The sequence below is a fragment of the Burkholderia perseverans genome (assembly GCF_022870505.1).
GTDB classification, from domain to species: Bacteria; Pseudomonadota; Gammaproteobacteria; order Burkholderiales; family Burkholderiaceae; genus Burkholderia; species Burkholderia plantarii.
This window is the reverse complement of sequence record NZ_CP045094.1, coordinates 503,394-559,859: the sequence shown is the minus strand read 5'-3', so window position 1 is coordinate 559,859 and position 56,466 is coordinate 503,394. Positions and strand designations below refer to the sequence as shown.

The 56,466-nt window shown below is 68.2% G+C and carries 52 protein-coding genes, 1 tRNA gene and 1 pseudogene (1 of these 54 cut by a window edge); 19 read left to right on the top strand and 35 right to left on the bottom strand.

Features of this window, described 5'->3' with window-relative positions; genetic code table 11:
• The 4 genes from BpN12_RS17090 to BpN12_RS17075 form a co-directional block, all read left to right on the top strand.
• Positions 1–1,272, top strand: partial view of a DUF3426 domain-containing protein gene (locus tag BpN12_RS17090; protein ID WP_246796680.1) — the 3' portion only. The gene continues 204 nt to the left of window position 1, outside the view; the window shows 1,272 of its 1,476 coding nt (coding positions 205–1,476); its start codon lies off the left edge, out of view; it ends in the stop codon at positions 1,270–1,272.
• 94 nt (positions 1,273–1,366) lie between these two features.
• On the top strand, positions 1,367–1,870 hold the full coding sequence (gene tpx / locus BpN12_RS17085) for a thiol peroxidase (RefSeq protein WP_198250360.1): 504 nt from the start codon (positions 1,367–1,369) through the stop codon (positions 1,868–1,870).
• Positions 1,871–1,968: 98 nt separating this feature from the next.
• Entirely contained in the window at positions 1,969–2,907 is a 939-nt protein-coding gene (locus BpN12_RS17080; protein ID WP_246796679.1) for a carbohydrate kinase family protein, read from the top strand.
• Positions 2,908–2,929: 22 nt separating this feature from the next.
• On the top strand, positions 2,930–3,406 hold the full coding sequence (locus BpN12_RS17075; RefSeq protein WP_246796678.1) for an outer membrane lipoprotein: 477 nt from the start codon (positions 2,930–2,932) through the stop codon (positions 3,404–3,406).
• 270 nt (positions 3,407–3,676) lie between these two features.
• On the opposite strand, the gene BpN12_RS17070 is transcribed toward BpN12_RS17075, so the two are convergent.
• From BpN12_RS17070 to BpN12_RS17040, 7 genes and pseudogenes are all read right to left on the bottom strand, one after another.
• Positions 3,677–4,315 (bottom strand): histone H1-like DNA-binding protein, encoded by a 639-nt coding sequence (locus tag BpN12_RS17070; RefSeq protein ID WP_246796677.1) that lies wholly within the window; start codon positions 4,313–4,315, stop codon positions 3,677–3,679.
• Positions 4,316–4,343: 28 nt separating this feature from the next.
• Positions 4,344–4,671 (bottom strand): annotated as a pseudogene (locus BpN12_RS17065) (hypothetical protein).
• A gap of 75 nt (positions 4,672–4,746) precedes the next feature.
• Positions 4,747–5,958, bottom strand: a complete 1,212-nt coding sequence (locus BpN12_RS17060) for a ribonucleotide-diphosphate reductase subunit beta (RefSeq protein ID WP_246796676.1) — start codon at positions 5,956–5,958, stop codon at positions 4,747–4,749.
• A gap of 365 nt (positions 5,959–6,323) precedes the next feature.
• Positions 6,324–9,335 carry a ribonucleoside-diphosphate reductase subunit alpha gene (locus BpN12_RS17055; RefSeq protein ID WP_246796675.1) on the bottom strand — a complete coding sequence of 1,004 codons (3,012 nt, stop codon included), beginning with the start codon at positions 9,333–9,335 and terminating at the stop codon, positions 6,324–6,326.
• A 458-nt stretch (positions 9,336–9,793) separates the two neighbouring features.
• The gene (gene ampD, locus BpN12_RS17050) at positions 9,794–10,375 is read right to left on the bottom strand and encodes a 1,6-anhydro-N-acetylmuramyl-L-alanine amidase AmpD (protein WP_246796674.1); all 582 of its coding nucleotides are present in this window, start codon (positions 10,373–10,375) and stop codon (positions 9,794–9,796) included.
• Positions 10,372–10,692 (bottom strand): PP0621 family protein, encoded by a 321-nt coding sequence (locus tag BpN12_RS17045; protein WP_246796673.1) that lies wholly within the window; start codon positions 10,690–10,692, stop codon positions 10,372–10,374. Before BpN12_RS17045 ends, ampD begins: the two co-directional genes overlap by 4 nt.
• Positions 10,693–10,705: 13 nt before the next feature.
• A complete protein-coding gene (locus tag BpN12_RS17040) occupies positions 10,706–11,605 on the bottom strand; it encodes a cytochrome C assembly family protein (RefSeq protein WP_246796672.1) in 900 nt (299 codons plus the stop codon).
• Positions 11,606–11,692: 87 nt separating this feature from the next.
• On the opposite strand from BpN12_RS17040, the gene ffh reads away from it, so the two are divergent.
• Together ffh and BpN12_RS17030 are read left to right on the top strand one after the other, a co-directional pair.
• Positions 11,693–13,060 (top strand): signal recognition particle protein, encoded by a 1,368-nt coding sequence (ffh, locus tag BpN12_RS17035; protein ID WP_198250369.1) that lies wholly within the window; start codon positions 11,693–11,695, stop codon positions 13,058–13,060.
• A 138-nt stretch (positions 13,061–13,198) separates the two neighbouring features.
• On the top strand, positions 13,199–13,750 hold the full coding sequence (locus BpN12_RS17030) for a hypoxanthine-guanine phosphoribosyltransferase (protein ID WP_198250370.1): 552 nt from the start codon (positions 13,199–13,201) through the stop codon (positions 13,748–13,750).
• Positions 13,751–13,864: 114 nt separating this feature from the next.
• On the opposite strand, the gene BpN12_RS17025 is transcribed toward BpN12_RS17030, so the two are convergent.
• Positions 13,865–14,467, bottom strand: a complete 603-nt coding sequence (locus BpN12_RS17025) for a MarC family protein (protein WP_042623797.1) — start codon at positions 14,465–14,467, stop codon at positions 13,865–13,867.
• 84 nt (positions 14,468–14,551) lie between these two features.
• On the bottom strand, positions 14,552–16,288 hold the full coding sequence (locus tag BpN12_RS17020; protein WP_246796671.1) for a proline--tRNA ligase: 1,737 nt from the start codon (positions 16,286–16,288) through the stop codon (positions 14,552–14,554).
• A 220-nt stretch (positions 16,289–16,508) separates the two neighbouring features.
• Here BpN12_RS17020 and BpN12_RS17015 point away from each other — a divergent pair, with 220 nt between their 5' ends.
• Together BpN12_RS17015 and BpN12_RS17010 are read left to right on the top strand one after the other, a co-directional pair.
• Positions 16,509–17,141 (top strand): RNA pyrophosphohydrolase, encoded by a 633-nt coding sequence (locus BpN12_RS17015; protein ID WP_042623795.1) that lies wholly within the window; start codon positions 16,509–16,511, stop codon positions 17,139–17,141.
• Between the two features lie 81 nt (positions 17,142–17,222).
• On the top strand, positions 17,223–17,792 hold the full coding sequence (locus BpN12_RS17010) for a CNP1-like family protein (RefSeq protein ID WP_246796670.1): 570 nt from the start codon (positions 17,223–17,225) through the stop codon (positions 17,790–17,792).
• 99 nt (positions 17,793–17,891) lie between these two features.
• Here BpN12_RS17010 and proB read toward each other — a convergent pair whose 3' ends face one another.
• From proB to rplU, 4 genes are all read right to left on the bottom strand, one after another.
• Entirely contained in the window at positions 17,892–19,010 is a 1,119-nt protein-coding gene (gene proB / locus BpN12_RS17005) for a glutamate 5-kinase (protein ID WP_246796669.1), read from the bottom strand.
• Positions 19,011–19,201: 191 nt separating this feature from the next.
• The gene (gene cgtA, locus BpN12_RS17000) at positions 19,202–20,323 is read right to left on the bottom strand and encodes an Obg family GTPase CgtA (protein WP_246796667.1); all 1,122 of its coding nucleotides are present in this window, start codon (positions 20,321–20,323) and stop codon (positions 19,202–19,204) included.
• A gap of 185 nt (positions 20,324–20,508) precedes the next feature.
• The gene (gene rpmA / locus BpN12_RS16995; RefSeq protein ID WP_042623791.1) at positions 20,509–20,772 is read right to left on the bottom strand and encodes a 50S ribosomal protein L27; all 264 of its coding nucleotides are present in this window, start codon (positions 20,770–20,772) and stop codon (positions 20,509–20,511) included.
• A gap of 24 nt (positions 20,773–20,796) precedes the next feature.
• Positions 20,797–21,108 carry a 50S ribosomal protein L21 gene (rplU, locus tag BpN12_RS16990; RefSeq protein ID WP_004194344.1) on the bottom strand — a complete coding sequence of 104 codons (312 nt, stop codon included), beginning with the start codon at positions 21,106–21,108 and terminating at the stop codon, positions 20,797–20,799.
• Between the two features lie 317 nt (positions 21,109–21,425).
• Between rplU and BpN12_RS16985 the strand changes: the two genes are divergently transcribed.
• From BpN12_RS16985 to BpN12_RS16945, 9 genes are all read left to right on the top strand, one after another.
• Positions 21,426–22,418, top strand: coding sequence for a polyprenyl synthetase family protein (locus BpN12_RS16985; RefSeq protein WP_246796666.1), 993 nt, complete (start codon positions 21,426–21,428; stop codon positions 22,416–22,418).
• A 30-nt stretch (positions 22,419–22,448) separates the two neighbouring features.
• Positions 22,449–22,525, top strand: a tRNA-Pro gene (locus BpN12_RS16980).
• 154 nt (positions 22,526–22,679) lie between these two features.
• Positions 22,680–23,975, top strand: coding sequence for an HlyC/CorC family transporter (locus tag BpN12_RS16975; RefSeq protein ID WP_246796665.1), 1,296 nt, complete (start codon positions 22,680–22,682; stop codon positions 23,973–23,975).
• Positions 23,976–24,137: 162 nt separating this feature from the next.
• Positions 24,138–25,373: a GspE/PulE family protein gene (locus BpN12_RS16970; protein ID WP_246796663.1), complete on the top strand. Its 1,236-nt coding sequence runs from the start codon at positions 24,138–24,140 to the stop codon at positions 25,371–25,373.
• Positions 25,370–26,578 carry a type II secretion system F family protein gene (locus BpN12_RS16965; protein ID WP_246796662.1) on the top strand — a complete coding sequence of 403 codons (1,209 nt, stop codon included), beginning with the start codon at positions 25,370–25,372 and terminating at the stop codon, positions 26,576–26,578. Before BpN12_RS16970 ends, BpN12_RS16965 begins: the two co-directional genes overlap by 4 nt.
• 54 nt (positions 26,579–26,632) lie before the next feature.
• Positions 26,633–27,532, top strand: coding sequence for a prepilin peptidase (locus tag BpN12_RS16960; protein ID WP_246796661.1), 900 nt, complete (start codon positions 26,633–26,635; stop codon positions 27,530–27,532).
• Between the two features lie 4 nt (positions 27,533–27,536).
• Complete coding sequence (coaE, locus tag BpN12_RS16955; RefSeq protein ID WP_246796660.1) at positions 27,537–28,145, top strand: dephospho-CoA kinase; 609 nt, start codon at positions 27,537–27,539, stop codon at positions 28,143–28,145.
• A 148-nt stretch (positions 28,146–28,293) separates the two neighbouring features.
• Positions 28,294–29,049, top strand: coding sequence for a cell division protein ZapD (zapD, locus tag BpN12_RS16950; protein WP_042623785.1), 756 nt, complete (start codon positions 28,294–28,296; stop codon positions 29,047–29,049).
• Positions 29,050–29,057: 8 nt separating this feature from the next.
• Entirely contained in the window at positions 29,058–29,267 is a 210-nt protein-coding gene (locus BpN12_RS16945; RefSeq protein ID WP_246796659.1) for a DNA gyrase inhibitor YacG, read from the top strand.
• Positions 29,268–29,295: 28 nt separating this feature from the next.
• On the opposite strand, the gene BpN12_RS16940 is transcribed toward BpN12_RS16945, so the two are convergent.
• From BpN12_RS16940 to secA, 4 genes are all read right to left on the bottom strand, one after another.
• Positions 29,296–29,733, bottom strand: coding sequence for an NUDIX domain-containing protein (locus BpN12_RS16940; RefSeq protein WP_246796658.1), 438 nt, complete (start codon positions 29,731–29,733; stop codon positions 29,296–29,298).
• The gene (locus tag BpN12_RS16935) at positions 29,730–30,599 is read right to left on the bottom strand and encodes an ATP-binding protein (RefSeq protein WP_246796657.1); all 870 of its coding nucleotides are present in this window, start codon (positions 30,597–30,599) and stop codon (positions 29,730–29,732) included. The genes BpN12_RS16940 and BpN12_RS16935 overlap by 4 nt, the downstream gene beginning before the upstream one ends.
• Positions 30,600–30,665: 66 nt before the next feature.
• The gene (argJ, locus tag BpN12_RS16930) at positions 30,666–31,907 is read right to left on the bottom strand and encodes a bifunctional glutamate N-acetyltransferase/amino-acid acetyltransferase ArgJ (protein WP_246796656.1); all 1,242 of its coding nucleotides are present in this window, start codon (positions 31,905–31,907) and stop codon (positions 30,666–30,668) included.
• A gap of 202 nt (positions 31,908–32,109) precedes the next feature.
• Complete coding sequence (gene secA / locus BpN12_RS16925; RefSeq protein ID WP_246796655.1) at positions 32,110–34,899, bottom strand: preprotein translocase subunit SecA; 2,790 nt, start codon at positions 34,897–34,899, stop codon at positions 32,110–32,112.
• Between the two features lie 367 nt (positions 34,900–35,266).
• Here secA and BpN12_RS16920 point away from each other — a divergent pair, with 367 nt between their 5' ends.
• Positions 35,267–35,776 carry a DciA family protein gene (locus BpN12_RS16920; protein ID WP_246796654.1) on the top strand — a complete coding sequence of 170 codons (510 nt, stop codon included), beginning with the start codon at positions 35,267–35,269 and terminating at the stop codon, positions 35,774–35,776.
• Positions 35,777–35,868: 92 nt separating this feature from the next.
• Here the strand turns inward: BpN12_RS16920 and lpxC are convergent, their stop codons facing one another.
• The 18 genes from lpxC to coq7 form a co-directional block, all read right to left on the bottom strand.
• Positions 35,869–36,786 (bottom strand): UDP-3-O-acyl-N-acetylglucosamine deacetylase, encoded by a 918-nt coding sequence (lpxC, locus tag BpN12_RS16915; protein WP_042623778.1) that lies wholly within the window; start codon positions 36,784–36,786, stop codon positions 35,869–35,871.
• Positions 36,787–37,062: 276 nt separating this feature from the next.
• The gene (locus BpN12_RS16910; RefSeq protein WP_012734556.1) at positions 37,063–37,569 is read right to left on the bottom strand and encodes a peroxiredoxin; all 507 of its coding nucleotides are present in this window, start codon (positions 37,567–37,569) and stop codon (positions 37,063–37,065) included.
• 175 nt (positions 37,570–37,744) lie between these two features.
• A complete protein-coding gene (gene ftsZ / locus BpN12_RS16905) occupies positions 37,745–38,938 on the bottom strand; it encodes a cell division protein FtsZ (RefSeq protein WP_246796653.1) in 1,194 nt (397 codons plus the stop codon).
• Between the two features lie 103 nt (positions 38,939–39,041).
• Entirely contained in the window at positions 39,042–40,274 is a 1,233-nt protein-coding gene (gene ftsA, locus BpN12_RS16900) for a cell division protein FtsA (RefSeq protein WP_012734554.1), read from the bottom strand.
• A gap of 25 nt (positions 40,275–40,299) precedes the next feature.
• Entirely contained in the window at positions 40,300–41,052 is a 753-nt protein-coding gene (locus BpN12_RS16895; protein ID WP_246796652.1) for a cell division protein FtsQ/DivIB, read from the bottom strand.
• A gap of 20 nt (positions 41,053–41,072) precedes the next feature.
• A complete protein-coding gene (locus BpN12_RS16890; RefSeq protein WP_246796651.1) occupies positions 41,073–42,014 on the bottom strand; it encodes a D-alanine--D-alanine ligase in 942 nt (313 codons plus the stop codon).
• 1 nt (position 42,015) lies between these two features.
• The gene (gene murC, locus BpN12_RS16885) at positions 42,016–43,416 is read right to left on the bottom strand and encodes a UDP-N-acetylmuramate--L-alanine ligase (protein ID WP_246796650.1); all 1,401 of its coding nucleotides are present in this window, start codon (positions 43,414–43,416) and stop codon (positions 42,016–42,018) included.
• Positions 43,413–44,516 (bottom strand): undecaprenyldiphospho-muramoylpentapeptide beta-N-acetylglucosaminyltransferase, encoded by a 1,104-nt coding sequence (gene murG / locus BpN12_RS16880; RefSeq protein WP_246796649.1) that lies wholly within the window; start codon positions 44,514–44,516, stop codon positions 43,413–43,415. The genes murC and murG overlap by 4 nt, the downstream gene beginning before the upstream one ends.
• Positions 44,513–45,793, bottom strand: coding sequence for a putative lipid II flippase FtsW (gene ftsW, locus BpN12_RS16875; protein WP_246796648.1), 1,281 nt, complete (start codon positions 45,791–45,793; stop codon positions 44,513–44,515). Before ftsW ends, murG begins: the two co-directional genes overlap by 4 nt.
• Positions 45,790–47,301: a UDP-N-acetylmuramoyl-L-alanine--D-glutamate ligase gene (murD, locus tag BpN12_RS16870; RefSeq protein WP_246796647.1), complete on the bottom strand. Its 1,512-nt coding sequence runs from the start codon at positions 47,299–47,301 to the stop codon at positions 45,790–45,792. Before murD ends, ftsW begins: the two co-directional genes overlap by 4 nt.
• 25 nt (positions 47,302–47,326) lie before the next feature.
• The gene (gene mraY, locus BpN12_RS16865; RefSeq protein ID WP_042623769.1) at positions 47,327–48,496 is read right to left on the bottom strand and encodes a phospho-N-acetylmuramoyl-pentapeptide-transferase; all 1,170 of its coding nucleotides are present in this window, start codon (positions 48,494–48,496) and stop codon (positions 47,327–47,329) included.
• A 14-nt stretch (positions 48,497–48,510) separates the two neighbouring features.
• Positions 48,511–49,917, bottom strand: coding sequence for a UDP-N-acetylmuramoyl-tripeptide--D-alanyl-D-alanine ligase (locus tag BpN12_RS16860; protein ID WP_246796645.1), 1,407 nt, complete (start codon positions 49,915–49,917; stop codon positions 48,511–48,513).
• Entirely contained in the window at positions 49,914–51,461 is a 1,548-nt protein-coding gene (locus BpN12_RS16855; RefSeq protein ID WP_246796644.1) for a UDP-N-acetylmuramoyl-L-alanyl-D-glutamate--2,6-diaminopimelate ligase, read from the bottom strand. The genes BpN12_RS16860 and BpN12_RS16855 overlap by 4 nt, the downstream gene beginning before the upstream one ends.
• Positions 51,458–53,302: a peptidoglycan D,D-transpeptidase FtsI family protein gene (locus tag BpN12_RS16850; RefSeq protein WP_246796643.1), complete on the bottom strand. Its 1,845-nt coding sequence runs from the start codon at positions 53,300–53,302 to the stop codon at positions 51,458–51,460. The genes BpN12_RS16855 and BpN12_RS16850 overlap by 4 nt, the downstream gene beginning before the upstream one ends.
• Positions 53,299–53,634, bottom strand: a complete 336-nt coding sequence (ftsL, locus tag BpN12_RS16845; RefSeq protein ID WP_246796642.1) for a cell division protein FtsL — start codon at positions 53,632–53,634, stop codon at positions 53,299–53,301. The genes BpN12_RS16850 and ftsL overlap by 4 nt, the downstream gene beginning before the upstream one ends.
• Positions 53,631–54,572, bottom strand: a complete 942-nt coding sequence (gene rsmH / locus BpN12_RS16840; RefSeq protein WP_246796640.1) for a 16S rRNA (cytosine(1402)-N(4))-methyltransferase RsmH — start codon at positions 54,570–54,572, stop codon at positions 53,631–53,633. Before rsmH ends, ftsL begins: the two co-directional genes overlap by 4 nt.
• Before the next feature lie 23 nt (positions 54,573–54,595).
• Positions 54,596–55,024 carry a division/cell wall cluster transcriptional repressor MraZ gene (gene mraZ / locus BpN12_RS16835; RefSeq protein ID WP_012734541.1) on the bottom strand — a complete coding sequence of 143 codons (429 nt, stop codon included), beginning with the start codon at positions 55,022–55,024 and terminating at the stop codon, positions 54,596–54,598.
• Between the two features lie 374 nt (positions 55,025–55,398).
• Positions 55,399–56,028 (bottom strand): 2-polyprenyl-3-methyl-6-methoxy-1,4-benzoquinone monooxygenase, encoded by a 630-nt coding sequence (gene coq7 / locus BpN12_RS16830; RefSeq protein WP_246796639.1) that lies wholly within the window; start codon positions 56,026–56,028, stop codon positions 55,399–55,401.
• 140 nt (positions 56,029–56,168) lie between these two features.
• On the opposite strand from coq7, the gene BpN12_RS16825 reads away from it, so the two are divergent.
• Positions 56,169–56,408 carry a hypothetical protein gene (locus BpN12_RS16825; RefSeq protein ID WP_246796638.1) on the top strand — a complete coding sequence of 80 codons (240 nt, stop codon included), beginning with the start codon at positions 56,169–56,171 and terminating at the stop codon, positions 56,406–56,408.
• The last annotated feature ends 58 nt before the right edge of the window (positions 56,409–56,466 follow it).

Here is a 56,466-nt window from a genome sequence, read left to right as displayed (position 1 = left end):
CGCGTGTTTCCGGCCACCGCGCCGCAAGCCGCGGCCACCCACGCGATGGCCGCCAGCTTCACGCCCGGCGCCTGGGACATGTGGGCGCCGTGGCTCGACGGCGGTATCGATCCGAAGCTGCGCCACCATGGCGGCAACACCGGGCTCGACCCGCTCGTGCCGGTTGCCGCGGCCGCCGCGCGCGAAGTCCCCGCGAACGAGGTTGGTCTCGCGCGTGGCGAACCGGCGGTGGCTGTGCCCGAGGTCGTGCCCGAAGCGGCGCCTGAATTTGCGTCGGTGGCCGTGCCTGCGTCCGAAGCCGCTCCGGAACCCGCGCCCGAAGCCGCACTGGAACCCACGCATCCGGCATCCGAACCCGTGGTGGAACCCGCGCACGCACCTCCATCCGAACCCGTTGCAGAACCCGCCGCCGCGCCTTCATCCGAACCCGTGGTGGAATCCGTGGCCGCCGACGAGCCTGCACCGGAACCCACACCCGCACCGGCCACCGCACCCGCCGCTCACGGCCACGGCCTTGCCGCGCCCGCGCATGCCGCGAGCGACGCCGACATCGCGGCGCTCGTCGCCGCGCTGCCGCGCGACACGGCCGAACCGTCGTTCGGCGCCGCGCCGCCCGTCGATCCGGACGCCGACGACGAAGTCCGCGTCCACCTCGGCGCCACCGCGTCCGGTTCGCCCCGCGAAGCGGAGCCGTTCGCGGCCGAACCGGAGCAGGACGACCGCATCCATTTCGCGGTGACGCGCGAGTCGCCCGCCGGCCGGCGCGGCAGCCGCGGCCGGCAGATCCTCGGCGGCTTCCTCGCGGGCCTGCTGATCGTGGTGCTGGCCGGCCAGCTCGCCTGGTGGCTGCGCGAGCCGCTGCTCGCGAACTGGCCCGCGGGTCAGCCGCTGTTCGCGCAGGCCTGCGCCGCGCTCGGCTGCACGGTCGAGCCGCCGCGCGCGATCGACGGCCTGCGGCTCGGCGCGTCCGACCTGCGCCAGCTCGACGGCCCGCGCGTGCTCGAACTGAAGGTGCCGCTGTCTAACCACGCGGCGCTCGCGCTCGCCTATCCGTCGATCGAACTGACGCTGCTCGACGCCTCGAACCGCGTCGCCGCGCGCCGCGTGCTCGCGCCGGCCGACTACGTCCATCCGGGCACGCGCGTCGAGGCGGGCCTCGCCGCCGGCGCGACCGAAACGATGTTCGTGCGGATCGACACGGCACCCGGCGCCGCCGACGGCGCGCCCGGCATCGCCGCCTCGAACTTCCGCGTACAGATTTTCTATCCGTGACGGGTCCGTCGCGGACCCGTCCTGCACGGCGTGCCCGCATGGCGCGCCGGCCTCAACCTCGGCGTCGCACGACGCCCCTCTCCGGAGTACGAACATGAGCAAAGTCACGCTGGGCGGCAACCCGATCGATCTCGCCGGCGCCTTCCCGACCGTCGGTTCGCAAGCCCCCGATTTCAAGCTGGTCGGCCAGGATCTCGGCGAGCTGACGCTCGCCAGCTTCGCCGGCAAGCGCAAGGTGCTGAACATCGTCCCGAGCCTCGACACGCCGACCTGCGCCACCTCGACGCGCAAGTTCAACGAAGCCGCCGGCAAGCTCGCCGACACGGCCGTGGTGGTGGTGTCGGCCGACCTGCCGTTCGCGGCCAAGCGCTTCTGCACGACCGAAGGCCTCGAGAACGTCTCGACCGCCTCGACGTTCCGCGGCGGCCGCGACTTCGCGCACGCCTACGGCGTGGACGTGACGAGCGGCCCGCTGAACGGGCTGACCGCGCGCGCCGTGGTGGTGATCGACGCGAACGACAAGGTCATCTACACGGAACTGGTCGACGAGATCAAGAACGAGCCGAATTACGACGCCGCGCTGGCCGCACTGAAGTAAGCTTCGCGCTCCTGACGAGCCTTGCGCGCGGCGCGGCCTTCGCGACGCGCGCGCCACTCTCCTCCTTGCACCGCCTCCAACACTGAACAGGAACGACCTTGGCTACGCTGATTTGCGGTTCGATCGCCTACGACAACATCATGACCTTCGAAGGGCGCTTTCGGGAGCACATCCTGCCCGACCAGGTCCACCTCATCAATCTGAGCTTCCTCGTGCCGACCATGCGTCGCGAGTTCGGCGGCTGCGCCGGCAACATCGGCTACGCACTGCATGCGCTCGGCGGTGATGCCCGCGTGATGGGCACGATCGGCGCGATCGACGCGCAGCTCTACCTCGACCGCTTCGATGCGCTCGGCCTCGCGCGCGACTACGTGCGGGTGGTGCCGGACACGCACTCGGCGCAGGCGATGATCACGACCGATCTCGACAACAACCAGATCGCCGCGTTCCACCCGGGCGCGATGATGCAGTCGCACCTGAACCATGCGGGCGAGGCGCGCGACATCCAGCTCGCGATCGTCGGTCCGGACGGCTTCCAGGGCATGGTCCAGCACGTCGAGGAACTCGCGAAGGCCGGCGTGCCGTTCGTGTTCGATCCGGGCCAGGGGCTGCCGCTGTTCGATCGCGAGACGCTGCGGCGCAGCATTGAACTTGCCACCTATCTGGCGGTCAACGACTACGAAGCCAAGCTGGTGAGCGACAAGACGGGCTGGTCGGAAGACGAGATCGCGAGCCGGGTCCAGGCCCTGATCATCACGCGCGGCGAGCATGGCGCCACCATCCGCCACCGCGACGGCACCGAGCAGATCCCGGTCGTCAAGGCCGAACAGATCGTCGATCCGACCGGTTGCGGCGACGCGTTCCGCGGCGGCCTGCTGTACGGCATCGAGAAGGGGCTGGACTGGGCAACCACCGGCCGCCTCGCGAGCCTGATGGGATCGATCAAGATCGCGCATCCGGGACCGCAAACCTACACGCTCGGCCGAGCCGAAATCCTGTCCCGCTTCCAGAGCGCGTTCGGCTACAGTATCGAATGAGATTCGTTGGAGAGAACTACCCATGCTGACCAGAAAAACCCTCACGCTCACCGCGATGCTTGCCGCCTCGGTGTCGCTCGCCGGCTGCTTCACGCCGCCGGGTTCGGCCGACGTCTATAGCGCCAGCCAGGCGCAGCGCGAACAGACGGTGCGCCTCGGCACGATCGAGAGCGTGCGCGCCGTGCGTATCGAAAGCGACACCGGCGCCGGCTCGACGCTCGGCACGCTCGGTGGCGGCGCGCTCGGCGCCGTGGCCGGCAGCGCGATCGGCGGCGGCAAGGGTTCGATCCTGACCGCGATCGCGGGCGGCCTCGCCGGCGCGGTGGCGGGCAATGCGATCGGTCAGGGCATGAGTACGGCGAACGGCGTCGAGATCACCGTGCGCCTCGATAACGGCGACCTGCGCTCGATCACGCAGGCCACCACACCGGAAGTATTCCGCGCAGGTGACCGCGTCCGCCTGTTGTCGAGCGGCGGCGTGACCCGCGTCACGCACTGAGCGAGGAGACCTCAGCGCGCGGCGAAAGCCGCGATATCCAGCGCATGCGCGATTCGTTTCGCGTATGCGTTTTTTTATGCGCGCGCATCCGGTCATGCGGAAAACCCGGGCGAGCTGAAACGCGGAAATCAGCAATGCACGCGGCATAAAAAAATCCCGCCGCCGGAAAACCGGTGACGGGATTCGATCGTGCCGATGCAGTCACGACACCGGCACGACTTCACGCGCCGAGGCGCGCGGAGCGTCTTCTTGTATCGAGCCGGTGGCCGATTACGGACGGCCGCTGGTCGGGAACGGCCATGCCGCTGCCGGGTTCAGCGCCGACTTCGCGCCCGATGCCGGAGCAACCGATGCCGTCGACGCCGTCGTCGTCGCGGGCGCCGCCTTCTTTGCAGCAGCCTTCTTCGCCGGTGCGGCCTTCTTCGCAGCCGGTGCCTTCTTCGCCGGTGCCGGCGTCTTCGCCGCGGCCTTCTTCGCCGGTGCGGCTGCCTTCACGGCGGCCTTCTTCGCCGGCGCTGCCTTCTTCGCAGCCGGTGCCTTCTTCGCCGCAACCTTCTTCACGGCGACTTTCTTCGCGGCAACCTTCTTCGCTGCCGGTGCCTTCTTGGCGGCAACCTTCTTCGCCGCGACCTTCTTCACGGCCGCCTTCTTGGCCGGTGCCGCCTTCTTCGCGGCAACCTTCTTCACGGCGACCTTCTTGGCCGCAACCTTCTTGGCCGCGACCTTCTTCACGGCCGCCTTCTTGGCCGGCGCTGCCTTCTTCGCGGCAACCTTCTTCACGGCGACCTTCTTGGCCGCAACCTTCTTCACGGCTGCCTTCTTCGCCGGTGCCGCTGCCTTCTTGGCAACCGGAGCCGCCTTCTTCGCTGCTGCCTTCTTGGCAGCCGGTTTCTTCTTGGCAAGTGCCATCATGTACTCCTTCAGGTTCAGATGAGAGTCAGTTCAAACCACACCCTTCGTCAAAACCCGTTTCTCGCGGACGCTGGTTCAGGACGCGCGCTACGAAGCGGGCTATTCATCGGCGTACGCTTCGCAATCGCGCTTACGCTAATGAATACGGTAAGGCGCGCCGTGCCTTGCGGCACCGCGCGCCAGATCAGGTTGGCAGCCGGCACGCTTCGCGCCGTTGCCCCGAATCGCTTGATAAAGACGGCGGCCACACGGCCGGCCGTCTTTTCCGGAGGGAAGTTTGCCCATCCCACTGAAGGGTTCGCAAAGTGCCTGTCATGTCTGTGCGCCGCGTCGGCGCAGGCCATCCTTTGCATCAGGCGTTCTTGCTCCTAAACCTTGGGCCGGGCTCTCGCCCGGCACTCTCATCTTTACCTCGGTGTCGCGCCCGGCTACTCCCAGGACAGCGCGCCGCCCGTCTGATACTCGATCACTCGCGTCTCGAAGAAGTTCCGCTCCTTCTTCAGATCGATCATCTCGCTCATCCACGGGAACGGGTTTTCCTCGTTCGGATACAGCGCATCGAGACCGATCTGCTGGCAGCGACGGTTCGCGATGAAGCGCAGGTAGCTCTTGAACATCGCGGCGTTCAGGCCAAGCACGCCGCGCGGCATCGTGTCTTCAGCATAGCGGTACTCGAGCTCGACCGCTTGCTTGAACAGTTCGCGGATCTCGGCGCGGAACTCCGGCGTCCAGAGATGCGGGTTCTCGAGCTTGATCTGGTTGATCAGGTCGATGCCGAAATTGCAGTGCATCGACTCGTCGCGCAGGATGTACTGGTATTGCTCCGCGGCGCCCGTCATCTTGTTCTGGCGGCCGAGCGCGAGGATCTGCGTGAAGCCGACATAGAAGAACAGGCCTTCCATGATGCAGGCGAACACGATCAGCGACTTCAGCAACTTCTGGTCCGCGTCCTGCGTGCCCGTCACGAACGCCGGATCGGTCAGCGTGTGGATGAACGGGATCAGGAATTCGTCCTTGTCGCGAATCGAGCTGACCTCGTGATAGGCGTTGAAGATCTCGCCTTCATCGAGGCCCAGCGATTCGACGATGTACTGGTAGGCGTGGGTGTGGATCGCTTCCTCGAACGCCTGGCGCAGCAGGAACTGGCGGCACTCGGGCGCCGTGATGTGGCGATAGGTACCCAGCACGATGTTGTTCGCGGCGAGCGAGTCGGCGGTGACGAAGAAGCCGAGGTTGCGCCGGACGATGCGGCGCTCGTCTTCGGTCAGGCCGTTCGGATCCTTCCACAGCGCGATGTCGCGGGACATGTTGATTTCCTGCGGCATCCAGTGGTTCGCGCAACCGGCCAGATACTTTTCCCACGCCCACTTGTATTTGAACGGCACCAACTGATTGACGTCGGTCTTGCCGTTGATGATGCGCTTGTCGGCGATATTGACCCGCTCCTGCGAGCCGGCGCTGGCGGCCGACGCCGAAGCATGCGGCGCGACCGCGAGATCACCTTCGAAAATGTCGCGTACCGACGGAGCCTGATGAGCGGCAGGCGTCGTGGCCTGCACTCCGACAGCCATTCCTGCGGGAGCGCGCTGCGCTCCGCTCGCGGGAGTTACGGCCGTCTTCTCGTCATCCCAATTGAGCATAAATTCTCACCATCAATTTAGAACGGTTTGTACCATCTTTTCATGAGCGATAAAAGGGTTCGCTCACGAAAATTCCTTTTTTCGATTCGCGTTGCGACCTTGATACAACACTTTGCGCGGCGCGGATTCGATCGCGACATGCAGCTCGCGTGTGATGCGATGTGATCGGCGTGTCGGGCGATGATCGTCGCGGGTGCGATCGACCTCGCTCGTGGCACGCGTTGCCGGCATTCGCGAAGCGTGTCGCGAGGCGGCCAAAGTACGGATTCCTTATCCGTTTTGTAGTCGACGGCGGCGCGCAGTTCAACCGTCGATGCCGATTGCCGGCGATTGCGCGCGCCGCGTTCGTCACATGCGGGCCGCCGTTACTGGCAGGCCTCGCATTCCTCGAAGCCCGGATCGCCCGGACGCATCATGCAGACCGGACCATCGACCTCGATCTCCACCTCGGCCGCCGCCGGTGCCGCGTTGAGCGCGCCCGAGGACGAACCGCCCGCCGCGCCGAAGCCACCGGCCGCGCCTTGCGCGCCGCCCGCGGCACCACCCGCCGAGCCGCCGCCGGTGTCACCCGAGGACGGCACCGCGTTCAGCGCACCGTGCGCGACCGTCGACTTCTCGACGTGCGTGGCCGCCATCGTGCGGAGGTAGTAGGTGGTCTTCAGGCCGCGCAGCCAGGCGAGCTTGTAGATCTCGTCGAGCTTCTTGCCCGAGGCGCCCGCCATGAAGATGTTGAGCGACTGAGCCTGGTCGATCCACTTCTGACGGCGCGAGGCCGCCTCGACCAGCCACTTCGGATCGACTTCGAACGCGGTCGCGTAGATCGCGCGCAGGTCCGACGGGATCCGGTCGATGCGCGAGAGCATGCCGTCGAAGTACTTCAGGTCGGCGACCATCACCTCGTCCCACAGGCCGCGCTCCTTCAGGTCGCGCACCAGGTACTCGTTGACGACCGTGAACTCGCCCGACAGGTTCGACTTCACGAACAGGTTCTGGAAGGTCGGCTCGATGCACGGCGAGACGCCGATGATGTTCGAGATGGTCGCGGTCGGCGCGATCGCGATGCAGTTCGAGTTGCGCATGCCGTGGACCGAGATCCGCTCGCGCAGCGACGCCCAGTCGAGCGAGCTGCTCATGTCGACCTCGACATAGCCGCCGCGCGCTTCCTCGAGCAGCTTCAGGGTGTCCTGCGGGAGGATGCCGCGATCCCACAGCGAGCCGCGGTAGCTCGAGTAGCGGCCGCGTTCCTGCGACAGCTCGGTCGACGCCCAGTAGGCGTAGTAGCAGACCGCTTCCATCGAGCGGTCGGCGAACTCGACCGCCGCGTCCGACGAGAACGGCGTGCGCAGCAGATGCAGGCAGTCCTGGAAGCCCATGATGCCGAGGCCGACCGGACGGTGCTTGAGGTTCGAGTTACGCGCCTTGGCGACCGCGTAGTAATTGATGTCGATGACGTTGTCGAGCATGCGCATCGCCACGCTGACCGTGCGCTTGAGCTTGTCGTGGTCGAGCGCGTAGCTGCCGTCGGCCTGCTTGACCAGGTGCGCGACGAGGTTGACCGAGCCGAGGTTGCAGACGGCGATCTCGGTGTCGCTCGTGTTCAGCGTGATTTCGGTGCAGAGGTTCGACGAGTGGACCACGCCGACGTGCTGCTGCGGCGAGCGCACGTTGCAGGGATCCTTGAACGTGATCCACGGATGGCCGGTCTCGAACAGCATGCCGAGCATCTTGCGCCAGAGCTGCTGCGCCGGGATCTTCTTGAACAGCTTCAGCTCGCCGCGCGCGACCTTGTCCTCGTAGCCGAGGTAGGCGGCCTCGAACTCGGCGCCGAACTTGTCGTGCAGGTCCGGGCAGGTGGACGGCGAGAACAGCGTCCAGTCGGTGCCTTCCATCACGCGCTTCATGAACAGGTCGGGAATCCAGTTCGCCGTGTTCATGTCGTGGGTGCGGCGGCGGTCGTCGCCGGTGTTCTTGCGCAGCTCGAGGAACTCCTCGATGTCGAGGTGCCAGGTTTCGAGGTACGCGCAGACGGCGCCCTTGCGCTTGCCGCCCTGGTTCACGGCCACCGCCGTGTCGTTGACGACCTTCAGGAACGGCACGACGCCCTGCGACTTGCCGTTCGTGCCCTTGATATGCGAGCCGAGTGCGCGCACGCGCGTCCAGTCGTTGCCGAGGCCGCCCGCGAACTTCGAGAGCAGCGCGTTTTCCTTCAGCGCTTCATAAATGCCGTCGAGATCGTCGGCGACCGTCGTCAGATAGCACGACGACAGCTGCGAGCGGCGCGTGCCCGAGTTGAACAGCGTCGGCGTCGAGCTCATGAAGTCGAAGCTCGACAGCACGTGGTAGAACTCGATCGCGCGCGCTTCGCGGTCGATCTCGTTCAGCGACAGGCCCATCGCGACGCGCATGAAGAATGCTTGCGGCATTTCGATCCGCGTGCCGTCGACGTGCAGGAAGTAGCGGTCGTACAGCGTCTGCAGGCCGAGGTAGCCGAACTGCAGGTCGCGGCTCGCGTCGAGCGCCTCGCCCAGGCGCACCAGGTCGAACTGCAGCAGCTTGTCGTCGAGCAGCTCGGCTTCGACGCCGCGCTTCAGGAACTGCGGGAAGTATTCGGCGTAGCGCGCCTGCATCTCGCCCTGCACGACTTCCTCGCCGAGGATCTCGCGGCGGATCGTGTGCAGCAGGATGCGTGCCGTCACCTGGCTGTAGGCCGGGTCCTTCTCGATCATGGTGCGTGCGGCCAGGATCGCCGAGTCGTAGACCTGGCTCATCGGCACGCCGTCGTAGAGGTTCTTCACCGTCTCGGCGACGATCGGATCCGGGTTCACGGCGCTGCCGAGCCCTTCGCAGGCCGAGGCGATCAGGCCGCGCAGCGCGCCCATGTCGAGCGGACGCGTGACGCCGGCGTCGGTCACGTTGATGCCGGCCGCGCCGGCCGGCGCGTCGGCCGGGGCATCGCTGTGCGCGCGCTCGAGATGGCGCTTCTCGCGGTACAGCACGTAGGCACGCGCGACGTTGTGCTCGCCGCCGCGCATCAGCGCGAGCTCGACCTGATCCTGGATGTCCTCGATATGGAACGTGCCGCCGTTCGGACGGCTGCGCACGAGCGCGCGCACCACGCTCTGCGTCAGTTGCTCGACGAGCTCGCGCACGCGGGCCGACGCGGCGCCCTGGCCGCCATTGACCGCGAGGAACGCCTTCGTCACGGCGATCGCGATCTTCGAGGGCTCGAAAGCCACCACGCTGCCGTTACGGCGGATCACCTTGTAGTCGGCGAACGTCGCTTGCGGCGCGAGCGCGGGCGCGCCCTGCGAAGCCGTGCCAAGAGGGCGGCTCTGGGCGCTCTCGAATTGGGACGTCCCGGTGTCGGTCGTTTGCATGTGCAAAGCTCCTGGTGCTGGATGGTGCGGAGAGATCCGCGGATGTGAACGATTAACGCGCGCGCTGGGGCGCATACGGCAGAACGCAAAAGCGGCATGGGCCGCGCGATACCGATGATTCGACGTCTGCTTTCGTCATGCGTATCGCGCCCCTTGCCGCTCGTGTCTGCGCGGATCGCGGTGTGCCGGGCCTGGCCGGACACCGCGCCGCGAGTTTCCCGGCATCATCTGCCGGCCGGAGCGGATCGCCTGAAACGTCCGCTCTCGGAACACTACATCTAGTGAGAAACCCGTCAACTGGCACCAAGTATAGTGGACGATCGGGCTATCTCAAAATGGAAAATTTGGCCCTGCCCGGCTCGATTTGGCTTGACATCAGGCGAGTGCAGACGGGGCAAAGGATCGGGCCGTTTCGTGCCGCTCCGGGGCCGGCGCGACGCGCGCCGACGCCGCGCCCGTTAGTGACGGTAAGGAAAGGATTCGGGCGGCAGGCCGGTATCGGTGGCCAGGCGTTGCCAATCGAAGTGCGGACCGGGATCGGTCTTGCGGCCCGGCGCGATGTCCGAGTGGCCGGCCAGCGCCCCGACCGGATAGCGGGCCGCGAGCGCGCGCACCAGCGCCGCGAGCGTCACGTATTGGGCGGGCTCGAACGGCACGTCGTCGGCGCCCTCGAGCTCGATGCCGATCGAGAAGTCGTTGCAGCGCTCGCGGCCGAGGAAGGTCGAGACGCCGGCGTGCCAGGCACGCGCCTCGCACGACACGAACTGGATCAGCTCGCCGTCGCGCGCGATCAGGAAGTGCGCCGATACGCGCAGCCCGCGCAGGTTCGCGTCGTAATAGGGATGCGCGTCGCAGTCGAGCCGGTTCTGGAACAGCGCGACGATCGCCTCGCCGCCGAACTCGCCGGGCGGCAGGCTGATGTTGTGGACCACCACCAGCGTCGGCGTCACGCCGGCCGGCCGCGCTTCGTGATTCGGCGACGGCGCGTGGCGCGCGCCCGGCACCCAGCCGTCGGCGCCGACCTCGAACGCCGCGCTCATTGCGCGTCGCGCGCCGCCGCCGCGTGACGGGCCGCATGCTCGCGGCTGCAGAAGTAGTCGCCGCCGGCCGCGATCGCGTCGCCCTTCGGCGTATGCACGCCGCACACCGCGCAGCGCACCATCGGCTCGGGCAGCGAGGGCGCGCGGGCCGCCGACGGACGCGGGCCGCCCTGGCCGGGCGCACGCGCGCCGGCCGGCCCGGAGGCTGCGCCGGGCGCGCCGCCGCCGCGGCTCGTGCGCGCCTGCGCCTGACGCAGCTTGCGCGAGACCCAGGAGCCGGCGATGAAGAGGAGGATCAACAGCAGAAGGTTACGCATCGCTTTGAGACCATCAGACCACGGAACGGTGCAGCAGCACCTCGAGCACGAAACGGCTGCCGACGTAGGCGAGCAACAGCGCGCCGAACGAGGCCAGCACCCAGCGCGCGGCGCCGCGCCCGCGCCAGCCGGACAGCCGACGCGCGACGAGGATGCCGCCGAACATGAACCACGAGAGGATCGCGAACACCGTCTTGTGGTCGAAGCGCAGCGCGCGCGCATCGACCTGCTCGCTGAACAGGATGCCCGACGCGAGCGTCAGCGTGAGCAGCACGAAGCCGGCGCCGATCAGGCGGAACAGCAGCTTCTCGAGCGTGAGCAGCGGCGGCAGCGTTTCGAGCCAGCTCGTGAACACGCCCGCCGAGTCGATCCGGCCACCCTGCCGCAGCGCGTGCAGCCGGCGCTCGGTCATCAGCATCAGCACCGCGTGCAGCGCCGCGATCGCGAACAATCCATAGGCGATGTTCGCGATCAGGAAGTGCATCTTGAACAATGGCGCGGCGGCATAGGGCAGCACGCGCACGCCGCCGAACACGAGCGGCAGCAGCGAGGCGAGGCAGGCGAGCGGTAGCACCAGCAGGCGCAGGCCGTCGAGCGGGAAGAAGAAGCTCTCGATCCAGTAGATGCCCGCGCCGAGCCAGAACATCGCCGACAGCGCGAACGCGAAGCCGAACACCATCGCGTCGTGCGGGAAGATCGTGGCATGCAGCAGCACGCCATGCGCGAGCAGCGCCGCGAACAGCAGCGCGCGGCCCGTGCCGCCCACGGCGGCGGCCGATGCGCCGGACTCGCCCGGCATCGGCGGCACGCTCGCGGCGAGCGGCTGCACGAGGCCGGAACGGTGCGCCCGCCATCCCGCGACGGCCAGGCCGCCGTACAGGAGCGCGGTGAGGGCATACAGTACAATATCCATGTTCGAAGTTTACACTAGGCCCCTTGCCCGCGACGGCTGTCAATATATAGCACGCGCGCCTTCGGGCCCCACTGCCCATCGCTCCCCATGCTCGACAATCTCACCCAACGGATGGCGCGCGTCGTCAAGACGCTGCGCGGCGAAGCCCGTCTCACCGAAGCCAATACGCAGGAGATGCTGCGCGAGGTCCGGCTCGCGCTGCTCGAAGCCGACGTCGCGCTGCCCGTGGTCCGCGAATTCATCGCGAAGGTCAAGGAAAAGGCGCTTGGCGAGGAAGTGATCAGCTCGCTCTCGCCGGGTCAGGCGCTGGTCGGCGTGGTGCAGAAGGAACTGACCGCCGTGATCGGCGGCGACTACGAAGGCAAGGCGGTCGAGCTGAACCTGGCCGTCACGCCGCCGGCGATCATCCTGATGGCGGGCCTGCAGGGCGCCGGCAAGACCACCACGGTCGGCAAGCTCGCGAAGCTGCTGCGCGAGAAGCAGAAGAAGAAGGTCCTGACGGTTTCGTGCGACGTCTACCGCCCCGCCGCGATCGCGCAGCTGAAGACGGTGAGCGAGCAGGTCGGCGCCGACTTCTTCCCGTCCACGCCGGACCAGAAGCCCGTCGAGATCGCGCGCGCCGCGCTCGACTGGGCCAGGCGCCACTACCATGACGTGCTGATCGTCGATACGGCCGGCCGGCTCGGTATCGACGAGGCGATGATGAAGGAGATCGCCGAGCTGCACGCCGCGATCAATCCGGCCGAGACGCTGTTCGTGGTCGACGCGATGCTGGGCCAGGATGCCGTCAACACCGCGAAGGCGTTCAACGACGCGCTGCCGCTCACCGGCGTGGTGCTGACCAAGCTCGACGGCGATTCGCGCGGCGGCGCGGCGCTGTCGGTGCGCAGCATCACCGGCAAGCCGATCAAGTTCGTCGGCGTGGCCGAGAAACTCGACGGGCTCGAAGTGTTCCACCCGGACCGGATGGCGAACCGGATCCTCGGCATGGGCGACATCCTCGCGCTGGTCGAGGAAGCGCAGCGCGGCGTCGACGTGCAGGCCGCGCAGAAGCTCGCCGACAAGGTCAAGAAGGGCGGCGACTTCGACCTCAACGATTTCCGCGCGCAGATCTCGCAGATGAAGAACATGGGCGGCCTGTCGTCGCTGATGGACAAGCTGCCCGCGCAGTTCCAGCAGGCCGCCGCGGGTGCCGACATGGGCCACGCCGAGAAGCAGATCCGGCGCATGGAGGGCATCATCAACTCGATGACGCCGGCCGAGCGCGCCAAGCCCGACCTGATCAAGGCCACCCGCAAGCGCCGCATCGCGGCCGGCGCGGGCGTGCCGGTGCAGGAGGTCAACCGGATGCTGAACCAGTACGACCAGATGCGCACGATGATGAAGAAGCTCAAGGGCGGCAACATGCAGAAGATGATGCGCGGCCTCAAGGGCATGATGCCGGGCCTGCGTTAATTTTTCGACGCCCCACGCGGCGCGGTGCGCGGTATATCCTAATGGCGCATCGCCCCGCTGGCCCCGCACTGTCGGGGCGCCCCGCCGCGAGTCAATCCGCCGCGGCTTTCGACTGACCCGGATCGCACGCCACCCCTCATGAATCGCGAAGAAGCCCTCCACATATTCCAGCATTCCGAACAGATCGTCTCCGCCGACGAGGTCAGCGCCTCGATCGGCCGGATGGCCTCGGCGATCCGCGACGAAATCGGCGAGGCGTTCCCGCTCGTGCTGTCGGTGATGGGCGGCGCGGCCGTGTTCACCGGCATGCTGCTGCCGCACCTCGACTTCCCGCTCGAGTTCGACTACATCCACCTGACGCGCTACCGCAACACCACCCAGGGCAGCCCCGAGATGCACTGGCGCGTGGCGCCGCGCGAGTCGGTCAAGGACCGCATCGTGATCGTGCTCGACGACATCCTCGACGAAGGCGAGACGATGGCCGCGATCCGCGACCGGATCCTCGACATGGGCGCGAAGCGCTTCCTGTCGGCCGTGCTCTGCGAGAAGACGCTCGCCAAGGCCAAGCCGCTGCACCCCGATTTCTGCGGCTTCTCGGTGCCGGATCGCTACGTGTTCGGCTGCGGGATGGACGCGAAGGGCTACTGGCGCAACCTGCCGACCATCCGCGCGCTGACGGCCGAGGTCTGAGCCTCGGGCCGGTCTCGCCCCTCGGCGCCCCCGCCGGCGCTCCAAAGCAAAACGGCTCGCGTAGCGCTACGCGAGCCGTTTTTTCATGCGCCGGCCGGGCCGGCGTCCCGCAGCTTACAGCTGATGCGAGAACGCGCGGATCCCCGCCAGGATCATCTCCACCGAGATCGCGACGAGCACGAGCCCCATCAGCCGCTCGAACGCCATCACCGTGCGCTCGCCGAGCCAGCTCTGGATCCGCCCCGCGAGCACCAGCACCGCCGCGCAGACCAGCATCGTGACCGTCAGCGCGCCGATCCACTCGACTGTCTTGCCCGGCGCCTGCGAGGTCAGCAGCATCACGGTGGCGAGCGCCGAGGGGCCGGCCAGCGCCGGGATCGCGAGCGGCACGATGAACGGCTCGCCGCCCGCGCGCGGATCGCTGCCGAACGCGCCGTCCGGATGCGGAAAGATCATCCGCAGCGCGATCAGGAACAGCACGATCCCGCCGCCGATCCGCAGCGACAGGTCGGTGAGGCTCATCATGCGCAGGAAGCGGTCGCCCACCACCATGAACACGAGCAGGATCACGAACGCAATCGCCACCTCGCGCAGGATCACGCGCACGCGCCGCTCGCCCGGCACGTCGCGCAGCGCGGCGATGAACAGCGGGATGTTGCCGAGCGGATCGGTAATCAGCAGCAGCAGCACCGTAGCCGACACGAAGTTGTATTCCATTCGCTATCGGCCCTCCCCGCCTGCCGCGCTTCTGGTTCCGATTCCGTTCAGCATCACGTCGTTCCGCCCGCGTCCGTCACGGGCTCAGCGCGCGAGCGCCGCGCGCACCGTCTCGATCACGGTGGTGGCCGCGCCATCGGCCGGCAGCAGCGTGGCTTCGGTGTCGCGACGGCCCTGGTATTCGATCTTGCCGTCCTTCAGGCCGCGCTCGCCGATCACGAGACGATGCGGTACGCCGATCAGTTCCCAGTCGGCGAACATCACGCCGGGGCGCTCGCCGCGATCGTCGAGGATCACGTCGATGCCGGCCGCCGACAGTTCCGCGTAAAGCTTGTCGGCCGCCTCGCGCACCAGTTCGCTGCGGTCGTAGCCCATCGGGCAGAGCACGACCTCGAACGGCGCGATCGCCTCGGGCCAGATGATGCCCTTGTCGTCGAAGTTCTGTTCGATCGCCGCGCCGAGGATCCGCGTCACGCCGATGCCGTAGCAGCCCATCTCCATCGGCTGCGGCTTGCCGCCCTCGTCGAGGAAGGTCGCGCCGAGCGCCTTCGAATACTTGGTGCCGAGCTGGAACACGTGGCCGACCTCGATGCCGCGGCAGATGTCGATCTCGCCCTTGCCGTCCGGCGACGGATCGCCCTTCTTCACGTTGCGCAGGTCGGCGACCACCGGCTCCGGCAGGTCGCGGCCCCAGTTCACGCCGGCGATGTGGTAGTCGACCTCGTTCGCGCCGACCACGAAATCGCTCATGTTCGCGACCGTGCGATCGGCGATCACCTTGACCGGCTTCTTCGTGCCGACCGGGCCGAGGTAGCCCGGCGGCGTGCCGAACCATTCGACGATCTCGGCCTCGGTGGCCATCCGGTAGCCGGCCAGACCCGGCTGCTTGGCGGCCTTGATCTCGTTGAGGTCGTGGTCGCCGCGCAGCATCAGCAGCCAGATGGTCGGCTCGGCGCCTTCGTTCTCGGTGGCGAGGATGATCGACTTGATGGTGCGTTCGAGCGGGATGTTCAGCAGCTCGGCCACCGCCTCGCACTTCGCCTTGCCCGGCGTGGCCACCTTCGCCATCGCCTCGGCCGGCGCCGCGCGGCTCGCGATCAGCGGCAGCGCCTCGGCGGCCTCGACGTTGGCGGCGAAGTCGGAGGTCGGGCAATAGGCGATCGCGTCCTCGCCGGTGTCGGCGATCACGTGGAACTCGTGCGAGCCGCTGCCGCCGATCGAGCCGTTGTCGGCCGCGACCGCGCGGAACTCGAGGCCGATGCGCGTGAACACGCGCACATAGGCGTCGTACATCTTGCGGTACGACTCCTTGAGGCCGGCCTGGTCCTTGTCGAACGAGTACGCGTCCTTCATGATGAATTCACGGCCGCGCATCACGCCGAAGCGCGGACGGATCTCGTCGCGGAACTTGGTCTGGATCTGGTAGAAATTCACCGGCATCTGCCGGTAGCTCTTGATCTGGTTGCGCGCGATATCGGTAACGACTTCCTCGTGCGTCGGCCCGATCACGAAGTCGTTGTCCTTGCGGTCCTTGAAGCGCAGCAGCTCCGGGCCGTACTGCTCCCAGCGCCCCGACTCCTGCCAGAGCTCGGCCGGCTGCACCGCCGGCATCAGCAGCTCGATCGCGCCGGCCCGGTTCATCTCCTCGCGCACGATCGCCTCGACCTTGCGGATCGAACGCAGGCCGACCGGCAGATAGTTGTAGATGCCGCCGGCGATGCGGCGAATCATGCCGGCGCGCACCATCAGTTTGTGGCTGACGATCTCGGCGTCGGCGGGTGCTTCCTTCAGGGTGCCGATAAAGAAACGGGAGGCTTTCATGCGGACAGTTCCAGAAACGGCGGCCCAATCCGGGCCGCCAGAAAAAAGCGAAAAGTAATGGAAAGCTGCGAGCAAGACGAGGCTGCGCCGCAGATGACGTAGCAGACGAATCGGGGACAGTGTAGCCGACGCACCTCGCCGAGATTCGGCCCATTGCGGTGCGCGGCGCCCGTTATCTGTTTATAATCAAAGCAATTTTAAAGGATTCGAAGGTGGTTGTATGCTGGATCGTGAAGGCTTTCGCCCGAACGTCGGCATCATCCTGCTGAACGCGCGCAATGAGGTGTTTTGGGGCAAACGGCTTCGTGAGCATTCCTGGCAATTCCCGCAAGGGGGCATCAAGTATGGTGAGACCCCGATGCAGGCGATGTTCCGGGAGTTGCACGAGGAAACCGGTCTGCTGCCGGAGCACGTCAAGATCATCGGTCGCACGCGCGACTGGTTGCGTTACGAGGTGCCTGACAAGTTCATCAAGCGCGAGGTCCGCGGGCATTATCGCGGACAGAAGCAGATCTGGTTTCTGCTGCGGATGGTCGGACGCGATTGCGACATTTGCTTGCGCGCGACCGACCACCCGGAGTTCGACGCCTGGCGCTGGAACGAGTACTGGGTGCCGCTCGACGCGGTGATCGAGTTCAAGCGGGATGTCTATCAGTTGGCGTTGACGGAGTTGTCGCGTTTCCTGCGCCGGCCGGCGCAGCGGCCCGACAACAAGATGCGGGTGGCGCGACCGACGCGTTATCCTCGCGTGATCGGCGTCCAGCCGGTCGATCCGTCGCAGATCTGTTCGGAGGTCGAGCCGGGCGCGAGCCCGTTCGACGAAGCACCGGGCGGCTTCCTGTTGCGCGACTGATATCGGGCCGACCGGGTAGGTAAAATCAGGCATGTCCGGGCGCGGCAGCGTTTGCCGCGCCCTTTTTTCGAGGTGTGCAATTTGAAATCGTTCGCTTTTGCCGCGGCGGCGCTTGCCGCGGTTGCCATACTGGCCGGCTGCGCCCATTCGAAGTCGCCCAGCCAGCCGTCCAACAAGGACGACAGCGCGTTCGTCTATCTGCTCGACCGCCAGCCGACCTGGCACGAGAACACCGTCGATACCCTGCCGCCGCTGCCGCAGCCCTCGAACCTGCTGTCGTTCGAGGTCTCGCAGAACTCGCCGCTCAAGTTCTTCGTCGACGAGAAGTCGATCGCCGTCGGCAGCGACGGCATCGTGCGCTACACCTCGGTGATCACGAGCCCGGCCGGCGCGCGCAACGTGATCTACGAAGGGATTCGCTGCGACACCTACGAATGGCGCCAGTACGCGGCGCTGAACGCCGACCACGACGGCTGGGACCGCACCGTCGCGACCGACTGGCAGCGCATCGAGAACGGCAACCTGAACGCGTACCGCGCGGCGCTCTATCAGGATTACTTCTGCGCGAACAAGATGCCCGCCGCGAAGACCGGCACGATCATCGACAACCTGCGCGCCCATCGCACGATCCTGAACCAGCAGGTTCGCTGACGCGACGGCGCCCCGGCGCCTCGCATCGTCAGGAAAACGAAAAGCCCGCGAACGCGGGCTTTTTGTCGTGACGGCGGGTGTTGCGCGCAGCGGGCTACGTCAGATCAGCACCAGATTGTCGCGATGGATCAACTCCGGCTCGAGCATGTAGCCGAGCACGGTCTCGATCTCGCCGCTCGGCTTGCGCTGAATCAGCCGGGTCTCGGCGCTGCTGTAGTTCGTGAGGCCGCGCGCGACCTCGCGTCCCGCGTCGTCCACGCAGGCGATCACCTCGCCGCGCGCGAACACGCCCTGCACCGCGACGATGCCGATCGGCAGCAGGCTCTTGCCGCCGGCCGTCAGCTTCTCGACCGCGCCGGCGTCGATGACGACGTGGCCGCGCACCTGCAGGTGATCGGCCATCCATTGTTTGCGCGCGGCCATCCGCGCGGTGCGGGCGATCAGCTGCGTGCCGATCGCCTCGCCGTGCGCGAGCCGCACCAGCACCTCGGCCTCGCGCCCGCTCGCGATCACGGTGTTCGCACCGCTGTGTGCGGCGCGCTTGGCGGCGAGGATCTTGGTCAGCATGCCGCCGCGGCCCAGGCTCGAACCGGCCCCGCCCGCCATCGCCTCGAGTTCGGGCGCGCCGGCATCGGCTTCGCGCACCAGCGTGGCGGCCGGATCCTTGCGCGGATCGGCGGTGAAGAGGCCGGTCTGGTCGGTCAGGATCACGAGCGCGTCGCCTTCGATCAGGTTCGCGACGAGCGCGCCGAGCGTGTCGTTGTCGCCGAACTTGATTTCGTCGGTGACGACCGTGTCGTTCTCGTTGATGATCGGCACCACGCCGAGGCGCAGCAGCGTGAGCAGCGTCGAGCGCGCGTTCAGGTAGCGTTCGCGGTCGGCCAGGTCGGCGTGCGTGAGCAGGATCTGCGCGGTACGGATGCCGTGCTCGGCGAAGCGGCTCTCGTAGACCTGCGCGAGCCCCATCTGGCCGACCGCGGCCGCGGCCTGCAACTCGTCGATCTCGCGCGGCCGCTTGCTCCAGCCGAGCCGCTGCATGCCCTCGGCGATCGCGCCGGAGCTGACCAGCACGACCTCCTTGCCGGCGGCGCGCAGCGCCGCGATCTGCGCGGCCCAACGGCCGATTGCCGCATGATCGAGCCCGCGCCCGTCATTGGTGACGAGGCTGGAACCCACCTTCACAACCAATCGCTTCGAATCGGCGATGATCGAACGCATCGTGCGCGAACTCCTGTCAGTGCGGCGCGAGGAAATCGGGGCGCGGCGAACGCGAGCGTGCCGCGCCGTATGTCGGACCAGCGCCGGTGCGGGCGCATCGGCGCTGCGACCGGCGCGAGCGCCGGGCCGGATGCCGCGCCGGCCCGCTCAACGGTGAAGCCGCCGGCTCAACCACTGGTCCCGAGGCTGGCTCAGTTGCCGGCCTCGGGCTCCGGCGGCGTCTCGCCGGCACCGGGCGCGGGCGTGTCGCGGAAACGCACGTCGGCTGCCAGGTCCTCGGCCTCGGAAGCACGGTGCGCGTCCGAATGCTCGGCGAGATAATCGTAGACGGCATAAACGAGGTTCTCGCAGCCCTGCCCCGTCAGCGCGGAAATCTCGAACACCGGGCCGTCCCAGCCGAAGCGGCTGACGAAATCGGCGACACGCGCGGCGCGCTCGTCTTCCGGCACCATGTCGAGCTTGTTCAGCACGAGCCAGCGCGGCTTCCGGTACAGCGATTCGTCGTACTTGCGCAGCTCGCCGACGATCGCCGTCGCTTCCGCCACCGGATCGACGCCTTCATCGAACGGCGCCAGATCGACCAGATGCAGCAGCACGCCAGTGCGCTGCAGGTGCCGCAGGAACTGGTGGCCGAGGCCCGCGCCTTCGGCCGCGCCCTCGATCAGGCCCGGGATGTCGGCGATCACGAAGCTCTTGCTCGGCCCGACGCGCACCACGCCGAGATTTGGCGCGAGCGTCGTGAACGGGTAGTCGGCGATCTTCGGCTTCGCGTTCGACACCGACGAGATGAAGGTGGACTTGCCCGCGTTCGGCATGCCGAGCAGGCCGACGTCGGCCAGCACCTTGAGCTCGAGCCGCACCATGCGGCGCTCGCCGGGCTTGCCTTCGGTCTTCTGGCGCGGCGCGCGGTTCGTGCTCGACTTGAAGTGCAGGTTGCCGAGGCCGCCCGCGCCGCCCTGCGCGACGAGCACTTTCTGCTCGTGCTCGGTCAGGTCGGCGATCAGCTCGCCCGTGTCCATGTCGGTGATGATGGTGCCGACCGGCATGCGCAGCGTGATGTCGTCGCCGCCCTTGCCGTAGCAGTCGGAGCCGCGGCCATTCTCGCCGTTGCGCGCCAGGTGCTTCTTCGCGTACCGATAGTCGATCAGCGTGTTGATGTTGCGATCCGCGACCGCGTAGACGCTGCCGCCCCGGCCGCCGTCGCCGCCGTCCGGCCCGCCGAACGGAACGAACTTCTCGCGGCGCATCGACGCGCTGCCATCGCCTCCGTCGCCGGCGATGACCTCGATTCGCGCTTCGTCAATGAACTTCATCCGTCAAGCTCCGCCTGAATTGAACCAATATTGTGCCGCGTGGCGCCGCGCTTGACCAATCGGCCGTTCGGCCGGGTTGCCGCGGCCGGCCCATCGGGCCGACCCGGCGCGCGGCGACGCGCAAAAGAAAAGGCCCCGCGTCGCCGCGGGGCCTTTCCGGCTATGCAGCCCGTGCCTGCGCGAACTTACGCGGCGGCCGGAACGACGATAACCGTGTGCTTCTTCGCTGCGCCCTTCGTGGCGAACTTGACGTGGCCGTCGATCAGCGCGAACAGCGTGTGATCCTTGCCGATGCCGACGTTCTCGCCCGGGTGCATGCGCGTGCCGCGTTGACGGACGATGATGCCGCCGGCATTGATCGCCTGGCCGCCGTACACCTTCACGCCGAGGCGCTTCGACTCGGAGTCGCGGCCGTTGCGGGAAGACCCGCCTGCCTTTTTGTGTGCCATTTGATAGCTCCTTGACCGGTGCGCTTACGCGTTGATCGCGTCGATGCGCAGTTCGGTGTAGTTCTGGCGGTGGCCGCCGTGCTTTTGGTAGTGCTTCCGGCGACGCATCTTGAAGATGGTGACCTTGGCATGACGACCGTGCGACACAACGGTAGCCTTGACGGAAGCCCCACTGACCAGCGGCGTACCGAACTGAATCGATTCGCCTTCGCCCACTGCGAGAACCTGGTCGAGCGTGATTTCTGCGTCAATGTCTGCCGGTATCTGTTCTACTTTCAGTTTTTCGCCGACGGCAACCTTGTACTGCTTGCCACCGGTTTTTATGACCGCGTACATTGCAAACCTCACTCTAGATCTGTTTTCTCCATGCACCGCGCACGGAAAACGCGTGATTATACAGAGAGTTAGCGGGCCGGTCAAAATCTATTGACGAAACATGTTCGCGGGCCAAGCCGCGCGCGATACGACCCCGCCATCGGGCAGGCGGCGCGGGCGATCCGGGCGATTCGCCCCGATCCGCGCCAGGGCCATCCGTGCGCGTGGCGCCGTCCGCGCGCCACGCGCGCCCGGTCAAAACCGCCCATCCGCCAAGCTTCGGCCCGGTGCGGCGTCGAATCGCCTTATAATCCCGCGCACTACCCAATTCCATGATCATGTCGTCCACTGCCTCCCCTTCCCTCAGCGCCGCGCAACTGCTGGCTCCGATCGCCGACGATATGGAGCAGATCAACCGCGTCATCCGGCAGAGCCTGTCGTCCGACGTGCTGCTGATCAACCAGATTGCCGAATACATCATCGGCGCGGGCGGCAAGCGGCTGCGGCCGGCGTTGCTGCTGCTCGTCGCGGGCGCGCTCGGCGACGCGTCGAGCCACCGGCACACGCTGGCGGCCGTCGTCGAGTTCATCCATACGGCCACGCTGCTGCACGACGACGTGGTCGACGAATCGGAGCTGCGCCGCGGCCGCAAGACCGCCAACGCGCTGTTCGGCAATGCGGCCAGCGTGCTGGTCGGCGACTATCTCTATTCGCGCTCGTTCGAGATGATGGTCGGCGTCGGCAAGATGCGCGTGATGGAGATCCTCTCGGAAGCCACCACGATCATCTCCGAGGGCGAGGTGCTGCAGCTGCTGAACATGCATGACGCCGACGTCGACGAGTCGCGCTACATGCAGGTGATCCGCTACAAGACGGCCAAGCTGTTCGAGGCGTCGGCGCGCCTGGGCGCCGTGCTGGCCGGTGCCGACGCGAACATCGAGGCCGCCGCCGCCGAGTACGGCCGCCGCATCGGTACCGCGTTCCAGATCATGGACGACTGGCTCGACTACGCCGGCACCGCCGAATCGATGGGCAAGAATGCCGGCGACGACCTGCGCGAAGGCAAGCCGACGCTGCCGCTGATCCACCTGCTCGAGCACGGCACGCCGGAACAGCGCACGCTCGCGCGCGAGGCAATCGAACAGGGCGGCACCGACCGTTTCGATACGATCTTCGACGCGATCACGCGTTCGGGCGCACTCGATCACACGCTCGAATGCGCGCGTCAGGAAGCGCAGGCCGCCGCCGATGCAATTTTTTCGTTCCCCTCTTCCATTTTCAAAAACTCGCTGCTAGAATTATGTTCTTACTCGATGACACGAAAGTCTTGAACGAGACGGAAGTGGCAGAAGAGTCCAAATCGGGGTGTAGCTTAGCCTGGTAGAGCGCTACGTTCGGGACGTAGAGGCCGGAGGTTCGAATCCTCTCACCCCGACCAGATTTGTAAAAACCGCGCACACGTTGCGCGGTTTTTTTTTGTTTCGGCAGAGGTCCACCAGCCGCAAGCGCCCGACGCACGGGCGTGTGCCGGCTGCGTCACCACCCTCTGCTATAGTCATCCTCATTGCCGACCCTCACCGATCCCGATCCGCGTGGACCACATTCCCTTATGGGCGCAAATCTGCGCCGTCTTCGTCCTGCTTCTCTGCTCCAGCTTCTTCTCCATCTCTGAAACGGCCATGATGGCGCTCAACCGCCATCGGCTCAAGCTGCTCGCGAGCAAGAACGCGCTCGGCGCGAAAACCACGCAGCGGCTGCTGGCGCGCACCGACCAGTTGCTCAGCGTGATCCTGATCGGCAACAACCTGTTCAACACGATCATCCCGGTGCTGACCACCTCGATCGCGCTGCGCACGTTCGGCCATGACAACCTGGTGCTGTCGATCGCCACCGGGATCGTCGCGTTCCTGATCATCGTGTTCGCCGAAATCACGCCGAAGATCGTCGGCGCGACCTACCCCGAGCGCATCGCGCTGCCGGCCAGCCTCGTGATCGCGCCGCTGATGCGCGCGATGAAGCCGGTGGTGTGGTTCGTGAACCAGCTTGCGAACGGCATCCTGGGCCTGCTGCGCATCAACACGAAGGGCGCGCGCGACCAGCGGCTCTCGCCCGAGGAGCTGCGCTCGATCGTGCTCGAATCGGGCAGCTTCATGCCGACCAAGCACCGCAGCATCCTGCTGAACCTGTTCGATCTCGAGAACATCACCGTCGACGACGTGATGATTCCGCGCCGCCAGATCGAATCGCTGAACTTCGACGCGCCGCTCGACGAGATCCTGCACCAGCTCGAGACCTGCTATCACAACCGGCTGATCGTCTACCAGGGCGACATCGACCGCGTGCTCGGCGTGCTGCACGTTCGCAAGACGCTGACCGCGCTGCACAACCAGGAGTTCGACCGCGACACGCTGCGCGGGCTGCTCGCCGAGCCGTACTACGTGCCGTCCGGCACCGCCGTGTTCCAGCAGCTCCAGTATTTCCAGGAGAGCCGCCAGCGCACCGCGCTGATCGTCAACGAATACGGCGAGCTCGAAGGGCTCGTCACGCCCGAGGACATCATCGAGGAGCTGATCGGCGAGTTCACGACCTCGACGCCGCGCAGCGGCGGCTCGCGCGGTGGCTGGAACGCGAACGGCGAATGCATCGTCGCCGGCAGCATGCCGCTGCGCGAGCTGAACCGCTGGCTGAACCTGAGCCTGCCGACCACCGGGCCGAAGACGCTCAACGGGCTCATCCTCGAAGTGCTCGAGGAAATCCCCGACGGCGACGTCTGCATGAAGATCGGCGACGTGATGCTCGAAGTCATGCGCAGCGACGACCAGGCCGTGCGCACCGTCAAGCTGTTCAAGCCGCGCGCGCCGCGCGGCGTGCGCGGGCTGCTGCGCTGACGCCACGGCTGGCGTCGAGCTTCGCATCCGACGTTCGACGCCGGCCGCTTCCCGCCTCCGCCCCGACCTCGCGCGTTGGCCGTTCGGCCGACTGCCGGCCGCCGCGCGCCGGCGCGATGATCACCGCATCGTGATCAACAGGCGGCCGCGAGGCCGGTCGAAGTGTCCACGCCTTCCGCACCCTTTTCCCCCGAAGCGGGCCGGCTCGCGTCGCCCGCGCCCGCCGGCGATGCGCCGGTGGTCGCGCTCGTCAACCAGATCCTGAACGAGGCCGCGCGCCGCGACGCCTCCGACATCCACATCGAGGCGGCCGAGCGCGACTGGCGCGTGCGGCTGCGCATCGACGGCGCGCTGCATCCGTTCGCGGCGCCGCCCGCGCATCTGCGCGACGGCGTGATCACGCGCCTGAAGGTGCTGGCGCGGATGGACATCGCCGAGCGCCGCGTCCCGCAGGACGGCCGGCTGCGGATCGCGCTCGGCCGCGGCGTGACGGGCGACTACCGGGTCAGTTCGCTGCCGACGCTGCACGGCGAGAAGCTGGTGCTGCGTCGCCTCGATACGCTGCCGGCCGACCTGTCGCTGCCGGCGCTCGGCTTCGACGCGCGCCAGGCCGAAGCCCTGGAGGCCTCGATCGCCGCGCCGCACGGGCTCGTGCTCGTCACCGGCCCGACCGGCAGCGGCAAGACGGTGACGCTCTACTGCTGCCTGCAACGGCTCAATCTGGCCTCGCGCAATCTCTGCACGATCGAGGACCCGGCCGAACTGCAGCTCGACGGGCTCAACCAGGTCAACGTGCGCGACAAGGCCGGGCTCACGTTCGCGGTCGCGCTGCGCGCGTTCCTGCGACAGGACCCGGACGTGATCATGGTCGGCGAGATCCGCGACGCCGAGACGGCCGACGTCGCGCTCAAGGCCGCGCAGACCGGCCACCTCGTGCTCTCGACGCTGCACACCAACGATGCGCCGGGCGCGATCGCGCGCCTGCTCGACATCGGCGTGGCGCCGTACCACGTCGCGTCCGCGCTGCGCGTCGTCACCGCGCAGCGGCTCGTCAGGCGGCTTTGCGCCGCGTGCCGGCGGCCATCGTCCGCGCCGGCCGCGCGCCTTGCCGCCGGCGGGCTCGATCCCGCCGCGCTCGGCGCCGGCTGGCGTCCGTTCACCGCCGTCGGCTGCGAGGCGTGCCACGGCATCGGCTATCGCGGCCGGACGGGCGTGCATCAGGTGATGACGGTGTCGGACGCGCTGCGCGAGCGGATCGTCGGCCGCGCCGGCAGCCTCGCGCTCGCGCGGCAGGCGCGCGAGGACGGCATGCGCGCGCTGCGCGACGCGGCGCTCGAACGCGTGTACGACGGCACGACGAGCCTCGACGAGGCGCTCGCGATCACGGACGTCGCATGAGCGCGCCGCCCGCCGCCGACCGACGGTTCCGCTGGGCCGGGCTCGCGCGGGACGGCGCGCAGCGGCGCGGCACGCTGATCGCCGCCGATTCGGCCGCGGCGCGCCGGGCGTTGCGCCGGCGCGGCATCACGGTGCTGGCGCTCGACGGCGGCGGGCCGGCCCGCGCCCCGGCCGCCCGCGTGCGCGACGTCACGCGCTTCACGCATCAGCTGGGCGGCCTGCTGCGGGCCGGCCTGCCGCTCGCGCCGGCGCTCGAACTGCTGGCCGACGCGGGCGGCCGGCGCGACGTGCCGCGCATCGCCGCCGGGCTGGCCCGCGCGATCGGCGCGGGGCGGCAACTGTCGGAGGCGATGCGCCAGTATCCACGGCAATTCGATCCGATGTTCCGGCAACTGGTGGCGGTCGGCGAAGCATCGGGCGCGCTTGCGCCGCTGCTCGCGCGCGTCGCCGAGGATCGCGAACGCGGCGCCGCGCAGCGCGCCCGGGTGCGGTCCGCGCTGGCCTATCCGCTCGCGGTACTGGCCTTCTCGCTCGCGATCAGCGCGGCGCTGCTGGTGTGGGTCGTGCCGACCTTCGCGCAGATCTTCGACGGCTTCGGCGCGAGGCTGCCGGCGCCGACGCGCTTCGTGCTCGCGCTGTCCGGCACGGCCGCGCGAGCCGGGCCGCCCGTGGCGATCGCGGCGGCCGTCGCCGGCGTGGCGCTGGCGGCGCTGTTGCGCCGCTCGCCCGCGCTGCGCCTCGCCGCTGCGCGCGCGACGCTGCGGCTGCCGCTGGTCGGCCCGCTGCTGCGCACGCTGGCCGCCGCGCGCTGGAGCCGCACGCTCGGCACGCTGCTGTGCGCGGGCACGCCGCTCGCCGACGCGTTCGATTCGCTCGCGCAGGCCACCGGCAACCCGGTGTTCGATCGCGCGACGGCCACGATCGCCGCCCGGCTGCTGCGCGGCGAGCGGCTCGCGCAGGCGATGCGCGCGGCCGGCTGCTTTCCTGACGAGGTGGTGCAGCCGGTGGCGGTGGCCGAGGAATCGGGCACGCTCGACGCGATGCTGGTCGATATCGCGACGCTCTGCGAGCGCCAGGTCGACGAGCGGATCGGCCTGCTGACGAGCCTCTGCGAACCGCTCGTGGTGATCGTGCTCGGCGCGCTGGTGGGCGGGCTCGTGGTCGCGATGTACCTGCCGATCGTTCAGCTCGGCAACGTGGTGTAGGATCGCTCCCGGTTGCCGCGCTTCGCTTTCGCCCTCTTTTCCCGTCCGGTTTCGATGATCTCGTCTTTCGCCCTGCCTGATCCGTCGCTCGCGTTCGCCGCGTTCGCGGCGTTGCCGCCCGCCGTCCGCTACCTGTTCGCGACCGTGATCGGGCTCGTGGTCGGCAGCTTCCTGAACGTGGTGGGGCACCGGCTGCCGGTGATGATGCAGCGCGCCTGGCAAGCGGAACTCGCCGAAGCGACCGGCGGCGACCCGACGCCCGACGACGGGCTGCCGGCGCGCTACGACCTGTCGGTGCCGCGCAGCGCGTGCCCGCACTGTGGCCACGTGCTGCGCGCCTGGGAAAACGTGCCGGTGTTCAGCTATCTGGCGCTGCGCGGCCGCTGCAGCCAGTGCCGCGCGCCGATCGGCCTCCGCTATCCGCTCGTCGAACTCGTCTCGGGCGCGCTCGCGGTCGCCTCGCTCGCGGTGTTCGGCCCGCTGCCGGCCGCGCTCGCCGCGTTCGGCCTCTGCGCAATGCTGGTCGCGATGAGCCTGATCGACATCAAGACCGGCTACCTGCCCGATTCGATGACGCTGCCGCTGCTGTGGGCGGGCCTCGTCGTCAATCTGTGGGGCAGCTTCGTCGATCTGCGCGAGGCCGTGATCGGCGCGATCGCCGGCTATCTGTTCCTCTGGTGCGTGTTCTGGCTGTTCAAGTGGCTGCGCGGCATCGAGGGCATCGGCTACGGCGACCTGAAGCTGCTCGCCGCGCTCGGCGCCTGGCTCGGCTGGATCGCGCTGCCGCAGGTCGTGCTGATCGCGGCGCTGAGCGGCGCGGTGGTGGGGCTCGCCGCAATGTGGCGCGGCCGGATGCGCTTCGAGGAGCCGCTGCCGTTCGGGCCGTTTCTCGCGCTCGGCGGCATCGCGACGCTGCTCTACGGCACGCCGTTCTATCTGGCGATCGGGGGCTGATCCCATGCTTTCGATCGGCTTGACGGGCGGCATCGGCAGCGGCAAGACCACCATCGCGAACCGCTTCGGCGAGCGCGGCGCGAGCCTCGTCGATACCGACGCGATCGCGCATCGCGTGACCGCGCCGGGCGGCGCGGCGATGCCGGCGATCGCGACGCAGTTCGGCGCCGCGTTCGTGGCCGTCGACGGCTCGCTCGACCGCGCGCGGATGCGCGAACTCGTGTTCGCCGACAACGACGCGCGGCGCCGGCTCGAGGCGATCACGCATCCGCTGATCCGCGCGGAAACCGAGCGCGAGGCCTCGCTCGCGCGCGGTGCCTACCTGATCTTCGTGGTGCCGCTGCTGGTCGAATCGGGCACTTGGCGCGCGCGCGTCGATCGCGTGCTGGTGGTGGACTGCGAGGTCGAGACGCAGATCGCCCGCGTCATGCGGCGCAACGGCTTCGCCCGCGAGCAGGTGGAGGCGATCGTCGCGCGGCAGGCCACGCGCGCGGCGCGGCTGGCCGCCGCCGACGACGTGATCGTCAACGAGGCCGCGCCCGACGCGGCGCTCGAGGCCCGCATCGACGCGCTGCACGCACGCTATCTCGCGCTCGCCGCATCGAAGTCCTGAAGATCGGCCGGCCCGGCCCGCCGCCGCGCCGAGCAAGCCGCGCGCCCGGCCGCCGGCGGCAGAAAAGGCGCGATTGCGACGCCTGAGCGTGGGCATTAGAATGTTCGGCAATTCCGGTCCTTTGTCCCAACGCCCGAGGCGAGCGCGCTTGATCCTTTACGAGTATCCGTTCAACGAACGCATCCGCACGTTGCTGCGCCTCGAAGATTTGTTCGAGCGCCTGACGTTCTTTCTGGCGCAGGAAGACCCGAGGGAGCATCACGTCGCGTTGACGACGCTGTTCGAGATCGCGGAAGTCGCGGGCCGGGCCGACCTGAAATCGGATCTGATGAAGGAACTGGAACGCCAGCGGCAGACGCTTGCACCGTTTCGCGGCAATCCGGGCATCGAGCAGAACGCGCTCGAGGCCGTGCTCGGCGAGATCGAGCAGACGCTCGGCCACCTCGGGCAGATGCAGGGCAAGACCGGCCAGCACCTGACCGACAACGAATGGCTTGGCAGCATCCGCAGCCGCGCGGTGATTCCGGGCGGCACCTGCAAGTTCGACCTGCCGTCCTACTACGCGTGGCAGCAGTGGCCCGCCGAGCAGCGGCGCCAGGACATCACGAAATGGGCGATGCCGCTGCTGCCGCTGCGCGACGCGGCCACCATCGTGCTGCGCCTCGCGCGCGAATCGGGCCAGGCCTCGAAGGTGATGGCGATGCAGGGCAGCTACCAGCAGATGCTGTCCGGGCGCACCTACCAGCTGATGCAGGTGCGCGTGCCGCCCGAACTCCACGTGATCCCCGAAGCAAGCGCCAACAAGTACATGCTGTGGGTGCGCTTCACCGCCCAGGACGGCGACGTGCGGCCCCGCGCGGTCGATATCGACGTGCCGTTCCAGCTGACGCTCTGTAATCTCTGAATATCGCCGTGACTCTCGTCGTCAAATGCCCGGCTTGCACGAAGGACGTGCCCTGGACGCCGGAAAGCCTGTTTCGCCCGTTCTGCTCGGCCCGCTGCAAGCAGATGGATCTGGGCGCCTGGGCCGCCGAGCGCTATCGGATCGGCGGCACCGACGACGAACCGTCGGACGATGCCGCGGACGGCCTGCCGGAAGGCCGCTCGGGCCGCCACGACTGACGCTTGCCGTTTCCCGATCGACGGAAAGCTATGCCTGCGCTTCGCGCGCGAGCAGGTCGAGCACGGGCAGCGCGGCCGGCAGCAGCGGCGCGACGTCGACCGGCAGCGACTGCCAGACGAACGCCTGCCCCTCGCGGCTATGCGGCTCACCGTCCCAACCCGTGACCTTGCAGAAGAACAGCCGCACGTAAGCGTGCGGGTAGTCGTGTTCGAGCGTATGCCAGCGCTGGCAGGCCGTGACCGAGATCCCGAGCTCCTCGTGCAGTTCGCGCGCGAGCGCCGCCTCCACGCTCTCGCCCGCCTCGAGCTTGCCGCCCGGGAACTCCCAGTAACCTTCATAGGGCTTGCCGGCCGGCCGCTGCGCGAGCAGGTAGCGGCCGTCGGGCTGCACCAGCACGCCGACCGCGACCTCGGTGACCTTGCGCGACGCGGCGCCGCCCGCGCCGGCGTCGGCGGCCGCGCTCATGCCGGCTCCTGGCGGCCGGAGCGGTCGCGCGCGAACTGCCAGGCCACGCGCCCCGAGCGCGAGCCGCGTTCGAGGGCCCAGACCAGTGCGTCGCTGCGCGCCGCCTCGACCTGCGCGTCGTCGCAGCCGAAATGGCGCAGCCAGTGCGCGACGATCGTCAGGTAGTCATCCTGCTTGAACGGATAGAAGCTGACCCACAGGCCGAAGCGCTCGGACAGCGAGATCTTCTCCTCGACCACCTCGCCCGGGTGGATTTCGCCGTCCGGCAGGTGCTTGTACGACTCGTTGTCGCTCATGTACTCGGGCAGCAGGTGCCGGCGATTCGAGGTCGCGTAGATCAGCACGTTGTCCGACTGCGCCGAAATCGAGCCGTCGAGCGCGACCTTCAGCGCCTTGTAGCCCGACTCGCCGTCCTCGAACGAGAGGTCGTCGCAGAACACGATGAAGCGCTCGGGGCGCGCCGAGATCAGTTCGACGATATCGCCGAGGTCGTGCAGGTCGTCCTTGTCCACCTCGATCAGCCGCAGCCCCTCGGCCGCGTAGGCGTTCAGGCAGGCCTTGATCAGCGACGACTTGCCGGTGCCGCGCGCGCCCGTCAGCAGCACGTTGTTGGCGGGCCGCTTTTGTACGAACTGGCGCGTGTTCTGTTCGATCAGCGCCTTCTGGCGGTCGATGTTCTGGAGGTCGGCGAGTGCAATCTGCGACACTGCCGGCACCGCCTGCAGATAACCGCGGCCCTGGCGCTTGCGCCAGCGGAACGCGTTCGCCGCGCGCCAGTCGACGTCGGCCGGTGCCGGCGGCAGCAGCGCTTCGAAGCGGCCGATCAGCGCTTCGGCGCGGTCGAGAAACTGTTCGAGCTTGTCCATCTGGGAATCCGGTAATTCGATGATCGTGGCGGCGCGAGCGCGCCGCCGCTTGGGTGCGCGGCCGGCTTACGAGCGGTAGTCGGCGTTGATGCTCACGTATTCGTGCGACAGGTCGCAGGTCCAGATCGTCGCGCTCGCGTCGCCGCGGCCGAGCAGCACGCGGATCGTGATCTCGCTCTGCTTCATCACGCGCTGGCCGTCGGCTTCCTGGTAGTCGGGGTTGCGCCCGCCCGCCTTCGCGACCAGCACGTCGTCGAGATAGAGGTCGATCCTGCCGACCTCGAGATCGGCGACGCCGGCGTAGCCGATCGCCGCGAGAATCCGGCCCAGGTTCGGGTCGGACGCGTAGAACGCGGTCTTCACGAGCGGCGAATGGCCGATCGCGTAGGCGATCTGCCGGCATTCGGCCACGTCGCGGCCGCCCTCGACCTGCACCGTCATGAACTTCGTGGCGCCCTCGCCGTCACGCACGATCAGCTGCGAGAGCGTCTGCGCGACATCGGTCACGGCCTCGCGCAGCGCCGCGTAGGCGGGCGAGTCGGTGGACGTGACGGCCGGCAAGCTCGACTTGCCCGAGGCGATCAGGATGAACGAGTCGTTGGTCGAGGTATCGCCGTCGATCGTGATGCAGTTGAACGAGCGGTTCGCAACGTCCTTCACGAGCTGGTCGAGCACCGGCTGGGCGACGGCCGCGTCGAACGCGAGGAAGCCGAGCATGGTCGCCATGTTCGGCTTGATCATGCCGGCGCCCTTGCTGATGCCGGTCAGCGTGACGGTGTGGCCGTCGATCGTCACCTGCCGCGAGGCCGCCTTCGGCAGCGTGTCGGTGGTCATGATCGCCTGCGCGGCGTCGTACCAGTTGGCGGCCGCGCGATTCGCGAGCGCGGCGGGCAGGCCGGCTTTCAGGCGGTCGACGGGCAGCGGTTCGAGGATCACGCCGGTCGAGAACGGCAGCACCTGCGACGGCGCGAAGCCGGTCAGGCGCGCGAGTTCGGCGCAGGTCTCGCGGGTCGCGGCGAGGCCCGGCTCGCCGGTGCCGGCGTTCGCGTTGCCGGTGTTCACGACCAGCGCGCGGATCGCCGGCGCGCCGGTGCGCACGCCCGCCAGATGCTCGCGGCAGACGATCACGGGCGCCGCGCAGAAGCGGTTCTCGGTGAACACGCCGGCCACCGTCGCCCCCTCCTCCACGGAGACGACGAGCACGTCCTTGCGGTTCGGCTTGCGGATGTTGGCTTCCGCCCAGCCGAGCGTGACGCCGGCGACGGGATGCAGTTGCGCGGGATCGATCGAGGGGAAATTGACAGCCATGGGGACACCTGCCGAAAGGAAAATGCCGGCGCGGCCGGCATCGATGGATGAGAACGAAGCGGCGGCGCGCATCGATGCGGGCCGCCGCAGATTCATGTCACGTCATGCTGCGCCGGAGTGTGCGACAGCGGCATGACGCATGGCAAGCGCAACGACGGCGCCGGGCGGATGGATCGCATGCCGCCGCGCGCCGCCGCCGGGATCAGCTCAGCTTGCCGTGGCAGTGCTTGTACTTCTTGCCGCTGCCGCACGGGCACGGATCGTTGCGCCCGACGCGCGGCACGTCGCCCGCCGGCTCGCCGGCCGCGCCCGCCGCCATCGCGCTGCCGATCATCTCGGCGGTGGCCACCGTCGCCACCGCGGCGCCGGTCTCGGAGAAGTCGGCATGACGCGTTTCGACGTTCTCGACCAGCTGGCCGCCCGATTCCTCGATCTGCTCGGCGACTTCCTCGAGTTGCTCCGGCGACTGGATCTGCACGTTCATGACGATCCGCGTGACTTCCTGCTTGGTCGCCTCGAGCATCGCCGCGAACAGTTCGAACGCCTCGCGCTTGTACTCCTGCTTCGGATTCTTCTGCGCGTAGCCGCGCAGGTGGATGCCCTGGCGCAGGTGGTCGAGCGCGGCCAGATGCTCGCGCCAGAGGCGGTCGAGCGTCTGCAGCATGATCGAGCGCTCGAACGAGCTGAACGCCTCGCGGCCCACCAGCGCGACCTTCGCCTCGTAGTGCTCGTCGGCGCCCGTGATCACCGCTTCGAGGATTTCGTCGACGTTGATCGACTGCGATTCGTTGACCATTTCCTGGACCGCGAGATCGAGGCCCCAGTCGTTGCGCAGCGCTTCCTCGAGCTCGGGCAGGTCCCATTGCTCCTCGATGCTGCCCTGCGGCACGTACTGGTGGACGATCTCGGTGATCACGCCATGGCGCATCGCGCCGATGGTCTCGGCGATGTCGTTCGCCTCGAGCAGCTCGTTGCGCTGCTGGTAGATCACCTTGCGCTGGTCGTTCGACACGTCGTCGTATTCGAGCAGCTGCTTGCGGATGTCGAAGTTGCGCGCCTCGACCTTGCGCTGCGCCGATTCGATCGAGCGCGTCACGATGCCGGCCTCGATCGCCTCGCCTTCGGGCATCTTCAGGCGGTCCATGATGGCGCGCACGCGGTCGCCGGCGAAGATGCGCAGCAGCGGATCGTCGAGCGACAGGTAGAAGCGCGACGAACCCGGATCGCCCTGGCGGCCCGCACGGCCGCGCAGCTGGTTGTCGATACGGCGCGATTCGTGGCGCTCGGTGCCGATGATGTGCAGCCCGCCCGCGGCCTTCACCTGCTGGTGCAGGGTTTCCCACTCGTCGTGCAGCTGCTGGATGCGCGCGATCTTTTCCTCGGCCGGGATCGCGTCGTCGGCCTCGATGAACGACGCCTGCTTCTCGACGTTGCCGCCGAGCACGATGTCGGTGCCGCGGCCCGCCATGTTGGTGGCGATCGTGATCCGCTTCGGGCGCCCCGCCTCGGCGACGATCGCCGCTTCGCGCGCGTGCTGCTTCGCGTTCAGCACCTCGTGCGGCAGCCCGGCCTGCTTGAGCAGGTGCGAGAGCAGCTCCGAATTCTCGATCGAGGTGGTGCCGACCAGCACCGGCTGGCCGCGCTCGTAGCAGTCGCGGATGTCGCGGATCACCGCGTCGTAGCGCTCCTTCGCGCTCTTGTAGATCTGGTCCTGCTTGTCGATCCGCTTCGGCGGCCGGTTGGTCGGGATCACGACCGTCTCGAGGCCGTAGATCTCGTTGAACTCGTAGGCTTCGGTATCGGCCGTGCCGGTCATGCCCGACAGCTTCGCGTACATCCGGAAGTAGTTCTGGAACGTGATCGAGGCGAGCGTCTGGTTCTCGCTCTGGATCTTCGCGTGTTCCTTCGCCTCGACCGCCTGGTGCAGGCCGTCGGACCAGCGCCGGCCCGCCATCAGGCGCCCTGTGAACTCGTCGACGATCACCACCTCGCCGTTCTGCACCACGTAGTGCTGGTCGAGATGGAACAGCGTGTGGGCGCGCAGCGCCGCATACACGTGGTGCATCAGCGTGATGTTCTGCGGCGCATAGAGGCTCTCGCCCTCGCCGATCAGACCCCACTCGGCGAGCAGCCGCTCGGCCTTCTCGTGGCCCGACTCGGTCAGGAACACCTGGCGCCCCTTCTCGTCGAGCGTGTAGTCGCCCGGCTTCTCGACGCCGGTGCCGTCGGCCTTCTCCTCGCCGATCTGGCGCTCGAGCAGCGGCGGCAGCGCGTTCATGCGCACGTACAGCTCGGTGTGGTCCTCGGCCTGGCCCGAGATGATCAGCGGCGTGCGCGCCTCGTCGATCAGGATCGAATCCACTTCGTCGACGATCGAGAAGTTCAGCGCGCGCTGCACGCGTGCCTCGGTCTCGTAGACCATGTTGTCGCGCAGGTAATCGAAGCCGAACTCGTTGTTGGTGCCGTAGGTGATGTCGGCGCCGTAGGCCTCGTGCTTCTGCTCGTGCTCCATGCCGGACAGGTTGATGCCGACCGACAGCCCGAGGAAGTTGTAGAGACGGCCCATCCATTCGGCGTCGCGCTGCGCGAGGTAGTCATTGACGGTCACGACGTGGACGCCGCGGCCCGACAGTGCGTTCAGGTAGGCGGCCAGCGTCGCGACGAGCGTCTTGCCTTCCCCGGTGCGCATTTCGGCGATCTTGCCGTAATGCAGCACCATGCCCCCGATCAGCTGCGTATCGAAGTGGCGCATCTTCAGCACGCGCCGGCTCGCCTCGCGACAGACCGCGAACGCCTCCGGCAGCAGCTTGTCGAGCGACTCGCCGGCCGCGACGCGCTGGCGGAATTCACCCGTCTTGCCGCGCAACTGGTCGTCCGTCAGCTGCTCGATCTGCGGCTCGAGCGCATTGATCGCCGCGACGGTCTTTTGGTATTGCTTGACGAGCCGCTGATTGCGGCTGCCAAAAATCTTCTGGAGAAAACCGGTTGTCATCGATCGGGTCTGCGTCGCAGCAACGGCCCCGGAGCGGATGACGCCTACCCCGGCGCGCCGAGCCTTGGCGGCTTAGCGTATGAGTGAATTCAAACGAGGAATTTTAGCACGCGCATTTGCCCGCGCCGGTATCGCGCCGGCCCCCGCGTCGCGCCCGGCAAAGGCGCGCCGAATGCGCCGCCGCGACAACCGATATGCGGCCGGAACGGCGCCGCATCAAGGCCGCGCGGGAAATCTCGCGCGGGTGGCCGATCGCCCCCCGTCGATCCGGCCCCGGCCACCCGGCCGTCAGCATGCCTCGCGCAGGTTACAATCCGCCCATCGTCGTCGCCGTAGCTTCCTCCATCCACGAAATCCGCGCCGCTTCATGAATCGCCCGCCGAGGTCCGCCAAGCCGTCCGCCTACGCATCCGCCCGTGCGGCTGGCTACTCGCGCCCGCAGGTGGCGGCCGACGTGCTCAAGCGCACCGACGCGTTCGCCGCGCTGCGCGCCGGCGTCGAGCAGGTTGCCTCGCTGCAGCGCGATCTGCGCGCGCTGCTGCCCGACTATCTCGCCAATCACGTCGAACCCGGCTCGATCAAGGACGGCGGCCTGACGCTGTTCGCGGCGCACAACGCGTTGGCCGCCCGGCTGCGGCAGGTGGCACCGCGCCTCGTGGCCGACCTGCAGGCGCGCGGCTGGCACGTGGCGACGCTGAAGGTGCGGGTACGCCCGCAGGATGCGCCCGAGCCGCTGCGGATCAAGCAGGCGCGCATGACGCCGGCCGGCACCGAGGCGCTGCGCGAGCTGGCCGAGGCGCTGGCGCCGTCGCCGCTGCAGGACGCGCTGGCGCGCATGGCCGAACGGCACGCGAAGAAACCGAAGCCGACCCGCTGAGGATCAGATCTCCCATGCAAAAAAGGCAGCCGGATGGCTGCCTTCTTTCATTGTGCCGGGGGCCGACGCTGGCCGCCCCGCGCAACGCACGCTTACGCGAACGCCGTCTGCGCGTCGAAGCCGAAGCCGCGCGGCGCGGCCTTCAGATCCTCGAACGTGACCATCTCGTAGGCGTCCTCGTGCGCGAGCAGTTCGCGCAACAGTGCGTTGTTGAGACCGTGGCCCGACTTGTAGGCGGTGTACGAGGCAAGCAGCGGATGGCCGACCACGTACAGATCGCCGATCGCGTCGAGCATCTTGTGCTTCACGAACTCGTCGTCGTAGCGCAGGCCGTCGTTGTTGAGGATGCGGTACTCGTCGAGCACGATCGCGTTGTCCATGCTGCCGCCGCGCGCCAGGCCCAGCTCGCGCATCATCTCGACCTCGTGGGCGAAGCCGAAGGTACGCGCGCGCGCGATCTCGCGCACGTAGGACGTATTGGCGAAATCGACCTCGAGCTCCTGGCCCGTCTTGTCGACGGCGGGATGGCGGAAATCGATCGTGAACTTGAGCTTGAAGCCGAAATACGGATCGAGCCGGGCGAACTTGTCGCCGTCGCGGATCTCGACCGGACGCGTCACCTTGATGAAACGCTTCGGCGCGTTCTGCTCCTCGATGCCGGCCGACTGGATCAGGAACACGAACGACGAGGCGCTGCCATCCATGATCGGGATTTCCTCGGCGGTCACGTCGACGTAAAGATTGTCGACGCCGAGGCCGGCGCAGGCCGACATCAGGTGCTCGACCGTCGAGACGCGCGCGCCGTCCTTCTGCAGCACCGACGCGAGGCGCGTGTCGCCGATCGCCATCGCGTTGGCCGGGATTTCGACCGGAGCCGGCAAATCGACGCGCGTGAAGACGATCCCCGTACCCGGCGCGGCCGGGCGAAGCGTCAGTTCGACCTTGCGGCCCGAGTGCAGGCCGATGCCGACCGTCTTCACGATCGATTTGATGGTTCGCTGCTTCAACATGATGTCTTGATTCTTGATTGACGTTATCAATCAGGACTTTTATTCGATAGGCGGGAGTATAGCGCAAATCCGTTGGCGACGTTGGACCGATTGTCGTATCAACTGTTTCTACGCGTTACCCGACGAAGTCTGCGCGTTACCCGGTAAAGCAACATCGGCGTCAAGAAAGACGGGCCGACGTCCGGAATGGAGGCGTTTCCGGATGTCGGCCCATATGTAGCGGCACCTTGTCTCGCCATGACGCGTTGCGGCAGCGCAACGGCCACGGCGGCACGCTCAGCGCGTGAGCGCCGCCAGGATGCTTGCCGCGTCGCTGACTTCGAACTTGCCCGGTGCCTCGACCGCCAGCGTCTTGACCACGCCGTCGTCGACCACCATCGCGTAGCGCTGGGAACGGATCCCCATGCCGCGCGCGGACAAATCCTGCGTAAGTCCCAGTGCCTGAGTCAATGCAGCGCTGCCGTCCGCGATCATGCGCACCTTGCCCGCGGTGTGCAGATCCCGTCCCCAGGCGCCCATCACGAACGCGTCGTTGACGGACACGCACCAGACCTCGTCGACGCCGGCCGCGCGCAGCGGCTCGGCCAGTTCGACATAGCCCGGCACGTGCCTGGCCGAACAGGTCGGCGTGAACGCGCCCGGCAATCCGAAGATCACCACGCGCTTGCCCGCCGTCTGTTCACGCACGCCGAGCGCATTTGGCCCGAGCGTGCAACCCTCGCGCGCTTCGTCGACGAACTCGAAGACTTGTGCGTCGGGCAGCGTATCGCCTGCTTGAATCATGCCTGGTCCTTCATTGCGATGCGGTTGCGGGTTTCGCAACGGAAAACACGGCCCATCCCGCTCCGCCGAAGCGAAGAGGGCAACTTGCCCGGCCCGGCGCCGTCATCGACGCGGCCTGTCAGGGTCCGTTCCACCGTCACGTCGGCCGGCCGCGCGAGCGGCCCGCCTGCCCGTGTCAGTCGGCCTGCTTGCGCAGGAACGCCGGGATGTCGTACGTGTCGACGCCCTTTTCCTGCAGCGCCTGCACGTGCGAGGCCGCCGTTTCACGCGAATTGCGCCAGACGGCCGGCGTGTCGAGCGCGCCGTAGTCCGCCGTGTTCACGTGCGCCGGCGCATAGGTATGGGCCACCGCGCCGACCGGCTGGTTGTCGGTACCGGTGCGCAGCAGCGTCATCGGCGTGGTCTGCTGCTTCTTCGCCGCGCGGCCGAGGCCCGTGGCCACCACCGTCACGCGCAGCGCGTCGCCCATCGCGTCGTCGTAGACGGCGCCGAAGATCACCGTGGCGTCTTCCGCCGCGTAGCTCTTGATGGTGTTCATCACTTCGCGCGTTTCCGACAGGCGCAGCGAACGGCTCGACGTGATGTTGACCAGCACGCCGCGCGCGCCCGACAGATCGACGCCTTCGAGCAGCGGGCTCGCCACGGCCTGCTCGGCCGCGAGACGCGCGCGATCGACGCCGGCCACCGTGGCCGTGCCCATCATCGCCTTGCCCTGCTCGCCCATCACCGTCTTCACGTCTTCGAAGTCGACGTTGACGAGACCGTCGACGTTGATGATTTCGGCAATGCCCGCGACGGCGTTGTTCAGCACGTCATCGGCGCACTGGAAGCACTTGTCCATCTCGGCATCGTCGCCCATCACGTCGAACAGCTTGTCGTTCAGCACGACGATCAGCGAATCGACGTGATCCTCGAGCTGCTGCGCGCCCGCTTCGGCCACGCGCATGCGCTTGCCGCCTTCGAACTCGAACGGCTTGCTGACCACGCCCACCGTCAGGATCCCCATCTCCTTGGCGATCTGCGCGACCACCGGAGCGGCGCCCGTACCGGTGCCGCCGCCCATGCCGGCGGTGATGAACACCATGTGCGCGCCGCGCAGCGAATCGGCGATCCGCTCACGCGCTTCCTCGGCCGCGGCACGGCCCATGTCCGGCTTCGCGCCGGCGCCGAGGCCGGTGCTGCCGAGCTGGATCACGTTCGGCGCGCGCGAGCGCGAGAGCGCCTGCGCGTCGGTGTTCATGACGACGAAATCGACGCCCTGCACGCCGCGGTTGATCATGTGCGCGACCGCGTTGCCGCCCGCGCCGCCGACCCCGATCACCTTGATGATGGTGCCGTTGGTCTCGGTTTCCAGCATTTCGAATTCCATTGTTGCCTCCGTCAAGAAAGATAAAACCACTCGGCCGTTATCCGGCAGGAGATCGGGCAACCCCCTGTCGCGCGCCGGCCGCCGGCACCGGCGCAAAACCCGTTCAGAAATTGCTCAGGAACCAGTCCTTCATCCGCGTGAAGATCTGGCCCGCCGAGCCCGATTGCACTGCGACCTTGCGGCCGCGCATTCGTTGCGCGCTGCCTTCCACGAGCAGCCCCATCGCCGTCGAGTAGCGCGGATTGCGCACCACGTCGGCGAGGCCGCCTGCGTATTCCGGCGCGCCGATGCGCACCGGTTTCAGGAAAATGTCCTCGCCCAGCTCGACCATGCCGGGCATCATCGCAGCCCCGCCGGTGAGCACGACACCGGAACTAAGTAACTCTTCGTAACCCGACTCGCGCACGACTTGTTGCACGAGTGAAAACAGCTCTTCGACGCGCGGCTCGATCACGGCCGCGAGTGCCTGGCGCGACAGCGTGCGCGGGCCGCGCTCGCCGAGCCCCGGCACTTCCACCATCTCGTCCGGATCGGCCAGCGCCTGCTTGGCGATGCCGTGGCTGACCTTGATGTCCTCGGCGTCGGGCGTCGGCGTGCGCAGCGCCATCGCGATGTCGCTCGTGATCTGGTCGCCCGCGATCGGGATAACCGCGGTATGGCGGATCGCGCCTTCCGCGAAGATCGCGATGTCGGTGGTGCCGCCGCCGATATCGACCAGCACCACGCCGAGATCCTTCTCGTCCTCGGTCAGCACCGCCAGCGACGAGGCGAGCGGCTGCAGGATCAGGTCGTTGACCTCGAGCCCGCAGCGGCGCACGCACTTGACGATGTTCTGCGCCGCGCTGACCGCGCCCGTCACGATGTGCACCTTCACCTCGAGGCGGATCCCGCTCATGCCGATCGGCTCGCGCACGTCCTCCTGGCCGTCGATGATGAATTCCTGGGTCAGGATGTGCAGCACCTGCTGGTCGGTCGGGATGTTGATCGCCTTGGCGGTCTCGATCACGCGCGCCACGTCGGTCTGCGTGACCTCCTTCTCCTTGATCGCCACCATCCCGCTCGAATTGAAGCTGCGGATGTGGCTGCCGGCGATCCCCGTGAACACGTTCGTGATCTTGCAGTCGGCCATCAGCTCGGCCTCTTCGAGCGCCCGCTGGATCGACTGCACGGTGGCCTCGATGTTCACCACGACGCCTTTCTTGAGACCTTTCGACTCGCTCTGGCCGAGGCCGATCACCTCGTAGCGGCCCTCGCCCTTCAGCTCGGCCACGACGGCCACGACCTTCGAGGTTCCGATGTCGAGGGCAACCAGCAGATCTTTGTAGTCTTTGCTCATAAGTGCTCTTGCGTGTGATGTCCTGTTACTTCTTGCCGTGGTCGGTGTCGCTCAGGAAGCGCATGCCCGCCGCGCGGATCGCGAACCCGTTCGGATAGCGCAGGTCCGCGTACTCGATGTCGGCGCCCCAGCGCTCGGTGACGGCCGGCCACGCGGCCACCAGCCGTTGCGCGCGATCGGGCAGCGTGTCGCCGTTGCGCTCGCGCCCGAACTCGATCTCCATGCCGTTCGCGAGCTTGACGGTCCACGCGTAGCGCGACGACAGCGTGACCTCCTCCAGCGGCGAATTCAGCGGCGCGAGCCACTTGCCGAAATCGCGGTAGCGCTGCACGACTTCCTTGGCGCTGCCGTCCGGGCCGTCGAAGGCCGGCAGCTCCTCGTCGAGCTCGCCCTGGTTCGCCGTGAACAGCTCGCCGTCGGTGCTGACGAGCTGGTCGCTGCCCCAGGTGCCGAGTGGCTTGTATTCCTCCAGCGAGACGGCCAGCGCGTTCGGCCAGACGCGCCGCACGCTCGCATGGCGCACCCACGGCATCTGCTCGAACGCGACGCGCGCGGTATCGAGATCGACGGTGAAGAAATTGCCCTTCAGCCGCCCGACCACGCTCGCGCGCACCGTCGGTGAATTGATATGGTCGGTGTCGCCGTCGATCAGGATCGTGCGCAGCGCGAACGCCGGGCGCTGGATCAGCCAGTAGCAGCCCGCCGCCGTGCAACCGAGCAGCAGCAGCGCGTAAAGCGCGCTGGCCGCGAGGTTGAGCTGGCGAACGTTGTTCCACATGGGTCGATTCCGTATCCGGGTCAGTCTTCGAGCGTCAGCGACAGCACCTTCACCACCAGCTCCGAGTAGCTGATGCCGACCGCCCGCGCCGCCTTCGGCGGCAGCGAGTGATCGGTCATCCCCGGCGCCGTGTTCACTTCCAGGAAATACGGGTTGCCCGCCGCGTCGAGCATGAAATCGGCGCGACCCCAGCCGCTGCAGCCGAGCACCTCGAACGCGCGGCGCGCGAGCCGCTTGAATTCCGCTTCCTTCGCCGCGTCGATCCCGCACGGGATCAGGTACTGCGTGTCGTCGGCGAGGTACTTCGCGTGATAGTCGTAGAACTCGCCGGCCGGCACGATGCGGATCACCGGCAGGTCCAGGTCGCCCGCGATGCAGGCCGTGTACTCGCCGCCGCCCTCGATGCTCTTCTCGACGATCACGATGCGGTCGTGCCGGCCCGCCTCGTCGAGCGCGGCCGGCAGCGCGGCGGCGTCCTTCACCTTGATCACGGCGACGCTCGAGCCCTCGCTGGCCGGCTTCACGAACAGCGGCAGGCCCAGCTTCGCGACGATCTCCGGCGCGCGTGCGGCCAGGTCGTCACCGCGCATCACGGTCTCGAACGGCGGCGTCGGGATGCCGGTCTGCTGCCAGACCAGCTTGGTGCGGAACTTGTCTAGGCCGAGCGCCGAGCCGAGCACGCCGGGACCGGTGTAGCGGATCCCGTAGAAATCGAGCGCGCCCTGGATCTGGCCGTTCTCGCCGTAGCCGCCGTGCAGCGCGTTGAACGCGCGCACGAAGCCCTCGTCCTTCAGCGCCGACAGCGGCCGCTCGGACGGATCGAACGGATGCGCGTCGATGCCCGCGTCGCGCAGGCCCTGCAGCACCAGCCTGCCCGAATTCAGCGATACCTCGCGCTCGGCGGTCACGCCGCCGAGCAGTACCGCCACCTTGCCGAAACGTTTCGGATCGATCCCGCTCATGTCATCCCTTCTGTTGCTGTTGCTGCGCGATCCGGCCCGGCACGCCGCCGATCGAACCCGCGCCCATCGTGATCACCACGTCGCCTGCGCGCGCCCGTTGCGCGAGCGCCGCCGGCACCTCGTCGACCGTCGCGACGAACGCCGGATCGACGCGGCCGACCGCGCGCAGCGCGCGCGACAGCGCCTCGCCGCTCGCGGTCGGGATCGGCGCCTCGCCGGCGGCATACACCTCGGTCAGCACCAGCGCGTCGACCGTCGAGAGCACGTTGACGAATTCCTCGAAGCAGTCGCGCGTGCGCGTGTAGCGGTGCGGCTGGAACGCCAGCACCAGCCGGCGGCCCGGGAACGCGCCGCGCGCGGCGGCGATCGTGGCGGCCATCTCGACCGGATGGTGGCCGTAGTCGTCCACCAGCGTGTAGCTGCCCGCGCCATCGGCCGTCGCGATCTCGCCGTAGCGCTGGAAGCGCCGGCCGACGCCGTTGAAATCGGCGAGCGCCTGCTGGATCGCCGCGTCGGCCACGCCGAGATCGGTCGCGATCGCGATCGCCGCGAGCGCGTTCTGCACGTTGTGCAGGCCCGGCAGGTTCAGCACCACCGGCAGCGGCGCGCGGCCTTCGCGGTGCGCCGTGAAATGCATGCGCCCGTCGCGCGCGTCCACCTGCTCGGCGCGCACCTCGGCGTCGGGCGCGAGGCCGTAGCGCACCACCGGCTTCGAGATGAACGGCAGGATCTGGCGCACGTTCGGGTCGTCGACGCAGACCACCGCGCTGCCGTAGAACGGCAGCTTCTGGGTGAATTCGATGAACGCCTGCTTGAGCCGCGCGAAGTCGTGCCCGTAGGTGTCCATGTGATCCTCGTCGATGTTGGTGATCACCTCGATGACGGGATACAGGTTCAGGAACGAGGCGTCCGACTCGTCGGCCTCGGCGACGATGAAGTCGCCCGAGCCGAGCCGCGCGTTCGCGCCGGCGCTGATCAGGCGCCCGCCGATCACGAAGGTCGGATCGAGGCCGCCGGCCGCCAGCACGCTTGCCACCAGGCTGGTGGTGGTGGTCTTGCCGTGGGTGCCGGCAATCGCGATGCCCTGCTTCAGGCGCATCAGCTCGGCCAGCATCACCGCGCGCGGCACGATCGGCACGCCGAGGCGCCGCGCCGCGAGCACTTCCGGATTGTCCGAGCGCACCGCCGTGGAAGTGACGACCGCGTTGGCACCTTCGATGTTGGCCGCGTCGTGGCCGATCGCGACGCGCGCGCCGAGCGCCGCGAGCCGCTCGGTCACGGCGTTGCGCGACAGGTCCGAGCCGCTGACCTCGTAGCCGAGGTTCACCAGCACTTCGGCGATGCCGCTCATGCCGGCGCCGCCGATGCCGACGAAATGGATGTGTTTGACGATGTGTTTCATGACTTCGATTCCAGGTTCGCGCCGGCCACCTGCGCGCACACGCGCGCGACCACGTCGGTGGCGTCGGGCTTCGCGAGCGAGCGCGAACGTTCGGCCATCTGCGCGAGCGAGTCGCGCGTCTGGCCGCGCAGCCAGTCGGCGAGCAGCTCTGCCGACAGGTCGCGCTGCTGCACCAGCACCGCCGCGCCCTGCTCCGCGAGGAATGCCGCGTTGGTGGTCTGGTGGTCGTCCACCGCGTGCGGGAACGGCACGAATAGCGCGGCCACGCCGACCGCCGCGATCTCCGAGACGGTCATCGCACCCGAGCGGCAGATCACCAGGTCGGCGTTCGCGTAGGCCGCGGCCATGTCGTCGATGAACGGCAAGAGCGTGACGTCGTGGCCGGCCACGAGTCCCGCCGCCTCGTAGTTGGCGCGCAGCGCGTCGACGTGCTTCGCGCCGGCCTGATGCACCACCTGCGGGCGCTCATGCGGCGCGAGCTGCGCCAGCGCGCGCGGCACCACTTCGTTGAGCGCGGCCGCGCCGAGGCTGCCGCCCACCACCAGCAGCCGCAGCGGGCCGCTGCGCGCGGCGTAGCGCGCCGCCGGCGGTGCGCTGCGTGCCAGCTCGTCGCGGATCGGGTTGCCGGTCCATTCGGCGTTCGGCAGCGCGCCGGGGAACGCCACCAGCACGCGCTTCGCGAGCTTCGCGAGCACCTTGTTGGCAAGGCCGCCGATCGAATTCTGTTCGTGCAGCACCAGCGGGCGGCCGGTGAGCGCCGTCATCACGCCCGCCGGGAACGTGATGTAGCCGCCCATGCCGAGCACCACGTCGGGCTGCACGCGGCGCAGCGCGCCGAGGCTCTGCATGCAGGCGCGCAGCAGGTTGAACGGTAGCCGGAGCTTGGTCGCGAGACCCTTGCCGCGCAGCCCGCCGAAGCGCACCGGCTCCATCGCGATGCCGTGCTTCGGCACCAGCGTCGCCTCCATGCCGGCCGGATTGCCGAGCCACACCACGCGCCAGCCGTGCGCCTGCATCCGGTGCGCGACCGCCAGCCCCGGGAACACATGGCCCCCGGTGCCGCCTGCCATCACCATCAGCGTGCGCTGTCGTGCCGTCATACCTTGCCCCCGCGCATCAGTACCCGGTTCTCGTAGTCGACGCGCAGCAGCACGGCGAGCGACACGCAGTTGAGCAGGATGCCCGAGCCGCCGTAGCTGACGAGCGGCAGCGTCAGGCCCTTGGTCGGCAGCAGGCCGAGGTTCACGCCCATGTTGATGAAGGCCTGCGCACCGAACCAGATGCCGACGCCCTTGGCCATCAGGCCCGCGAACGTGCGATCGAGCGCGAGCGCCTGGCGGCCGATCTCGAACGCGCGGCGCACGATCCAGTAGAACAGCAGGATCACTACCAGCACGCCGACGAAGCCGAGCTCCTCGCCGATCACGGCGAGGATGAAGTCGGTATGCGCCTCGGGCAGATAATTGAGCTTCTCGACGCTGCCGCCGAGGCCCACGCCGAACCACTCGCCGCGGCCGAACGCGATCAGCGAGTGGGTCAGCTGGTAGGCCTTGCCCTGCGCGTAGCGCTCGTCCCACGGATCGAGGTAGGCGAAGATCCGCTCGCGGCGCCACGGCGACAGCCAGACCAGCATCGTGAAGGTGCCGATCGCGGTGGCCACCAGGCCGCCGAACAGCTTGCCGTTCACGCCGCCCAGGAACAGCACGCCCATCGCGATCGCGGCGACCACCATGAACGCGCCCATGTCCGGCTCGAGCAGCAGCAGCATGCCGACCAGGCCGACCGCGGCCGCCATCGGCAGGAAGCCCTTGGCGAAGCTGTGCATGTACTCCTGCTTGCGCACCGTGTAGTTCGCGGCGTAGATCGTCACCGCGAGCTTCATGATCTCGGACGGCTGCATGTTCGTGATGCCGAGCGGGATCCAGCGCCGTGCGCCGTTCACGCCCTTGCCGACGTGCGGGATCAGCACGATCACGAGCCCGACGAGCGCGAGCAGGAACAGGTGCGGCGCGTATTTGTCCCAGGTCGCGATCGGCACGCGAAACGCGACGATCGCGGCGACGAACGCCACCGTCAGCGACACCACGTGGCGCAGCAGGAACGCGTAGTCGCGATAGGCCGCGTACTTCGGCGAATCGGGCATCGCGATCGACGCCGAATAGACCATCACCACGCCGAGCCCGAGCAGCGCGATCGCCACCCACATCAGCGAGTAGTCGAAATCGAGCATCCGCGAGCGCGTCGGGCGCACGCCGCCGAGACCGTGGGCGAAACCGCCGGCGGCCGGCGTGGTGCGCGCGGCCGGGCGCGCGACGGCGGCGCTGCCGCCTTCGCGCTGGCTGATGAAACGCGAGACGAAGCGATCGGACCAGCTCATAGCGACGTCCCCTTGTCGAGTGCGATGTCCTCGAGCGCGCTGCGGAACACCGCGGCGCGATGCGCATAACCGGTAAACATGTCGAAGCTCGCGCAGGCCGGCGACAGCAGCACCGCGTCGCCGGGCTCGGCCAGCTCGCTCGCGGCGCGCACGGCGGCCTCGAGCGTGGCCTGATCGATGAGCGGCACGCCGCTGTCGGCCAGCACCGCGCGGATCTGCGACGCGTCGCGGCCGATCAGCATCACCGCGCGGCACCAGCGCGCCACCGGTGCCGCGAGCGGCGAGAAGTCCTGGCCCTTGCCGTCGCCGCCGGCGATCAGCACCGCGCGCTGCGCGAGGCCGTCGAGCGCGGCGACCGTCGCGCCGACGTTGGTGCCCTTGCTGTCGTCGACGTAATCGACGCCATCGAGCGAGGCGATCAGTTCGACGCGATGCGCCTCGCCGCGGTATTCGCGCAGCCCGTGCAGCAGCGCGGCGCTCGGCAGCTCGATCGCGCGCGCGAGCGCGAACGCGGCCAGCGCATTGGCCGCGTTGTGCAGCCCGCGGATGCGCAGCGCGTCGGCCGGCATCAGCCGCTTGGCCGTCAGGGTCGGCGCGACCGCGGCGCCGGCCTTGCGGCGCCGCGGCGAGACCGGTTCGTCGGCGGCGTCGCGATCGATCGCCTCGACCAGCCAGTTGATGCCGTTGTCGCGCAGCAGGCCGTAGTCGCCCTCGCGGTTCGGCTCGTTCAGGCCGAACGTGATCGCGCGCGGCGCGTCGGCCGCCGCCGCGGGCGGCATGAACTTCATGGTCTCGGCGTCGTCGCGGTTCAGCACGCGCACGGTGCGCGGCCCGAAGATGCGACCCTTGGCGGCCGCGTAGGCCGCGAAGCCGCCGTGCCAGTCGAGATGGTCCTGCGTGATGTTGAGCACCGTCGCCGCGTCGGGCGCGAACGTCTGCGCGGTGTCGAGCTGGAAGCTCGACAGCTCCAGCACCCATACCTGCGGCAGCGCGGCAGCGTCGATCGCGGCCGACAACCGGTCGAGCATCGCCGGGCTGATGTTGCCGGCCACCGCCACCGAGCGCCCCGCGCGTTCGCAGAGCAGGCCGGTCAGGCTGGTGGTGGTGGTCTTGCCGTTGGTGCCGGTGATCGCGAGCACCTTCGGCGCGTAGCCGTTCGCGGCCAGCCCGGCCAGCGCGCGCGCGAAGAATTCGAGTTCGCCCCACACCGGGATGCCGCGTTCGCGCGCGGCCGCGAGCAGCGTCGCGAGCGCCGGCTCGAGCGGCGACAGGCCCGGGCTCAGCGCGACGATCTCGACGCCGCCGTCGAGCAGCGCCGGCGTGAACGCGCCGCCGACGAACCCGGCGTCGGCCGCGGCTTCGCGCAGCGCGGCGAGATTCGGCGGCGCCTCGCGCGTGTCCGCGATGCGCAGCGGACACGCGTGCCTCGCGCACCAACGCGCGATCGCGAGGCCCGATTCACCGAGCCCCAGCACGAGCACCATCGGCCGCTGCCGATCTCCAAACATCTCGCCAGACATCCTTGCTATCCCTTTACCGCAGTTTGAGGGTGGTCAACCCGAACAGGCAGAGCATCAACGTGATGATCCAGAAACGCACCACGACCTGCGTTTCCTTCCAGCCGGACAATTCGAAATGGTGATGCAGCGGCGCCATCTTGAAGATGCGGCGCCCTTCGCCATAGCGGCGCTTGGTGTACTTGAACCAGGTGACCTGCAGCATCACCGACAGCGTTTCGGCAACAAAGATCCCGCCCATGATGAACAGCACGATTTCCTGCCGCACGATCACGGCCACCGTGCCGAGCGCGCCGCCCAGCGCCAGCGCGCCGACGTCGCCCATGAACACCTGCGCGGGGTGCGTGTTGTACCAGAGGAACGCAAGCCCCGCGCCGCCCATCGCCGAGCAGAAGATCAGCAGTTCGCCCGCGCCGGGAATGTGCGGGAACAGCAGGTATTTCGAATAGACCGAGCTGCCCATCACGTAGGCGAACACGCCGAGCGAGGCGCCCACCAGCACCACCGGCATGATCACGAGGCCGTCGAGGCCGTCGGTCAGGTTGACGGCATTGCTCGCGCCGACGATCACGAAATAGGTCAGCGCGATGAAGCCCCAGACGCCGAGCGGATAGCTGATCGACTTCAGGAACGGCAGCATCAGGTCGGCGCGTGCCGGCAGGCCCATCGACAGGCCGCTGCGCACCCACGCCATGAACAGGTCGAAGACGCGCACGTTGCTCGCCTCGGACACGCTGAACGCCAGGTAGACGGCCGCGAACAGGCCGATCACCGATTGCCAGAAGTACTTCTCGCGCGACGACATCCCGCGCGGATCCTTGTGGACCACCTTGCGGTAATCGTCGACCCAGCCGACCACGCCGAAGCCGAACGTGACGAGCATCACGATCCAGATGAAGCGGTTCGTCAGGTCGCCCCACAGCAGCGTCGCGACCGCGATGCCGATCAGGATCAGCACGCCGCCCATGGTCGGCGTGCCCGACTTGACGAGGTGCGTCTGCGGGCCGTCCTTGCGCACCGCCTGGCCGACCTTCATCTCGGTCAGCTTGCGGATCACCCACGGGCCGCAGACGAGGCCGATGCCAAGCGCGGTGATGGTGGCCATCACCGCACGGAACGTGAGGTACGTGAACAAGCGCAAAAAGCTTGCGTCTCCTTGCAGCCATTGCGCCAGCGCCAGCAACATTGCGGACTTCCTTCTCAGTGAACGCCGGGCGCGGTGCCCGACGCGGGTTGATTCGTCAGCGCGTCGACCACGCGCTCCATGCGGGTGTAGCGCGAGCCCTTCACGAGCACCGTCGCCGCCGCGCCGTACCGGGCCGCATCGAGCGCCGCGACCAGCGCGCCGACTTCGTCGAAATGGCGCGCCGCCGCGCCGTAGGCCGCGCAGGCATCGCGCGTGGCCTCGCCGGTCGCGTACAGCGCGTCGATGCCGCGCTCGCGCGCATAGGCGCCGATCTCGCGATGGAACGCCGGACCTTCGTCGCCGACCTCGCCCATCTCGCCGATCACGAGCACGCGCGGCGCCGCGCACTGCGCGAGCACGTCGATCGCGGCGCGCATCGAGTCGGGATTCGCGTTGTAGGTGTCGTCGATCAGCATCGCGCCGGCCAGCGACGCGAGCGCCGCGCGCTTGACCTGCAGGCGCCCCTTGACCGGCTCGAACGCCTCGAGCCCGGCGCGGATCGCGTCGGGCTCGACGCCGGCCGCGAGCGCCGCAGCCGTGGCGGCCAGCGCGTTGCGCGCGTTGTGCGCGCCGAGCGCGCGCAGCCGCGCCTCGATGCGGCCGGCCGGCGTGTCCATCACGAGCACGCCGCCGTGGGTCGCGCCCGTCACCGCGGCGGGCGTGGCGCGGCCGTCGTCGTTCAGCGCGAAATCGACGATCCGGTTGCCGGTGGCGGCCACGCGCCAGATGCCGGCGTACTTGTCGTCGGCCGGGAACACGGCGATGCCGTCCGGCCCGAGCGCGTGGATCACCGACGCGTGTTCGAGCGCGACCGCCTCGACCGTCGCCATGAATTCCTGGTGCTCGCGCTGCGCGTTGTTGACGAGCGCAATCGTTGGCGCGGCGATCTTGGCAAGCGTGCCGGTTTCGCCCGGGTGATTCATCCCGAGTTCGATCACGGCGAGCCGGTGCGCCGGCGCGAGGCGCAGCAGCGTCAGCGGCAGGCCGATGTCGTTGTTGAAGTTGCCGGCCGTGGAGAGCCGCGCGTCCTGGCCGACCGCGGCCGCGAACACCGAGGCGATCATCTCCTTCACGGTGGTCTTGCCGTTGCTGCCCGTCACGGCGACCAGCGGCAGCTCGAAGCGCCGGCGCCAGCCGTGCGCGAGCGCGCCGAGCGCCACCCGCGTGTCGGCCGCCTTCAGCTGCGGCAGGCCCGGCAGCGCGGCCTCGCGCGACACCAGCGCCGCGCTCGCGCCGCGCGCGGCGACGTCGGCCAGGAAGTCGTGCGCGTCGAATCGCTCGCCCTGCAGCGCGACGAACAGGTCGCCCTCGCCGACCGTGCGGCTGTCGGTGGACACGCGCGAGAACGCGACGCTCGCGTCGCCGATCACGGTGGCGCCCGGAATCAGCGCAGCGGCTTCATGCAGCGTCAGCATCGTCATTCGCCGCCTCCGTGCGCATGCGTCGCGCGCGCGGCCAGTGCGAGCCGCGCGTGATCCTGATCCGAGAATTCCCGCTTCTTGCCCATGATTTCCTGTGTCGCCTCGTGTCCCTTGCCGGCCAGCAGCACCACGTCCTCGCGCGCCGCGCCGCGCACCGCCTGCAGGATTGCGCTGGCGCGATCCTCGATGCGCAGCGCCCGCTCCGGCGCCTGCATGCCGGCCGCGATCTGTTCGATGATCGCGAGCGGTGCCTCGCTGCGCGGGTTGTCGCTCGTTACCACCACGCGGTCGGCGAGCCGCTCGGCGATGCCGCCCATCAGCGGACGCTTGGTGGTGTCGCGATCGCCGCCGCAGCCGAACATGCAGACCAGTGCGCCGCCGCGCGCCTCGGCGATCGGCCGCAGCGCCTCGAGCGTCTTGTCGAGCGCGTCGGGCGTGTGTGCGTAATCGACCACCACCAGCGGCTCGTCGTGATCGACCCGGCCACCGAGCCGCTGCATGCGTCCGTTCACCGATTCGAGCCGGCGCAGCTCGGCGAGCGCCGCGTCGAACGGCAGGTCGGCCACCAGCAGCGCGGCCAGCACGGCCAGCAGGTTGCTGACGTTGAACAGGCCAAGCGTGCCGACCTCGACGTCGGCGTCGCCCCACGACGAGGTCAGCCGGAACGCGGTGCCGGTCGCCGTCGCGCGGACCTCGTTCGCGATCAGCGCGCGGTCGGCCTCGGGTGCGTCGTCGCGCGCGCCGATGCCGTAGGCCACGGTGCGCACGCGGCCCGCGAGCGTGGCGAGCAGCCGGGCGCCGGCCGCGTCGTCGCGGTTGACGATCGCGTGGCGCAGCCCGCGCCAGGCGAACAGCTTCGCCTTCGCCGCCTCGTAGGCCTCGAAGGTGCGGTGATAGTCGAGATGGTCCTGCGTCAGGTTCGTGAACACGGCGACGTCGAACGCGGTGCCGTTCACGCGGCCCTGGTGCAGCGCGTGCGACGACACTTCCATCGCCACCGCCTGGGCGCCGCTGTCACGCAGTTGCGCGAGGCTGCGCTGCAGCTGCGGCGCGTCGGGCGTCGTGAAGCCGGTGGCGACGAGCCGGCCCGGCATGCCGCTGCCGAGCGTGCCGATCACCGCGCACGGCCGGCGCAACGCGGTGAGCGCCGTCGCGATCCATTGCGTGCAGGAAGTCTTGCCGTTGGTGCCGGTCACGCCGATCGTGAACATCGCGTCGCTCGGATCGCCGTACCAGCCGCTGGCGATCTCGCCCGCCAGCGCATCGAGCCCGGGCACCGCGAGCGCGACGGCCGGGTCGAGCGCATCGGCGCCGGCGAAGCCTTCGGGCTGCACCAGCACGGCCGCCGCGCCGCGCGACAGCGCGTTCGCGAGATGCGGCCGATTGTCGGCACCGTCCACGGCGTAGGCCAGGAACACGTCGCCGGGCTGCAGCGAGCGCGTGTCGGCGTGCAGCTGCGCGCCCGGCTTCGCGTGCTCGCGCAGCCAGGCGAGCGCGGCGGCGATTCGCGCCTGCGCCGGATGGGAACTGCGCACGGCGCTCATCGCACCACCCCCGGGCGGTTGTGAGCCGTGCTCGACACGGTCATGCGGCCGGCCGGCATCGCCGCGAGCTTCCGCGCGGAGGCCGGCTGCGCCTGCGCCGGGCCCGCGTCGTCGGACACCACCAGCTGCTTGACCGGCATGTTCGGCGGCACGTTCAGCGCGCGCAGCGTATCGCCGACGATGGTCGAGAACACCGGGCCGGACACCTGGCCGCCGAAGTGGCTGCCGGCCGTCGGCTCGTCGACCGTCACGGCCACCACGATGCGCGGGTTCGGCATCGGCGCCATGCCGACGAACGACGCACGGTACTTCTTGTGGTCGTAGCCGCGGCCGACCTGCTTGTAGGCCGTGCCGCTCTTGCCGCCGACGCGATAGCCGGGCACCGCCGCGTCGGGCGAGGTGCCGTTCTTCGTCACCACGCTCTCGAGCATCTCGCGCACTTCGCGCGCGGTGGTCGGCGAGAACACCTGCGGGCCCTGCGGCGGCTGCGTCTCGTTGGCCTTGACGATCGACAACGGCATCAACTCGCCGTCGTGGGCGATCGCGGTATAGGCATGCGCGAGCTGGAACAGCGAGACCGACAGGCCGTAGCCGTAGGACATCGTCGCCTGCTCGATCCGGCGCCAGCTCTTCCACGGCCGCAGGCGGCCCGCCGCCGCGCCGGGGAAGCCGACCTTCGGCGCCTGGCCGAGGCCGATGCTGGTGTACATGTTCCACATTTCCTCGGGCCGCATCGTCATCGCGATCTTGGTCGCGCCGATGTTGCTCGACTTCTGGATCACGCCGCCCACCGTCAGCACGCCGAAGCCGGCATCGTCGCTGATCGGCGCACCATCGAGCGTGAAATGGCCATTGCCGGTATCGACCAGCGTGGTCGGCGAGACGCGGTGCAGGTCGAGCGCGAGCGACACCGTGAACGGCTTCATGATCGAGCCCGGCTCGAACACATCGGTCAGCGCGCGGTTGCGCAGCTGCTCGCCGGTCAGGTGCGAACGGTCGTTCGGGTTGTAGGTCGGGTAATTGACGAGCGAGAGCACCTCGCCGGTGCGCACGTCGACCACCATCGCCGCGCCCGCCTTGGCGTGGAACTTCTCGATCGCGGCCTTCAGGTTCGCGTAGGTGATGTACTGGATCTTGCTGTCGATCGACAGGTCCACGTCGGTGCCGTCGTGCGGCGGCATCTGCTCGTCGACGTCCTCGACGATGTGGCCCACGCGGTCCTTGATCACGCGCCGGCTGCCCGGCACGCCGGCCAGCAGCTTCTGATCGGCGAGTTCGACGCCTTCCTGGCCTTCGTCCTCGACGTTCGTGAAACCGATCAGGTGAGCGGTGATCTCACCTTCCGGGTAGAAGCGCTTGTACTCGTTGCGCGCATAGATGCCGGGAATGTCGAGCGCGGCGACCTTGTCGGCCACGTCGATCGGCACCTGCCGCTTCACGTAGACGAAGCTCTTGTCCTCGGACAGCTTGCGGCGCAACTCGGTCGTGCTCATGTCGAGCAGCTTGCCGAGATCGCCGAGCTTGTCGGCGCCGAGATCGTCCGGCACCGACTCGGGAATCGCCCAGATCGCGCGCACCGGCAGGCTCGTCGCGAGCACCAGGCCGTTGCGGTCGAGGATCTTGCCGCGCGTGGCCGGCAGCTCGAGCGTGCGCTGGTAGCGGCTCTCGCCCTGCTTCTGGTAGAACGCGTTACCGGGCCCCTGGATCCAGAACGCGCGCGCGGCCAGCGCGAAGAACGCCATGAACAGCATGAACACGACGAGCTTCGAGCGCCACATCGGCAGATGCACGGACAGCACGGGACTCGACGCGAACTTGACGTTCGGCTGACGCGGCTTCATCGCGCGCTCCCCTGCACGCCCGACGCGGCCGAGGTGGGCAGCGGCGCGTCGACGGCCTTCGCGGCGCCCGGCGCCAGCGTCAGGTATTGGGTGCGACCGGTCGCGATCGGCTGCATCTTCAGCGAATCGTTGGCCAACTGCTCGATACGCGACGTCTTCGACAGCGCGCTCTGTTGATACTGCAGCTGCGCGTAGTCCTGCTGGAGCTGATGCTCCTGCGACTGGGCACGCTGCAACTGGAAGAAGATCTGCCGCTGCTGATTGGTCGAATTGACGACCGACAAGGCACAACCCATCACGACGATCAGCAGGAAGATATTGAGGCGGTTCATGGCGCGACGCGCTCCGCGATGCGCATCACGGCGGACCGGGCGCGCGGATTGGCATCGACTTCGGCGTCGCTCGGGAACTTGCGTCCGAGCAGCTTGAGCGGCGGCGACGGCAGGTCGACGGCGCGGATCGGCAAGCGGCGATCGACCGCCGGCGCACTGGAATGCGCCTGCATGAACCGCTTGACGATCCGATCCTCGAGCGAATGAAAGCTGATCACGACCAGCCGCCCCCCTTGCTCCAACGACGACAACGCGGCCTCTAGAACGACCTGCAGGTCCGCAAGCTCTTGATTGACGTGAATCCGTATAGCCTGAAAGGTGCGGGTTGCCGGATCCTTGCCCTTCTCACGTGTCTTGACGGCGTGACCCACGATTTGGGCAAGCTCGCCCGTGCTGTCGAGGGGCCCGAGACGATCGGATTCTTCCCGGCGAGCAACAAGCGCCTTTGCAATCTGAAAAGCAAACCGTTCTTCCCCATAATCCCGTATCACCTCCGTCAGTTCCTGCAGCGACGCGCGGGCGAGCCAGTCGGCCGCCGATTCGCCGCGTGTCGTATCCATCCGCATGTCGAGCGGGCCGTTCGCGCGGAAACTGAAACCGCGCTCGGGATCGTCGATCTGCGGCGAGGACACGCCCAGATCCAGCAGCACCCCCGTCGCCCGCGCAACGCCGCGTTCGGCGAGTGCGCCGCCGAGCGACGCAAAACTGTCATGCACGATCGAGAAGCGCGGGTCGGCGATCTGCTGCGCCGTCGCGATCGCGAGCGGATCCTTGTCGAATGCGATCAGCCGGCCGCCGTCGGCCAGCCGCGCGAGCACCGCGCGGCTGTGGCCGCCGCGCCCGAACGTGCCGTCGACATAGAGGCCATCGGGCCGCGTCACGAGCGCATCGACCGCTTCGTCGAGCAGCACCGTCCGGTGCTGGAATCCGTTTTCCATCGCGGGCGTCTCCGTCACCGCAATCAGAACGTGAAGTTCTTCAGCGCATCGGGCATGCCCTGCGCCATCGCCGCCTGCTCCTTCGCGGTGTAGGTCTGCGCATCCCACAGCTCGAAGTGACTTCCCATTCCCAACAACATGACTTCCTTTTCAAGCCCGGCTGCCATCCGCAGTTCCGGCGATACGAGAATCCGGCCCGCGCTGTCGAGATCGACGTCCATCGCGTTGCCGAGAAAAATGCGGCGCCACCAGTGTGCGTCCATCGGCAGCGCGGCGATCTTGGCGCGGAAGACTTCCCATTCGGGGCGTGGAAACAGCAACAGGCAGCCGTCCGGGTGCTTGGTCACAGTCACCCGGCCTTCTGCCTGTCCTTGCAGCGCTTCGCGATAGCGAGACGGAACCGACATCCGCCCTTTCGCATCGAGCGTCAGCGCCGACGCCCCCTGGAACACTTTCCGCTCTCCCGTCCGGGGCGCCGCGCCCCCTCACATTCGCTGAGAATCTAACCGGAACTGCCCGCCAGATCACACAAAAATACACTTTCTCACACTGTCTCCCACTTTAGAGGAAGGGTCAGGGACGGTCAAGGGAGACGAACGTTTTTTTGACGAATTTTGTTAGTTAGAACAAGGACTTACGCGCGGCTCCTCAAGCCGGCCCTCAAACCGAAATTCGTTATAAATTAATGATCTAGTGCAAGTTGTGAATGTGATACGTGAAAAGTCGCGCGCAAGCTGGCGAGATGGCGGGGGTTCGGGAGGCGGGGAAGGCGGGAATGGCGGGCGGATCGACGCGGAGGCGGCGCTGGCCGCGTCCCACTGGCGCATCAGAGATAGTAGGCAGTCCTCGTCATGACTTTCGAGGCCGCCTGCATCAGCCAGCGCGCCGGCGCCGGCAGCTCGGCGCCGCCGGCGTCTGTGGCGGTGCGGCCGTGCTTGGCCTCGTCATCACGCATCTGCTCGACGATCGCGCGCGATGCCGCGTCGCCGGCCGGCAGCTCGGCGAGGTGGCCGTCGAGATGGCGCTCGACCTGCCGTTCGGTCTCGGCCATGAAGCCGAGGCTCGCCTTGTCGCCGAGCCGGCCGGCCACGAGCCCGATCGCGAGCGCCCCCGAGTACCAGAGCGGATTGAGCAGGCTCGGCCGCGAGTCGAGCGATTTCAGCCGATGCATGGTCCAGGCGAGATGATCCTCCTCCTCGCGCGCGGAGGCCTCGAACAGCGCCTTCAGCGACGGCGACGAGGTGGACAGCTTCTGCGCCTGATACAACGCCTGCGCGCAGACTTCGCCGACATGGTTCACGCGCATCAGCCCGGCCGCGTGGCGGCGCTCCTCGACGCTCAGTTCCGGCGCAGACACATCGCCGGCCGACTCCGGCACCGGACGCGTCATCCGGCTCACGCCCACCACCGCGCGCAGTCCGCGGTCGAATTCGTTGATCAGTTCATCCAGCAGCATTCGGGCTCTCCCTTGACGTGCTTCGCTTGCTTCGACTCGCCGCAGCGCATGCGTCAGTCGCCCATGGCAATAACTGATCCGATGACGACGCGAACACTACGATAAACCTACGATTTTAACCAATGTTGTTCGCGTGAAACATGAGCGACGTCGTATCGGCTTGGTCCTTTTTGGAGTTGGAATCGCAATTTTCCGGACCTGAAACGGGAGAATCGACGCTCTGGCGTGAAATCACCACGGTTGGCGCGGAAATCGACGCGGAACAGCAGGCTGGCCATCACGGCGGCCGACATTCGTGCGCCAGCCGTCGCATGGGCCATGGCGCCAATAACGCCGCACAAACGAAAAGGCGCCCCGCAGGGCTAATGCCGTTCAGTTAAGGTTCTTTCTGAGGAACCGAACGGCATAACGAGCAGGACGGGACTTGACGGCCCGATC

Excerpts from the sequence above, each read along its gene's own strand:
- tpx (WP_198250360.1), top strand. The coding sequence starts at position 1,367 with ATGAGCAAAGTCACGCTGGGCGGCAACCCGATCGATCTCGCCGGCGCC.
- BpN12_RS17075 (WP_246796678.1), top strand. The coding sequence starts at position 2,930 with ATGCTGACCAGAAAAACCCTCACGCTCACCGCGATGCTTGCCGCCTCG.
- BpN12_RS17070 (WP_246796677.1), bottom strand. The coding sequence starts at position 4,315 with ATGGCACTTGCCAAGAAGAAACCGGCTGCCAAGAAGGCAGCAGCGAAG.
- BpN12_RS17060 (WP_246796676.1), bottom strand. The coding sequence starts at position 5,958 with ATGCTCAATTGGGATGACGAGAAGACGGCCGTAACTCCCGCGAGCGGA.
- BpN12_RS17055 (WP_246796675.1), bottom strand. The coding sequence starts at position 9,335 with ATGCAAACGACCGACACCGGGACGTCCCAATTCGAGAGCGCCCAGAGC.
- ampD (WP_246796674.1), bottom strand. The coding sequence starts at position 10,375 with ATGAGCGCGGCGTTCGAGGTCGGCGCCGACGGCTGGGTGCCGGGCGCG.
- BpN12_RS17045 (WP_246796673.1), bottom strand. The coding sequence starts at position 10,692 with ATGCGTAACCTTCTGCTGTTGATCCTCCTCTTCATCGCCGGCTCCTGG.
- BpN12_RS17040 (WP_246796672.1), bottom strand. The coding sequence starts at position 11,605 with ATGGATATTGTACTGTATGCCCTCACCGCGCTCCTGTACGGCGGCCTG.
- ffh (WP_198250369.1), top strand. The coding sequence starts at position 11,693 with ATGCTCGACAATCTCACCCAACGGATGGCGCGCGTCGTCAAGACGCTG.
- BpN12_RS17030 (WP_198250370.1), top strand. The coding sequence starts at position 13,199 with ATGAATCGCGAAGAAGCCCTCCACATATTCCAGCATTCCGAACAGATC.
- BpN12_RS17025 (WP_042623797.1), bottom strand. The coding sequence starts at position 14,467 with ATGGAATACAACTTCGTGTCGGCTACGGTGCTGCTGCTGCTGATTACC.
- BpN12_RS17020 (WP_246796671.1), bottom strand. The coding sequence starts at position 16,288 with ATGAAAGCCTCCCGTTTCTTTATCGGCACCCTGAAGGAAGCACCCGCC.
- BpN12_RS17015 (WP_042623795.1), top strand. The coding sequence starts at position 16,509 with ATGCTGGATCGTGAAGGCTTTCGCCCGAACGTCGGCATCATCCTGCTG.
- proB (WP_246796669.1), bottom strand. The coding sequence starts at position 19,010 with ATGCGTTCGATCATCGCCGATTCGAAGCGATTGGTTGTGAAGGTGGGT.
- cgtA (WP_246796667.1), bottom strand. The coding sequence starts at position 20,323 with ATGAAGTTCATTGACGAAGCGCGAATCGAGGTCATCGCCGGCGACGGA.
- rpmA (WP_042623791.1), bottom strand. The coding sequence starts at position 20,772 with ATGGCACACAAAAAGGCAGGCGGGTCTTCCCGCAACGGCCGCGACTCC.
- rplU (WP_004194344.1), bottom strand. The coding sequence starts at position 21,108 with ATGTACGCGGTCATAAAAACCGGTGGCAAGCAGTACAAGGTTGCCGTC.
- BpN12_RS16985 (WP_246796666.1), top strand. The coding sequence starts at position 21,426 with ATGTCGTCCACTGCCTCCCCTTCCCTCAGCGCCGCGCAACTGCTGGCT.
- BpN12_RS16965 (WP_246796662.1), top strand. The coding sequence starts at position 25,370 with ATGAGCGCGCCGCCCGCCGCCGACCGACGGTTCCGCTGGGCCGGGCTC.
- BpN12_RS16960 (WP_246796661.1), top strand. The coding sequence starts at position 26,633 with ATGATCTCGTCTTTCGCCCTGCCTGATCCGTCGCTCGCGTTCGCCGCG.
- coaE (WP_246796660.1), top strand. The coding sequence starts at position 27,537 with ATGCTTTCGATCGGCTTGACGGGCGGCATCGGCAGCGGCAAGACCACC.
- BpN12_RS16940 (WP_246796658.1), bottom strand. The coding sequence starts at position 29,733 with ATGAGCGCGGCCGCCGACGCCGGCGCGGGCGGCGCCGCGTCGCGCAAG.
- BpN12_RS16935 (WP_246796657.1), bottom strand. The coding sequence starts at position 30,599 with ATGGACAAGCTCGAACAGTTTCTCGACCGCGCCGAAGCGCTGATCGGC.
- argJ (WP_246796656.1), bottom strand. The coding sequence starts at position 31,907 with ATGGCTGTCAATTTCCCCTCGATCGATCCCGCGCAACTGCATCCCGTC.
- secA (WP_246796655.1), bottom strand. The coding sequence starts at position 34,899 with ATGACAACCGGTTTTCTCCAGAAGATTTTTGGCAGCCGCAATCAGCGG.
- BpN12_RS16920 (WP_246796654.1), top strand. The coding sequence starts at position 35,267 with ATGAATCGCCCGCCGAGGTCCGCCAAGCCGTCCGCCTACGCATCCGCC.
- lpxC (WP_042623778.1), bottom strand. The coding sequence starts at position 36,786 with ATGTTGAAGCAGCGAACCATCAAATCGATCGTGAAGACGGTCGGCATC.
- BpN12_RS16910 (WP_012734556.1), bottom strand. The coding sequence starts at position 37,569 with ATGATTCAAGCAGGCGATACGCTGCCCGACGCACAAGTCTTCGAGTTC.
- ftsZ (WP_246796653.1), bottom strand. The coding sequence starts at position 38,938 with ATGGAATTCGAAATGCTGGAAACCGAGACCAACGGCACCATCATCAAG.
- ftsA (WP_012734554.1), bottom strand. The coding sequence starts at position 40,274 with ATGAGCAAAGACTACAAAGATCTGCTGGTTGCCCTCGACATCGGAACC.
- BpN12_RS16895 (WP_246796652.1), bottom strand. The coding sequence starts at position 41,052 with ATGTGGAACAACGTTCGCCAGCTCAACCTCGCGGCCAGCGCGCTTTAC.
- BpN12_RS16890 (WP_246796651.1), bottom strand. The coding sequence starts at position 42,014 with ATGAGCGGGATCGATCCGAAACGTTTCGGCAAGGTGGCGGTACTGCTC.
- murC (WP_246796650.1), bottom strand. The coding sequence starts at position 43,416 with ATGAAACACATCGTCAAACACATCCATTTCGTCGGCATCGGCGGCGCC.
- murG (WP_246796649.1), bottom strand. The coding sequence starts at position 44,516 with ATGACGGCACGACAGCGCACGCTGATGGTGATGGCAGGCGGCACCGGG.
- ftsW (WP_246796648.1), bottom strand. The coding sequence starts at position 45,793 with ATGAGCTGGTCCGATCGCTTCGTCTCGCGTTTCATCAGCCAGCGCGAA.
- murD (WP_246796647.1), bottom strand. The coding sequence starts at position 47,301 with ATGTTTGGAGATCGGCAGCGGCCGATGGTGCTCGTGCTGGGGCTCGGT.
- mraY (WP_042623769.1), bottom strand. The coding sequence starts at position 48,496 with ATGTTGCTGGCGCTGGCGCAATGGCTGCAAGGAGACGCAAGCTTTTTG.
- BpN12_RS16860 (WP_246796645.1), bottom strand. The coding sequence starts at position 49,917 with ATGACGATGCTGACGCTGCATGAAGCCGCTGCGCTGATTCCGGGCGCC.
- BpN12_RS16855 (WP_246796644.1), bottom strand. The coding sequence starts at position 51,461 with ATGAGCGCCGTGCGCAGTTCCCATCCGGCGCAGGCGCGAATCGCCGCC.
- BpN12_RS16850 (WP_246796643.1), bottom strand. The coding sequence starts at position 53,302 with ATGAAGCCGCGTCAGCCGAACGTCAAGTTCGCGTCGAGTCCCGTGCTG.
- ftsL (WP_246796642.1), bottom strand. The coding sequence starts at position 53,634 with ATGAACCGCCTCAATATCTTCCTGCTGATCGTCGTGATGGGTTGTGCC.
- rsmH (WP_246796640.1), bottom strand. The coding sequence starts at position 54,572 with ATGGAAAACGGATTCCAGCACCGGACGGTGCTGCTCGACGAAGCGGTC.
- coq7 (WP_246796639.1), bottom strand. The coding sequence starts at position 56,028 with ATGCTGCTGGATGAACTGATCAACGAATTCGACCGCGGACTGCGCGCG.
- BpN12_RS16825 (WP_246796638.1), top strand. The coding sequence starts at position 56,169 with ATGAGCGACGTCGTATCGGCTTGGTCCTTTTTGGAGTTGGAATCGCAA.